Annotated in this window: 45 protein-coding genes and 2 pseudogenes (2 of these 47 cut by a window edge); 21 read left to right on the top strand and 26 right to left on the bottom strand. The window is 59.4% G+C overall.

Annotated features, from left to right (window positions below; all coding sequences use genetic code 11):
• Positions 1-686: the 3' end of a SurA N-terminal domain-containing protein gene (locus I9H07_RS15360; protein ID WP_058391303.1), read on the top strand. It extends 1,198 nt beyond the left edge of the window; only the last 686 of its 1,884 coding nucleotides appear in the window; its start codon lies beyond the left edge, outside the window; it ends in the stop codon at positions 684-686.
• 106 nt (positions 687-792) lie between these two features.
• Here I9H07_RS15360 and fabI read toward each other — a convergent pair whose 3' ends face one another.
• The 8 genes from fabI to gloB all read right to left on the bottom strand — a co-directional run bounded on the left by fabI (position 793) and on the right by gloB (position 11,620).
• Entirely contained in the window at positions 793-1,587 is a 795-nt protein-coding gene (gene fabI / locus I9H07_RS15355) for an enoyl-ACP reductase FabI (protein ID WP_024674122.1), read from the bottom strand.
• Between the two features lie 18 nt (positions 1,588-1,605).
• Positions 1,606-3,216, bottom strand: a complete 1,611-nt coding sequence (locus I9H07_RS15350) for an ABC transporter ATP-binding protein (RefSeq protein WP_058391304.1) — start codon at positions 3,214-3,216, stop codon at positions 1,606-1,608.
• A gap of 1 nt (position 3,217) precedes the next feature.
• Positions 3,218-4,237 carry an ABC transporter permease gene (locus tag I9H07_RS15345; protein WP_024644944.1) on the bottom strand — a complete coding sequence of 340 codons (1,020 nt, stop codon included), beginning with the start codon at positions 4,235-4,237 and terminating at the stop codon, positions 3,218-3,220.
• A gap of 1 nt (position 4,238) precedes the next feature.
• Complete coding sequence (locus I9H07_RS15340; protein ID WP_024674120.1) at positions 4,239-5,312, bottom strand: microcin C ABC transporter permease YejB; 1,074 nt, start codon at positions 5,310-5,312, stop codon at positions 4,239-4,241.
• Position 5,313: 1 nt separating this feature from the next.
• Positions 5,314-7,170: an extracellular solute-binding protein gene (locus tag I9H07_RS15335; RefSeq protein WP_236423233.1), complete on the bottom strand. Its 1,857-nt coding sequence runs from the start codon at positions 7,168-7,170 to the stop codon at positions 5,314-5,316.
• Positions 7,167-8,996, bottom strand: coding sequence for an extracellular solute-binding protein (locus I9H07_RS15330; protein ID WP_058824753.1), 1,830 nt, complete (start codon positions 8,994-8,996; stop codon positions 7,167-7,169). The genes I9H07_RS15335 and I9H07_RS15330 overlap by 4 nt, the downstream gene beginning before the upstream one ends.
• Positions 8,997-9,133: 137 nt before the next feature.
• The gene (locus I9H07_RS15325) at positions 9,134-10,741 is read right to left on the bottom strand and encodes a LysM peptidoglycan-binding domain-containing protein (protein ID WP_024674117.1); all 1,608 of its coding nucleotides are present in this window, start codon (positions 10,739-10,741) and stop codon (positions 9,134-9,136) included.
• Between the two features lie 99 nt (positions 10,742-10,840).
• A complete protein-coding gene (gloB, locus tag I9H07_RS15320) occupies positions 10,841-11,620 on the bottom strand; it encodes a hydroxyacylglutathione hydrolase (protein WP_024674116.1) in 780 nt (259 codons plus the stop codon).
• 81 nt (positions 11,621-11,701) lie between these two features.
• Between gloB and I9H07_RS15315 the strand changes: the two genes are divergently transcribed.
• The 4 genes from I9H07_RS15315 (at position 11,702) to I9H07_RS15300 (ending at position 14,417) form a co-directional block, all read left to right on the top strand.
• Positions 11,702-12,466, top strand: a complete 765-nt coding sequence (locus tag I9H07_RS15315) for a methyltransferase domain-containing protein (RefSeq protein ID WP_024674115.1) — start codon at positions 11,702-11,704, stop codon at positions 12,464-12,466.
• A 70-nt stretch (positions 12,467-12,536) separates the two neighbouring features.
• Positions 12,537-12,989, top strand: a complete 453-nt coding sequence (gene rnhA, locus I9H07_RS15310; RefSeq protein ID WP_007250330.1) for a ribonuclease HI — start codon at positions 12,537-12,539, stop codon at positions 12,987-12,989.
• Positions 12,990-13,062: 73 nt separating this feature from the next.
• Complete coding sequence (gene dnaQ, locus I9H07_RS15305; RefSeq protein WP_058824749.1) at positions 13,063-13,842, top strand: DNA polymerase III subunit epsilon; 780 nt, start codon at positions 13,063-13,065, stop codon at positions 13,840-13,842.
• 14 nt (positions 13,843-13,856) lie between these two features.
• On the top strand, positions 13,857-14,417 hold the full coding sequence (locus I9H07_RS15300; protein WP_024674113.1) for a GNAT family N-acetyltransferase: 561 nt from the start codon (positions 13,857-13,859) through the stop codon (positions 14,415-14,417).
• 31 nt (positions 14,418-14,448) lie between these two features.
• On the opposite strand, the gene I9H07_RS15295 is transcribed toward I9H07_RS15300, so the two are convergent.
• Entirely contained in the window at positions 14,449-14,664 is a 216-nt protein-coding gene (locus I9H07_RS15295; RefSeq protein WP_024674112.1) for a hypothetical protein, read from the bottom strand.
• Between the two features lie 210 nt (positions 14,665-14,874).
• Here I9H07_RS15295 and I9H07_RS15290 point away from each other — a divergent pair, with 210 nt between their 5' ends.
• Together I9H07_RS15290 and I9H07_RS15285 are read left to right on the top strand one after the other, a co-directional pair.
• On the top strand, positions 14,875-15,444 hold the full coding sequence (locus I9H07_RS15290; protein WP_024674111.1) for an NADPH-dependent FMN reductase: 570 nt from the start codon (positions 14,875-14,877) through the stop codon (positions 15,442-15,444).
• A gap of 139 nt (positions 15,445-15,583) precedes the next feature.
• Positions 15,584-20,797 carry a dermonecrotic toxin domain-containing protein gene (locus I9H07_RS15285; protein ID WP_236423232.1) on the top strand — a complete coding sequence of 1,738 codons (5,214 nt, stop codon included), beginning with the start codon at positions 15,584-15,586 and terminating at the stop codon, positions 20,795-20,797.
• A 38-nt stretch (positions 20,798-20,835) separates the two neighbouring features.
• Here I9H07_RS15285 and I9H07_RS15280 read toward each other — a convergent pair whose 3' ends face one another.
• A complete protein-coding gene (locus tag I9H07_RS15280; RefSeq protein WP_058391308.1) occupies positions 20,836-21,987 on the bottom strand; it encodes an acyl-CoA dehydrogenase family protein in 1,152 nt (383 codons plus the stop codon).
• A 3-nt stretch (positions 21,988-21,990) separates the two neighbouring features.
• Entirely contained in the window at positions 21,991-23,088 is a 1,098-nt protein-coding gene (locus I9H07_RS15275) for an enoyl-CoA hydratase/isomerase family protein (RefSeq protein WP_236423231.1), read from the bottom strand.
• 270 nt (positions 23,089-23,358) lie between these two features.
• Between I9H07_RS15275 and I9H07_RS15270 the strand changes: the two genes are divergently transcribed.
• A complete protein-coding gene (locus I9H07_RS15270) occupies positions 23,359-25,038 on the top strand; it encodes an MFS transporter (protein WP_236423230.1) in 1,680 nt (559 codons plus the stop codon).
• Entirely contained in the window at positions 25,035-26,198 is a 1,164-nt protein-coding gene (locus I9H07_RS15265; RefSeq protein WP_236423229.1) for an HlyD family secretion protein, read from the top strand. The genes I9H07_RS15270 and I9H07_RS15265 overlap by 4 nt, the downstream gene beginning before the upstream one ends.
• Before the next feature lie 544 nt (positions 26,199-26,742).
• On the opposite strand, the gene I9H07_RS15260 is transcribed toward I9H07_RS15265, so the two are convergent.
• The 8 genes and pseudogenes from I9H07_RS15260 to I9H07_RS15230 form a co-directional block, all read right to left on the bottom strand.
• Positions 26,743-28,359, bottom strand: a complete 1,617-nt coding sequence (locus tag I9H07_RS15260) for an inorganic phosphate transporter (protein ID WP_024675497.1) — start codon at positions 28,357-28,359, stop codon at positions 26,743-26,745.
• A gap of 126 nt (positions 28,360-28,485) precedes the next feature.
• Positions 28,486-29,502 (bottom strand): transporter, encoded by a 1,017-nt coding sequence (locus I9H07_RS15255; protein ID WP_024647110.1) that lies wholly within the window; start codon positions 29,500-29,502, stop codon positions 28,486-28,488.
• Positions 29,503-29,666: 164 nt separating this feature from the next.
• Positions 29,667-30,488 carry an aldo/keto reductase gene (locus tag I9H07_RS15250; protein ID WP_024675498.1) on the bottom strand — a complete coding sequence of 274 codons (822 nt, stop codon included), beginning with the start codon at positions 30,486-30,488 and terminating at the stop codon, positions 29,667-29,669.
• A 91-nt stretch (positions 30,489-30,579) separates the two neighbouring features.
• Positions 30,580-31,314, bottom strand: coding sequence for a methyl-accepting chemotaxis protein (locus I9H07_RS25125; protein ID WP_432760453.1), 735 nt, complete (start codon positions 31,312-31,314; stop codon positions 30,580-30,582).
• A 123-nt stretch (positions 31,315-31,437) separates the two neighbouring features.
• A pseudogene (locus I9H07_RS25120) lies at positions 31,438-32,148 on the bottom strand (cache domain-containing protein); the annotation flags it as partial.
• 427 nt (positions 32,149-32,575) lie between these two features.
• Positions 32,576-33,184, bottom strand: a complete 609-nt coding sequence (locus I9H07_RS15240; RefSeq protein ID WP_024675500.1) for a TetR/AcrR family transcriptional regulator — start codon at positions 33,182-33,184, stop codon at positions 32,576-32,578.
• Positions 33,185-33,278: 94 nt separating this feature from the next.
• A complete protein-coding gene (locus I9H07_RS15235; protein ID WP_236423227.1) occupies positions 33,279-36,158 on the bottom strand; it encodes a PAS domain-containing hybrid sensor histidine kinase/response regulator in 2,880 nt (959 codons plus the stop codon).
• A gap of 20 nt (positions 36,159-36,178) precedes the next feature.
• Positions 36,179-36,352, bottom strand: coding sequence for a hypothetical protein (locus tag I9H07_RS15230; RefSeq protein ID WP_236427094.1), 174 nt, complete (start codon positions 36,350-36,352; stop codon positions 36,179-36,181).
• A 413-nt stretch (positions 36,353-36,765) separates the two neighbouring features.
• Between I9H07_RS15230 and I9H07_RS15225 the strand changes: the two genes are divergently transcribed.
• A complete protein-coding gene (locus I9H07_RS15225) occupies positions 36,766-37,419 on the top strand; it encodes a TetR/AcrR family transcriptional regulator (RefSeq protein ID WP_236423226.1) in 654 nt (217 codons plus the stop codon).
• A gap of 60 nt (positions 37,420-37,479) precedes the next feature.
• Here I9H07_RS15225 and I9H07_RS15220 read toward each other — a convergent pair whose 3' ends face one another.
• The 3 genes from I9H07_RS15220 to I9H07_RS15210 all read right to left on the bottom strand — a co-directional run bounded on the left by I9H07_RS15220 (position 37,480) and on the right by I9H07_RS15210 (position 42,006).
• Entirely contained in the window at positions 37,480-40,170 is a 2,691-nt protein-coding gene (locus I9H07_RS15220; RefSeq protein WP_236423264.1) for a beta-glucosidase, read from the bottom strand.
• Positions 40,171-40,229: 59 nt separating this feature from the next.
• Positions 40,230-40,478, bottom strand: a complete 249-nt coding sequence (locus I9H07_RS15215; RefSeq protein WP_024675504.1) for a hypothetical protein — start codon at positions 40,476-40,478, stop codon at positions 40,230-40,232.
• A gap of 247 nt (positions 40,479-40,725) precedes the next feature.
• A complete protein-coding gene (locus I9H07_RS15210) occupies positions 40,726-42,006 on the bottom strand; it encodes an MFS transporter (RefSeq protein WP_236425380.1) in 1,281 nt (426 codons plus the stop codon).
• Positions 42,007-42,079: 73 nt separating this feature from the next.
• On the opposite strand from I9H07_RS15210, the gene I9H07_RS15205 reads away from it, so the two are divergent.
• Positions 42,080-42,763 carry an ArsR/SmtB family transcription factor gene (locus tag I9H07_RS15205; RefSeq protein ID WP_236425379.1) on the top strand — a complete coding sequence of 228 codons (684 nt, stop codon included), beginning with the start codon at positions 42,080-42,082 and terminating at the stop codon, positions 42,761-42,763.
• 55 nt (positions 42,764-42,818) lie between these two features.
• On the opposite strand, the gene I9H07_RS15200 is transcribed toward I9H07_RS15205, so the two are convergent.
• On the bottom strand, positions 42,819-44,987 hold the full coding sequence (locus I9H07_RS15200) for a TonB-dependent siderophore receptor (RefSeq protein ID WP_236425378.1): 2,169 nt from the start codon (positions 44,985-44,987) through the stop codon (positions 42,819-42,821).
• A gap of 247 nt (positions 44,988-45,234) precedes the next feature.
• Between I9H07_RS15200 and I9H07_RS15195 the strand changes: the two genes are divergently transcribed.
• From I9H07_RS15195 to I9H07_RS15175, 5 genes are all read left to right on the top strand, one after another.
• Positions 45,235-46,773: a cryptochrome/photolyase family protein gene (locus tag I9H07_RS15195; protein WP_058825091.1), complete on the top strand. Its 1,539-nt coding sequence runs from the start codon at positions 45,235-45,237 to the stop codon at positions 46,771-46,773.
• On the top strand, positions 46,770-46,913 hold the full coding sequence (locus I9H07_RS15190) for a DUF2256 domain-containing protein (protein ID WP_080394636.1): 144 nt from the start codon (positions 46,770-46,772) through the stop codon (positions 46,911-46,913). Before I9H07_RS15195 ends, I9H07_RS15190 begins: the two co-directional genes overlap by 4 nt.
• Positions 46,914-47,059: 146 nt before the next feature.
• Complete coding sequence (locus I9H07_RS15185) at positions 47,060-47,488, top strand: DUF2231 domain-containing protein (RefSeq protein WP_058391320.1); 429 nt, start codon at positions 47,060-47,062, stop codon at positions 47,486-47,488.
• Positions 47,485-48,777 carry a PQQ-dependent sugar dehydrogenase gene (locus I9H07_RS15180; protein ID WP_058825090.1) on the top strand — a complete coding sequence of 431 codons (1,293 nt, stop codon included), beginning with the start codon at positions 47,485-47,487 and terminating at the stop codon, positions 48,775-48,777. The genes I9H07_RS15185 and I9H07_RS15180 overlap by 4 nt, the downstream gene beginning before the upstream one ends.
• A 231-nt stretch (positions 48,778-49,008) precedes the next feature.
• Positions 49,009-50,208 carry an MFS transporter gene (locus tag I9H07_RS15175; RefSeq protein ID WP_058391321.1) on the top strand — a complete coding sequence of 400 codons (1,200 nt, stop codon included), beginning with the start codon at positions 49,009-49,011 and terminating at the stop codon, positions 50,206-50,208.
• Positions 50,209-50,226: 18 nt separating this feature from the next.
• Here the strand turns inward: I9H07_RS15175 and I9H07_RS15170 are convergent, their stop codons facing one another.
• The gene (locus I9H07_RS15170) at positions 50,227-51,867 is read right to left on the bottom strand and encodes a methyl-accepting chemotaxis protein (protein WP_236425377.1); all 1,641 of its coding nucleotides are present in this window, start codon (positions 51,865-51,867) and stop codon (positions 50,227-50,229) included.
• Between the two features lie 219 nt (positions 51,868-52,086).
• Between I9H07_RS15170 and I9H07_RS15165 the strand changes: the two genes are divergently transcribed.
• Positions 52,087-52,809, top strand: a complete 723-nt coding sequence (locus tag I9H07_RS15165; protein WP_236425376.1) for a haloacid dehalogenase type II — start codon at positions 52,087-52,089, stop codon at positions 52,807-52,809.
• 34 nt (positions 52,810-52,843) lie between these two features.
• Here the strand turns inward: I9H07_RS15165 and I9H07_RS15160 are convergent, their stop codons facing one another.
• On the bottom strand, positions 52,844-53,362 hold the full coding sequence (locus tag I9H07_RS15160; RefSeq protein WP_236425375.1) for a GNAT family N-acetyltransferase: 519 nt from the start codon (positions 53,360-53,362) through the stop codon (positions 52,844-52,846).
• 257 nt (positions 53,363-53,619) lie between these two features.
• Between I9H07_RS15160 and I9H07_RS15155 the strand changes: the two genes are divergently transcribed.
• From I9H07_RS15155 to I9H07_RS25110, 4 genes and pseudogenes are all read left to right on the top strand, one after another.
• Positions 53,620-54,747, top strand: coding sequence for a saccharopine dehydrogenase NADP-binding domain-containing protein (locus tag I9H07_RS15155; RefSeq protein WP_236425374.1), 1,128 nt, complete (start codon positions 53,620-53,622; stop codon positions 54,745-54,747).
• A 2-nt stretch (positions 54,748-54,749) separates the two neighbouring features.
• Complete coding sequence (locus I9H07_RS15150; RefSeq protein ID WP_024672008.1) at positions 54,750-55,235, top strand: DUF2269 domain-containing protein; 486 nt, start codon at positions 54,750-54,752, stop codon at positions 55,233-55,235.
• Positions 55,236-55,450: 215 nt separating this feature from the next.
• A pseudogene (locus I9H07_RS25115) lies at positions 55,451-56,473 on the top strand (methyl-accepting chemotaxis protein); the annotation flags it as partial.
• A gap of 33 nt (positions 56,474-56,506) precedes the next feature.
• Positions 56,507-57,379, top strand: coding sequence for a methyl-accepting chemotaxis protein (locus I9H07_RS25110; protein ID WP_419178549.1), 873 nt, complete (start codon positions 56,507-56,509; stop codon positions 57,377-57,379).
• Positions 57,380-57,405: 26 nt separating this feature from the next.
• Here I9H07_RS25110 and I9H07_RS15140 read toward each other — a convergent pair whose 3' ends face one another.
• A protein-coding gene (locus I9H07_RS15140) for a DMT family transporter (RefSeq protein WP_236425372.1) crosses the window boundary here: on the bottom strand, positions 57,406-57,671 show its 3' end. It continues 667 nt past the right edge of the window; only the last 266 of its 933 coding nucleotides appear in the window; its start codon lies off the right edge, out of view; it ends in the stop codon at positions 57,406-57,408.

Here is a 57,671-nt window from a genome sequence, read left to right as displayed (position 1 = left end):
AACTGGAAGATTCAGCCTTTGAATCCTCCGACCTGACTCAGCCGGCTCAGGATCTGGGTCTGAAGGTTCAGACCACTGCGCCATTCGGCCGTGAGGGCGGCGAAGGTCTGACTGCCAACCGTGCGGTCATCCAGGCGGCATTCAGCCCGGAAGTGCTTGAAGAAGGTTCCAACAGCAACACGCTGGAGCTGGACCCGGAGACTGTAGTTGTGGTGCGCTCCAAAGAGCATCTGCAACCGCAGCAGCTGCCACTTGAAAGCGTTGCCGGCTCGATTCGCGCTCAACTGGTCAAGGAGCATGCTTCGGCGGCTGCCAAGGCCAAGGGCGAAGCGCTGCTGGCAGGTCTGCGCGATGGCAAGATTCCATTGGCTGCCAAGCAGGAAGGTCGTGACTGGAAAGTGATGGAGGCGGTGACACGCAGCCAGGAAGGGGTTGATCCTCAAGTGCTGCAGACGCTGTTCCGCATGCCCAAGCCTGTTGGCAAGGACAAGCCGGAATTCGCCAGCATCACTGCATCGGATGGCAGCTTCGTGATTGTCCGTCTCAATGGCGTTAATCAGGCGGCTGCGCCGACTGATGCCGAGAAGGCACAGTACCGTCGCTTCCTCTCCTCGCGTGAGGGGCAGCAGGATTTCGCCGCGTACCGTGCACAGCTGGAAAGCAAGGCGAAGATCGAGAAGTTCTAAGCTCGAAACCCGCCCAAAAAGAAGGCCGCTCATTGAGCGGCCTTCTTTTTTGCACGAAAACTGTCTGCAGGAAAATGCCGCTCGCGAGGAGCGGCTCTTGCCGTGCTTACTCGTCCATGCTGCCCATCGCGGTGGTGTTGAAACCGCCGTCGACGTACATGATTTCACCGCTGATGCCCGACGCCAGGTCAGAGCACAGGAACGCGCCGGCATTGCCGACTTCGTCGATAGTGACGTTGCGGCGCAGAGGGGTCTGCGCTTCGTTGGCAGCCAGCATCTTGCGGAAGTTCTTGATGCCCGAGGCGGCCAGGGTGCGGATCGGACCCGCCGACACAGCGTTGACGCGCGTGCCTTCCGGGCCGAGGCTGCCAGCCAGGTAACGAACGCCAGCTTCCAGGCTGGCCTTGGCCATGCCCATGACGTTGTAGTTAGGCATGGTGCGCTCTGCGCCCAGGTACGACAGGGTCAGCAGGCTACCATTGCGGCCTTTCATCATTTCGCGACCGGCCTTGGCCAGTGCCACGAAGCTGTAGGCGCTGATGTCGTGAGCAATGCGGAAGCCTTCACGGGTGGTGGCGTTGGTGAAGTCGCCATCGAGCTGGTCGCCCGGAGCGAAGCCGACCGAGTGAACGATCACGTCCAGGCCGTCCCATTTCTTGCTCAGCGCTTCAAAGACCTTGTTGATCTCTTCGTCGCTGGCGACATCGCAAGGGAAGCACAGCTCAGGGCCTGAACCCCAGCCTGCGGCGAACTCTTCGACACGACCCTTGAGTTTGTCGTTCTGGTAGGTGAAAGCAAGCTCTGCACCTTCACGATGCATGGCGGCGGCGATACCGGATGCGATGGACAGTTTACTGGCGACACCGACGATCAGGACGCGCTTACCGGCGAGAAAACCCATGTGTTGTTCCTCTTCAGGTTAATCGACAGCTACCGGCGCCAAAAAGGCGGCCTCCAGCAGCTGCTGTGTATAAGGATGTTGCGGTGCGGCGAAGATTTCCTGCGCTGCACCCTGTTCGACCACTTGGCCTTGCTTGACCACCATCAACTGGTGGCTCAGCGCTTTGACGACAGCCAGGTCATGGCTGATGAACAAATACGTCAGGTTGTACTTGGTTTGCAGCGAGCGAAGCAGCTCGACTACCTGGCGCTGCACGGTCCGGTCGAGGGCCGAAGTCGGCTCGTCCAGCAGTATCAGCTCCGGCTTCAACACCAGTGCCCGGGCAATGGCGATCCGCTGACGTTGACCACCGGAGAACTCATGGGGGTAGCGGTGCCGGGTATCCGGGTCCAGACCTACTTCCCTGAGCGCTTCGATAATCGCTGTCTGTTGCTCGGCAGCTGTGCCCATGTCGTGGATACGCAGGCCTTCGCCAACGATTTCACCCACCGACATGCGCGGACTCAAACTGCCGAACGGGTCCTGGAAAACCACCTGCATCTGCCTGCGCAACGGACGAATCTGCTGTTGCGACAGGGAGTTTAGCGCGTTGCCCTTGAAACGTATGGTGCCCTGGCTGCCGATCAGTCGGAGAATCGCCAGCCCCAGCGTTGATTTGCCCGAGCCGCTTTCACCCACGATACCCAGTGTCTGGCCCTGAGGCAGGCTGAAGCGAATACCGTCGACTGCCTTGACGTGGTCGACGGTGCGCTTGAGCAGGCCCTTTTTGATCGGGAACCAGACTTTCAGGTCCTCGACCTCAAGCAGCGGAGCACCGGCCGGGTTGGTCGAAGGACCGCCGCTGGGCTCTGCGCTGAGCAGAACTTTGGTGTACGGGTGCTGCGGCGAACGGAACAATTCTTCGCACGATGCCTGTTCGACGATGCAACCGCGCTGCATGACACATACGCGGTTGGCTATTTGCCTGACGACGTTCAAATCGTGGCTGATCAGCAGCAGTGCCATGCCCAGACGCGCCTGCAAGTGCTTGAGCAGTTCCAGGATCTTCAGCTGGACTGTCACATCCAGCGCGGTGGTCGGTTCATCGGCGATCAACAGCTCGGGTTCGTTGGCCAGGGCCATGGCGATCATTACACGCTGACGCTGGCCACCTGACAGCTCGTGTGGCAGGGCTTTGAGTCGTTTGCGTGGCTCGGGGATGCCGACCAGATCGAGAAGCTCCAGCGTGCGCTCAGTGGCTGCCTTGCCGGTCAGGCCTTTATGCAGGCCCAGCACTTCGTTGATCTGTTTTTCCACCGAGTGCAGCGGATTCAGCGAGGTCATCGGCTCCTGAAAGATCATGGCGATCCGGTTGCCCCGAATCGAGCGCAGTTTTTTCTCTTCGACTTTCAGCAGGTCTTCGCCAGCATAGCGGATGGTGCCGCTCGGATGGCTGGCGATCGGGTAGGGCAGCAGGCGCAGGATCGAATGCGCCGTAACGGATTTGCCCGAACCGCTTTCACCGACCAGCGCCAGGGTCTCGCCGCGGCGAATGTCGAAGCTGATGTTCTCGACCACGCGCTGCCGCGATTCGCCCGTCACGAACTCGACCGCCAGATCGCGGATTTCGATCAGATTGTCATTGTTCATCTTATTTCCTCGGGTCGAATGCATCGCGGGCAGATTCGCCGATGAACACCAGCAGACTCAGCATGATGGCCAGCACCGCAAAGGCACTGATGCCCAGCCACGGTGCTTGCAGATTGGATTTGCCCTGCGCCACCAGTTCGCCCAGTGAAGGCGAGCCTGCCGGCAGGCCGAAGCCGAGGAAGTCCAGAGCGGTCAGCGTGCCGATGGCGCCGGTCAGAATGAACGGCAGAAAAGTCATGGTCGAGACCATCGCGTTGGGCAGAATGTGGCGGAACATGATCGCGCCATTTTCCATGCCCAGTGCCCGTGCGGCGCGTACGTACTCCAGGTTGCGGCCGCGCAGGAACTCGGCGCGCACCACGTCGACCAGGCTCATCCAGGAAAACAGCAGCATGATACCCAGCAGCCACCAGAAATTGGGCTGCACGAAGCTGGCCAGAATGATCAGCAGGTAGAGCACCGGCAAGCCGGACCAGACTTCCAGAAAGCGCTGGCCCAGCAAATCGACCCAGCCGCCGTAAAAGCCCTGCAAGGCACCGGCTATCACTCCGATGATCGAGCTGAGGATGGTCAGGGTCAGGGCGAACAGCACGGAAATCCTGAAGCCGTAGATGACCCGCGCCAACACGTCACGGCCCTGATCGTCAGTGCCCAGCAGATTGTCTCGCGACGGCGGGGCAGGCGCCGGGACTTTCAGGTCGTAGTTGATGCTCTGGTAGCTGAACGGAATCGGTGCCCACAAGGTCCAGCCATCCTTTGCCGCGAGCAGTTCCTTGATGTACGGGCTCTTGTAATTGGCTTCCAGCGGGAATTCGCCACCAAAGGTGGTTTCCGGGTAACGCTCGAACACCGGGAAGTACCAGCTGCCGTCGTAGCGCACGGCGAGTGGCTTGTCGTTGGCGATCAGTTCGGCGCCCAGGCTGAGGCCGAACAGGATGAGGAACAGCCACAGTGACCACCAGCCACGTCGGTTGGCCTTGAAGCGTTCGAAGCGGCGGCGATTGAGAGGGGATAGCTTCATATCAATGCTTCCTGCTTTCAAAGTCGATGCGCGGGTCAACCAGGGTGTAGGTGATGTCACCGATCAGCTTCACCACCAGCCCCAGCAGGGTGAAGATGAACAGCGTGCCGAACACCACCGGATAGTCACGGTTGATAGCGGCTTCGAAACTCATCAGGCCCAGGCCATCCAGCGAGAAGATCACTTCCACCAGCAGCGAGCCGGTGAAGAAGATGCCGATGAAGGCCGAAGGGAAGCCGGCGATCACCAGCAGCATGGCGTTGCGGAACACATGGCCGTACAGCACCTTGTGGTTGCTCAGGCCCTTGGCTTTGGCGGTCGTCACATACTGCTTGCTGATTTCATCGAGAAAACTGTTCTTGGTCAGCAGGGTCATGGTGGCGAAGTTGCCGATCACCAGCGCGGTTACCGGCAGCACCAGGTGCCAGAAGTAATCGAAGATCTTGCCCAGCGTGCTCAACTCGTCATAGTTGTTGGACGTCAGGCCGCGCAGCGGGAACCAGTTGAAATAGCTGCCACCGGCAAATACCACGATCAACAGGATGGCAAACAGGAAGGCCGGGATCGCATAGCCGACGATGATCGCCGAGCTGGTCCAGACGTCGAACTGGCTGCCGTGCCGGGTAGCCTTGGCGATCCCCAGCGGGATCGACACCAGGTACATGATCAGCGTGCTCCATAACCCGAGGGAAATGGACACCGGCATCTTCTCGACAATCAGGTCGATGACCTTGGCATCACGAAAGAAGCTGTCGCCGAAGTCCAGCGTGGCGTAGTTCTTGATCATGATCCACAGACGTTCCGGTGCCGACTTGTCGAAACCGTACATGCGTTCGATTTCCTTGATCAGTGCCGGGTCGAGGCCTTGCGCGCCACGGTAGTTGGAGCCCGCCACTGAGACCTCTGCACCGCCACCGGCAATCCGGCTGGTAGCACCGTCGAAGCCTTCGATCTTGGCGATCATCTGCTCCACCGGGCCGCCGGGGGCCGCCTGGATGATGATGAAGTTGATGACCAGGATGCCGAACAGGGTCGGGATGATCAGCAGCAGCCGTCGCAGAATATAAGCCAGCATGTTATTGCTCCGCGTTCGCAGGCTTGGCCTGATCAGAGGCTGATGGAGTCGCCGTCACTGGCTTGACGTCCGGCTTTGCCCACCAGGTCATCAGGCCGATATCGGACAGCGCCTTGGCTTTCGGGTGGTCTATGTGGTTCCAGTAAGCCACCCGCCAGGTCTTGATGTGCCAGTTGGGAACGATATAGAAACCCCACAGCAATACCCGATCAAGCGCTTTGGTGTAGGTGATCAGGCTGGCCCGGGAGTCGGCATTGATCAGGCCGTTCACCAGCGTATCGACTGCCGGGTCCTTCAGGCTCATCACGTTGCGACTGCCCGGATTGTCGGCGCTGGAGGAGTCGAAGTACACGCGCTGCTCGTTGCCCGGCGAGCTGGATTGCGGAAAGCTGCTGACAATCATGTCGTAGTCCCGCGACCGCAGGCGGTTGATGTACTGCGAAACGTCGGCCCGGCGAATCACCAGCTCGATGCCCAGATCGCTCAGGTTGCGCTTGTAGGGCAGCAGAATGCGCTCGAACTCGGTCTGGGCGATCAGGAACTCCAGCTTCACCGGGTTGCCCTGGGCATCGACCATCTTGTCGTTGACCACTTTCCAGCCTGCTTCCTGCAACAGCTGAAAGGCGCGACGCTGTTGCGGGCGGATCATGCCGCTGCCGTCGGTGACCGGTAACTGGAAGGGTTCGCTGAACACCCGGTCCGGAATCTTGCCGCGCAACGGTTCAAGGATTTTCAGTTCTTCGGCGGAGGGCAGGCCGCTGGAGGCCATTTCCGAATTGTCGAAATAACTCTTGGTGCGGCTGTAGGCACCATTGAACAGCTGCTTGTTGGTCCACTCGAAGTCCAGCAGCAAGGTCAGTGCTTCGCGCACTCGCACATCCTGAAATACCGGTTTGCGCAAATTGAAAACGAAACCCTGCATGCCGGTCGGATTGCCGTTGGGCAGTTCCTCCTTGATCAATCGGCCTTCCCTGATGGCGGGCGTATCGTAAGCCGTTGCCCAGTTCTTGGCGCTGGTCTCCAGCCAGTAATCGAACTGACCGGCCTTGCCTGCTTCCAGTGCAACCGTGTTGTCGCGGTAATAGTCAGTGGTCAGGACATCAAAGTTGTAGAAGCCCTTGTTGATGGGCAGGTCCTTGGCCCAGTAGTCCTTGACCCGCTCGTAGCGCACCGAGCGGCCCGCTTTTACATCGATCACTTTGTACGGGCCGCTGCCCAGCGGAAATTCCAGGTTGCCCTTGCTGAAATCACGGTCTGCCCAGAAGTGCTTGGGCAGGACCGGCAACTGGCCAAGGATCAGCGGCATTTCCCGACTGCCCTTGTGCTTGAATTTGAACAGTACACGCAGCGGATCTTCAACGGTGACCTGATCGACGTCGGCGTAGTAACCCTTGTACATGGGCGAGCCATGTTCCATCAGGGTCTTGAAGCTGAATTCGACATCTTCGGCGCGGATCGGGTGGCCGTCATGGAAGCGCGCTTCGGGCCGCAGATAGAAGCGCACCCAACTGTTGTCCGGCGCTTTCTCGATTTTGCCGGCGACCAGTCCGTATTCACTAAAGGGTTCATCCAGGCTTGCACGAGCCAGGGTGTCGTAGATCAGTCCGATGTCGTCCGCGGGCACGCCTTTGTTGATGAACGGGTTGAGGCTGTCGAAGCCGCCGAAGCCGGCTTGCCGGAAGGTGCCGCCCTTGGGCGCATCCGGGTTCACGTAGTCGAAATGCTTGAAGTCGGCCGGGTATTTCGGCGCTTCGTCGTACAGCGTCACGGCATGCTGGGGCGCAGCCTGCACCGCGCAGGCCAGGCTGGCCAGCAGCAGAGCGGCTGCCTGCGAGCACAGAGAGTGCAATCGGTTCATCGGGGCTTCTCCAGAGTCTTGAGCCACCACGCGCGCAGCCCCAGGGTGTAGGGCGGGGTAGTGACCATGGCGAATCGGTTGCGATAGGCAAGCCGGTGATTGTTCAGGTACCAGTTGGGAATGCTGTAGTGCTGGGACAGCAGCACGCGGTCCAGCGCCCGTGCAGCGGCGACTTGTTCATCTCGGGTCTGTGCAGCCAGCAGTTTGTTCAGCAGTGCATCGACCACCGGGTTGGCAATACCTGCATAGTTCTTGCTGCCGCTGATCGTGGCCTGGCTGGAGTGGAAGTACTGCCACTGCTCAAGGCCGGGGCTCAGCGTCTGTTGCAGGGTCATGAGAATCATGTCGAAGTCGAAACGGTCCAGACGCTGCTTGTACTGGGCGCGATCGACGGTGCGCACGCCGGCATCGATGCCCATGCGGCGCAGGTCTTCGATGTAGGGTTGCAGGATGCGTTCAAGGTTGGGATTGACCAGCAGAATCTCGAAACGCAGCGGCTGCTTGTCAGCGTTGAGCAAGCCGTGGTCGGTGAGCGTCCAGCCTGCATCGCTCAGCAGTTTGAGGGCCTTGCGCAGGGTTTCGCGCGGAATGCCGCCGCCATCGGTCTTCGACGGCGCGAACGGCTGGGTGAACAGGCTGGCCGGCAGTTGATCGCGGTAAGGCGCCAGCAACAGCCATTCCGCACCGGTCGGCAGGCCGGTCGCGGAAAACTCGCTGTTGGGGTAATAGCTGGTCGAGCGGTCATACGCGTCACTGAACAGTGTGCGGTTGGTCCATTCGAAGTTGAACAGCAGCCCCAGGGCTTCGCGCACCCGGATATCGGCGAATGCGGCGCGCCGGGTGTTCATGAACAGCCCTTGCGTCTGCGTCGGTATACGGTGCGGGATTTGTGCCTTGATCACCTGACCGTTGGCGACTGCGGGAAAGTTGTAGCCAGTCGACCAGTTCTTGGCCTGATGCTCGATGTAGATATCGAATTCGCCCGCCTTGAACGCCTCGAAAGCGACGTCGCTGTCGCGGTAGAACTCGACCTCGACCCGGTCGAAATTGTATTTGCCGCGATTGACCGGCAAATCCTTGCCCCAGTAATCCTTGACGCGCTCGAACACCAGCTGGCGTCCTGGCTGCACGCGGGTAATGCGATACGGCCCACTGCCCAGTGGCGGTTCAAAGGTGGTGGCTTTGAAATCGCGATCTTTCCAGTAATGCTGGGGCAGCACCGGCATTTCGCCCAGGCGCAAAATCAGCAGCGGGTTGCCGGAGCGCTTGAACACAAAACGGATGCGATGCCGGTTAAGAATGTCGACGCGCTGCACTTCCTGCAAGGCCGTGCGGTATTGCGGGTGACCGTCCTTGAGCAGCGTCCGGTAGGAAAACGCCACGTCGTAAGCCGTGATCGGCTTGCCGTCATGAAAGCGCGCCTGCGGGCGCAGGTTGAACACCACCCAGCTGCGGTTTTCGCTGTATTCCACTGACTGGGCGATCAGCCCGTAGCTGGAAGTCGGTTCATCACCGGACGGGTCGTACTGGCCGGTGCCGACCATCAGGGGTTCGTTGAGTTCGTTGACGCCGTACTGCAGGAAGTTTCCGGTCGAAACCGGGCTGCTGCCCTTGAAGGTGTAAGGGTTGAGCGTATCGAAGGTGCCGAACGCCATCATTCTCAGGGTGCCACCTTTCGGCGCCTCGGGATTGACCCAGTCGAAATGAGTAAAGCTGGCCGGGTACTTGAGGACGCCAAACTGCGCATAACCATGGCTTTCGGTTATGGCTGCATTGGCGCAGAAGCTCAAGGCCAGACTGACGATTAGCAGGAAGGGACGTATCACGATCCAGGCGACTTGGGCTTTCGGGTCGCTAACAGTAACAGCTTGTCCTTGCAGGAAAAAGACTACAGGCGAGGGTGTTGCGAGGACTGCGCAGGCCGCTCGCCCCGAGCTGATTCGAGGGCAAGTGGCCGACGTCATCAATGCGGCAGGTAGACGGTCAGGGTCTGACCGGGCTTGAGGGCTTGTCCACTGCGTGGATTCCAGCGCTTGAGATGTTGCATCTCGACGTTGAAGCGCTTGGCGACCAGGTACATGGAGTCGCCTTTCTGGATCTTGTACTGCATGGACTTCTTGTCACCGTCCTTTGCACTGGCGCTGGCAACGGCCTTGCTGCTGACCTTGCCGGCACTCTTGCTGGTGGTGTCCTGCATGACCAGGGTCTGACCGACGCTGAGCTTTTTGCCGGACAGCTTGTTCCAGCGTTGCAGGTCTTCGACGTCGACCTTGTTGGCCTGAGCGATGGTGGTCAGATTGTCACCACTGCGGACCTTGTAACTGCGGGTGCGTGACGGTTTATCGTTGCTGGCCAGTGCTTCAAACACCGGCTGCGAGGTTTCCAGCCCCGGCCTGACCGGAATGCTCAGTGACTGACCGACTTTCAGGCGATTGCCCGCCAGCTTGTTGTTGCCCTTGAGTGAACTGACCGTGACCTTATAGCGGCTGGCCAGACTTTCGAGCGTATCGCCTCTGCGCACCCGGTAAGGCTGCCAGGCGATCATCTCTTCCTGCTTCATGGTCGACAGGCTGGCGGTCAGCAGTTGCGCCTTGGAAGTGGGCACCAGCAGGTGCTGAGGGCCGTCAATGGTCAGACGCTTGTTGTACGCCGGGTTGAGCTGGATCAGCTCGTCCTCGTCGATATCAGCGGCGCTGGCCACCTTGGAAAGATCAACACGCTTGTTGAGCTCGACCACTTCGAAATAGGGCCGATTGGCAATCGGGTTGAGGTTGACACCATAGGCCTCTGGCGAAAGCACGACCTGCGACAGCGCCAACAGCTTGGGCACGTAGTCACGGGTTTCCTGCGGCAGCGGCAGGTTCCAGTAGTCGGTCGGCAGGTTGAGCTTGTCGTTACGTTCTATGGCGCGGCTCACGGTACCTTCGCCCGCGTTATAGGCTGCCAGCGCCAGCAACCAGTCACCATTGAACATGTCATGCAGACGGGTCAGGTAATCGAGTGCGGCGACGGTCGATGCCTGAATATCGCGTCGCCCGTCATAAAAGCTGGTCTGGCGCAGGTTGAAGTAACGGCCGGTAGACGGGATGAACTGCCAGAGACCGACGGCCTGGCTGCGTGAAACCGCCATCGGGTTATAGGCGCTCTCGATCACCGGCAGCAGGGCCAGCTCAAGCGGCATGTTGCGTTCTTCAAGGCGCTCGACGATGTAATGCATGTACAGGCTGCCGCGCTCGCCAGCGTTTTCCAGGAAGGACGGGTTGTTGGCGAACCACAGACGCTGCTGATCGATACGCGGGTTTTGGTCGTTGCCTTGCTGCAATTGAAAGCCCTGGCGCATACGCTCCCAGACATCCTGCGGCGGAGCCAGCGGAGTAGTGGGCTTATGAGTCAGGAAAATCGGTTTTTGCTTGATTCCGGCGGCCAGGTTTGGCGAACGGTGACTGTCGGCGGGGTTGACACTGGCGGTGCTCTGGCAACCGGCCAGCAGCGCACTCGCGGTGACGGCCACGGCCTGAGCCAACCGAGTCAATGCGTCCGAATGTGAAGGCTTGCTGATAGATGACGACATTGTTCGGGGGGTACATCCAGACGAAAATGTCGGGCGATTCTAGGAAGCAGCCTGCCGTCGGTCAACCATTCAGAATTTTATTGCGGTTTCATGGTCGGTTCAGAACTTATCTTTCCAGGCCCTCAAGCAAGCAAAGACCGCACTTTGCGAGGTGTTTTGCTTGCCGCTCCGTTCGTCCGCTTTTTCTTTAACGGATGTTTCGTGGGTACGCAGGAACGGGTTTGTACGTTTTTCCAGCGCCAGGGTCGAAGGCAGGCTGATGCGGTTTTCGGCACGCAGCCGGGTCACGTCTGCCAGTCGTTCGGCAATGTCCCGGTTTTCCGGTTCGACGGCGTGGGCGAAGCGCAGATTGCTCAGTGTGTATTCGTGCGCGCAGTAGACGGACGTGCTGTCCGGCAACCCGGCCAGTCGTTGCAGTGAATCATGCATCTGCTGCGGCGTGCCTTCGAACAGGCGTCCGCAGCCTGCTGCAAACAAGGTATCGCCACTGAACAGCAGCGGCGTCGTGGCGTCGTCATGATAGAAGGCAATGTGGCCCAGCGTATGGCCCGGAACGGCGTGCACCGCGAATTCGAGCCCGAGTACGGTAAGCCGGTCCTGGTCGGCCAGCGCGACGTCGCGTGCCGGAATATTTTCCGTGGCAGGGCCCAGGACACGCGCCTGAGTCACCTGTTTGAGCTGAACCACGCCACCGACGTGATCGTTATGGTGGTGGGTGATCAGAATATCGGTGAGTCGATACTCGGGATTCTGCGCCAGCCAGGCCAGCACCGGTTGCGCGTCGCCCGGATCGACCACCGCACACTGCTGGCTGGAAAGGTCTTGTAACAACCATATGTAGTTGTCATTGAAAGCGGGAAGGGCGTGAATCTGTATCATGGCGCAGTTCGCATAGCGGCGGACAATCGTGCATCTTAGAGTTTGTTGCCGCTGCATGCGAGCACCTCTGGAGGAGAACTCATGACCGATGAAGCGTTCGCTCAGGCTGATCCTGAGTGGCTTGCATTGATCCGCGCTGCCCGTGAATGGCTTGCAGGGCCACTGGGACAGCTCCTGCTTGAAGAGGAGCGACGGGTTCTCGATGAAGAACTCGGGCGTTATTTCGGCGGCTATCTGGTTCACTATGGCCCTTCGGCAGAATCACCGCCGGTTGCTCCGCAAGTGCAGCGCAATGTAAGGCTCGGCGCGCCGTTGCCGGGGGTCGAGATTGTCTGTGAAGAGCAGGCCTGGCCATTGAGCGAGCATGCGGCCGATGTGGTGGTGTTGCAGCACGGCCTGGATTTCTGCCTGTCGCCCCACGGGTTGCTGCGCGAGGCCGCCAGCAGCGTGCGTCCCGGCGGGCATTTGCTGATCATCGGGATCAACCCTTGGAGCACCTGGGGTGTGCGGCACGTTTTTGCGCGTGACGCGCTGCGCAAGGCCCGTTGCATTTCGCCTTCGCGCGTCGCCGACTGGCTGAATCTGCTGGGCTTCGCGCTGGAGAAACGGCGCTTCGGATGCTATCGTCCGCCCCTTGCTTCAGCGGCATGGCAGTCTCGCCTGATAGGCCTCGAAAGCCTCGGCGACGGACGTCAGAGCCCCGGCGGCGGCTTCTATCTTCTGGTGGCGCGCAAGCTGGTGGTAGGCCTGCGGCCCGTGCGTCAGGTCCGTCGCGAGCCGATCGGCAAGCTGATTCCAATGCCGATGGCCAAGGTCAGTCGCACTACCCTGGAGCTGGAGCCCTGATTCATGGGGCAGCGGCTCCGAAGGCTGCACATGCCCTGTAACGAAGCCCATCATTGTGGAAAAGATTGTAATGAGCGATAGCGTTGAACTCTTCACCGACGGCGCCTGCAAGGGTAACCCTGGCCCCGGCGGCTGGGGAGCCCTGCTGGTCTGCAAGGGGGTCGAGAAAGAACTGTGGGGCGGCGAAGCCAATACCACCAACAACCGCATGGAGCTGACCGGTGCCATTCGCGGGCTTGAAGAACTGAAGCGTCCCTGCGAAGTCACGCTGGTCACCGATTCGCAATACGTCATGAAAGGCATCACCGAATGGATGCCCAACTGGAAAAAGCGCGGCTGGAAGACGGCGGCCAAGGAACCGGTCAAGAACGCCGACCTCTGGCAACTGCTGGATGAGCAGGTCAGCCGCCATACCGTCAAATGGCAATGGGTGCGTGGCCACATCGGCCATCCCGGCAACGAGCGTGCCGACCAACTGGCCAACCGTGGTGTCGACGAAGTGCGTGGTATCAAACACGGTTGACACCGGGCCGGGTTGAAGGCTTGCAAAGGCCGCGGCGTGCTAAGATCGCCGCCTGTAGATGAGGCAAGAGTCAATGTCAGTGCAAAACCTGGATAACAGATCCATCGTACTCGATACCGAGACTACCGGTATGCCGGTCACCGATGGCCACCGCATCATCGAGATCGGTTGCGTCGAGTTGATAGGCCGCCGCCTGACGGGGCGGCATTTTCACGTGTATCTGCAACCCGACCGTGAAAGTGACGAAGGCGCCATCGGTGTTCACGGTATCACCAACGAGTTTCTGGTCGGTAAACCCCGGTTTGCCGAAGTCGCCGATGAATTCTTCGAGTTCATCAAAGGCGCGCAGTTGATCATCCATAACGCGGCGTTCGATGTTGGTTTCATCAACAACGAATTCGCGTTGATGGGCGCGCAGGACAAGGCGGACATCACCCGGCACTGCTCGATTCTCGACACGCTGATGATGGCCCGCGAACGCCATCCGGGGCAGCGCAACAGCCTTGATGCATTGTGCAAACGCTACGGCGTCGACAACTCGGGCCGTGAACTGCACGGCGCGTTGCTCGACTCCGAGATTCTGGCGGAAGTCTATCTGTCCATGACCGGCGGGCAGACCAGCCTGTCGCTGGCTGGTAATGCATCTGACGGTAATGGTTCGGGCGAGGGCGGCGGCAGTCGTGGCAGCGAGATTCGCCGTTTGCCGGCTGATCGTCAGCCTTGCCGCGTCATTCGTGCCAGTGAAAGTGAGCTGGCCGAGCATGAAGTACGTATGAGCACCATCGCCAAGGCCTCCGGCGCACCAGCGCTATGGGTTCAGATGCTGGACGCCGGGGCGCAGGCATCTTCCTGAAGGCGAGCGGTGACATGAACATGGCTGCTAATCCTGCCTTGAGCATTCGGGTCGCAGACGAGTGCTTCGAGGACTACATCCTCAACAGTGAATTCACCTTTACCGTGTGCGGTTTTGCTCAGGCCCGTATCGGTGAAAGCGTCGAGTCTTGGCCAGTCGAGCCGGTCGAGCCGTACCGCAAGAATTACGGCATCGATTCTCAGGAGTTCACCGATCATCGCGATGCGGCGTCAAGCTCTGTCATGGTTGCCTGGCTGGACGGCCGCGCGGTCGGGCACATCGTCATGAGTACCCACTGGAGCGGCTTTGCCTACATCGACGAACTGGCCGTGGACGAGTCGGCACGTCGCCATGGCGTAGCCCGCTCGCTGCTCGATGTCGCACAGTTCTGGAGTCGCAAGCGCAATCTGCCCGGTATCGTTCTGGAAACCCAGAACAACAACCTGGCGGCTTGTCGTTTATATGAGCGTTGTGGCTACGTGGTAGGCGGGGTGGACCATATGCGCTATCGAGGCATTGATCCACACACTCGTGAAACCGCTATCTTCTGGTATCTGATTTTTCCCGAAGCCTGACACAAGCGTGTCGAAGGCAAAGGGATCGTTGTCATCCCGGAATACGGGTCATCTGTACGCCGGATTGCACCAGCTCAAAACTGTCTCCACCCAGATGTTTGACCCGGTCACCGATTGCCAGCCTGTAGGTCGTTACCGGTTGCCCACTCTGCGCCTCATCCGGCTGCGATTCCTGGAACTCATGCACCGGGTAGACACGACCTTCGGCGTCTCTGGCATGAAATTGTCCGACGAGAACTGAAGCCATTTGCTCACTAACCTCTGAAACTGAATATAACTGCTGGTTTACAAAACTATCGAGGCTTGTAGACCACTGATCTATAGGGGAGTTTGCCCGAAGGAAAAAAATAATCGGGGTGGCTGGATAGTACTCGGGAATTGAACGGAGCGGGGGGCGTCTAAACCCTGCTTTTGTTCTATAGCTTACTTTCCCTTGAATCAGATGACGGATATTTTCATGAGCCAGGTTCACACCATTGCCGTATTGGTCGGCAGTCTGCGAAAAGAGTCCATCAACCGCAAAATCGCGCTTGCGCTGGCAGAGCTGGCACCTGCCAGCCTGAAATTGAATATCGTCGAGATCGGCGACCTGCCGTTGTACAACGAAGACATCGACGGCGATTCACCGCCGCCTGCATACACGGCCTTTCGCGAGCAATTGGGCGCTGCCGACGGCGTGTTGTTTGTCACCCCCGAATACAACCGCTCGGTGCCCGGCGCCCTTAAGAACGCCATTGATGTGGGCTCGCGTCCCTATGGCAAGAGTGCCTTCAGTGGCAAGCCGGGCGCAGTGATCAGCGCGTCTCCCGGTGCGGTCGGTGGCTTTGGTGCCAACCATCATCTGCGCCAGTCGCTGGTATTTCTGGATGTGCTGTGCCTGCAGCAGCCTGAAGCCTATCTGGGCGGTGCCGGGAGCTTTTTCGACGAGTCCGGCGCATTGTCCGATAAAACCAGGCCCTTCCTGCAGAAGTTCATCGATGCCTTCGCCGCCTGGGTCGACAAGAACGGCAGGGCTGCCGCCAACTGATTTTTTTGACGAAGCGCGCTTGCCGATCTATTGCTTTATGTAACGCAGGCGCTTCGGTCCATCCCCATAAGCTGTTTCCTTTTTCTCTGCCACGCGCCTGGGCGTTGTGCGCAGAGGCGCCCTCCAAAGGAAACAGTACATGTCATCAGCTCCCTATTTTTTCAGCGACACTCTGCGCGCGCGATTCACACAAGACATTCAGGACGCCATCGGACAGTCTCGAATCAGCCGTGACGACGGCGCGTGGTTGCAGCTATTGGCTGCCGAAAGCACCGAGCCAGCCAACGATGCGGTCCCCCGAGTCGACAGACTGCTGATAAACGACCAGTTGCCCGTCAATGCGGAACTGGCCGCGGCCTTGTTCATCAGCGATGCCACCAACCCCTCGGCACGGGTCTTTCTCAGTACCCTGACCTTCGGCATCGAGCAATTCGAGAGTCGCAGTGCGCTGTTCAACGCCTTGCAGCAACGATTCGACGATATCACTGCCTTGTCGATCGTCGAGAGCGAGCGCATCGAGGGCTCGCTGTTTGAAGCGTGCACGCAGACGGTCATGCGCCAGCAGGCCGGGCATCTGCAGCGTCTGGCGGTCAGATTGGAGGCGCTGCCCGATCTTCGAGAGGCGACTGGCAAGGCCTTTCAGGATGTGCTGGTAGAAAGGGGCATCGACGTCGTTGCCCAGACTGTCCAGCTTGTGCACACGGCGCCCGGTGCTACTCCGGCAACGTCAACAGTCGTCGGGACTCAATACCTCGCCGATGCCGCCATGCAGGCGTTTTCCTACGAAGCCCTGCCGCAAGGCCAGACACGGCGCTATCTGGATGCCAAGGGGGCGGCGTTGCCCGAGGCACAGGCAATCGTTTTCGATCAGGCGCTGGCAGACTCGGCTGCTTCAGTCGGCACCGCGTACGCGCAATTGCTGTCTGACTACTGGACGTCTCAGGGGCAGGGCGGGCGCACGCGTCGCGACCTCACCGCTGATGCGCTTGCAGAGTGCTTTCGCCAGCATCTGTTATCGGGCCGGGCGCACCGCAACATGACCGAGGCTGAATACCGCTGCCTGCTGACCCTGTTGCCTTCGCCGCCTGGCGCGCCCGCTGCGCCGGTGCCGAGGGTACGCAGGTTATCAGTCGTCGTGGCCGGCCAGGACCCCGTCAAGCTGGTCGGTGTATTCCTCATCGATTTCCCCGGAGAAGCGTCACCGGCGGTGTTTCTCTATTCGTCATTGCCTGGCTTCCTGCGCTTCAGCGATCAGGCCCAAGCCATCGAGCATGTGCTGAGGGGCCCTTCACGCGCCGGATTGTTGTTTTACTCATCGCTGAACGATCATTCCGTCATCAGTCTGGAAGGTCAGCTCGAGCTGCACCATGACACGCTCACCGAGGACTTTTTCAGCGAATTCATCGATGCCATGATCGCCTTGCAAGAGCGCGACCTGCGCTACGTACTTGACCTGCCGGCCCTGCATTCCGAAAAAAATCCGGCGCGGATCGACGATGCACTGGACATCCGCAAGCTGCTCGATGGTCGGCTATTGAACATACATGGCTCAGGGCGCTGGCGTCAGGACCGGCTGAGCTTTGACAGCGTCTGGGGGGCCGCAGCCCAGAGCAGTGTCAGTGAGCGGCCCAACTTGATTTCATACCCGTCCTACAACTGGATGGGCAAGTTGAAAAAGCTCGACGCCTTGCTCGGCAGCGTCGATGCCATGCATCCCGGTGCAGATGGATGCATGCATCGCGCACTCAACCTCTATCTGGCCTTGGCCGGAGGCCCGCCTCTGGATGCCCGCAAGCTCTGGGTGCAGGCGGATGTGGCTGAAGCAGCACCGGTGCCAGTGCTTGCCTTGGCGCTTGACCGGGTGTGCGGTTACGCAAGCGCCCCCTTGGCCGACAGCATCGTTCTCGCCGGGCAGATCACCCCGGTCGCGGGTCAACCCGTGCAACGTCTGCCGCTGGCATTGCTGGAGCAGATACTGATCTGCGTGCAGGCAGATTTTGCCCAGCGCTTCGAGGGCCAGATCAGCGAGTTCTACTCACGTACGGTTCGCCAGCGCGATACCAGCCTGCATCCCGGCGTGATAGCTGCCCTGGTCCGGGAGTATTCGCTGCGCCTTGAGTTGCTGGTCGAACGGCGCACGGCCACGCTGCCTGTCGCTTTCCTCGACAACGTGCAGCAGGTCCTCGACAGGCCGTTGCCGGCACTTCGGGAGTCGCTGGGCGAGGCGCGCGTCGATGCGTTCGCGGTTACAGTCGAGTACGACCCGCAGGCGCCCGTGGTCAAGGTACCCAATGCGTTTGTGGTCACTGGCAGGCTTCCCGACAGTAAGCCCATTCTGTGGATCCTGGATCAGGGGCTCGTCGGATTCGAAACCCGGCAGTTACTGGAAGAGTATGTCGCCGGGCGACTGACCAGTATGGAGCTGGGCTCGCAGGTATCAGGTGTTATCGCTGAACCTGACCGGCGCATGTTGCTCAGCCAGCGTAGCCGTCGAGGGACGCTTGAGCTCAAGGTCGTCCTGCAGCCCATTGAGGGGCACCTCATCGAGGCATTGCAGCGCGACGAGGTCGAGCGACAGCAGCGTACGGTGGCCGATCTTTATCGGCAGTCCATCGCCTGGCAGGTGCCGTCGGAACTGTTCGTCAACCTGCTGAGTGCCGCAGAGCGGGATGACCGAAATCGCCAGGCCCTCAATTCTCTGGGGGTCGCGATTCAGTTCATCATCTACCGGGCGCTCGTACCTTCATGGGTCAGCGAGGCGTCGAAGCGTGATCAGGTGATGCTGGTCGAGGTCCTGCGACGGTTTTATGTGACCTGTGTCGGCGAGAAGGACTTTCTGTTCGATATTCCAAGCTTCTACGATTATTCCCTCGAGCAGCTCAAGCGCAGGTTCGACAATGACTTCGCAGAGCCTCGGCCTGATCCTGAAAATGTGCGTGTTTCGCTGACGCACTATGTTCCGGCACCGGTGGCGCCGGGCGAGTTGCCTCAGTCGATACCAGCGGCGACCCAGGCCGTCAGCGAAAACCTGGTGGAGTTTGCAATCAACCGCTTTCTGTCCAGGCAGGACGGGGTCATTCTGCTCTCCTCAACGGATGACACGCCGCTGAACGCGGCCCTGACGCCGGCGTATCTGCGCGAACTGGTGAGGTCGCTGGACATCGCCGCGAGTTACCGCACGATGCTGAACTCGGTGCTGGCCGAGACTACACCGGAATATCTCGAGCGCCGCAAACTGTTCGTCGAGCAGGTTCCTTCGCTGGATATTTTGCGAGCCTTTGCCTTCAAGCTGAAAAACGAGCTCTCCGAGCAGGCGTACAGGATTATCGAAAATGTGCTGACCATGCCTGATGCGGTCGCGCGCCTGCCGGTCGACGGTTGCCAGATGATCCTCAGCCCCTTGAAACTGCTGCCGGCCAAGGAGGGCTGGGAGCCGACCGTCGTGCTCAATACGTACCTGATGGGGCCAAAGGACAATCAGCCTGGACCGTGGGTGCTTTACGCGCCCCTGAACAACGATTTCGTGTTCAAGGAGTACGCCGACCAGGCTGCGCTGGTGCTTGATATACAGACCTCGGCCTATTTTCAAGCGTACATTCTTGACCGTATCGACCCGGATTTGCGCAAAATTTACGACAAGGGTGGCTTTGTGGAGCCGCACCTGCCTTTCAGCACCGAGTCCTCTTTCGATCTGCCGTTCGAGCGTCCTGCACCTGTCACCGTGCAAATCGATCCTTATGAGGGCAACTGTCTGTTGCTGATGTTCAAAGGCGCGCTGGATATCCTGAAGCTGCAGGTCAAGCAGTACAGCGTCACCAACGCCGAACATCGCCGCGCGGCGACGCAGTATCTGTTCACCCTGGGCGCAGAACAATTCATGGCGCTCATGCCTGGGCGCCTGGGCGCATTGATCGGCATCATTCAGGGGCAGACGCTGTTGAATCTGTCGCTCATCTCGGCAACGGATCAGCAATGGGGCCAGGCCATCTCGGAGTTCATGGCGGCCCTGAGCGTGATGATTTCTTCCGGGCAGAACCCTGCGGAAGCCGCATCCCTGACGGCTCGTGAGACCAGTGCCCTGGTGGATGACGCCACGTCGTCCGACCCGCTTGTGCAATTGATCGATGGCGCTGATACGTTCGAGTTCTCTTGGAGCAACGGCTCTCTGACGCAACAGATACGCGAGCGTTTGCGCGAGTTCGAAGTTCACGACATAGCCTTGTACACGCTGCAACGCGATGAGCTATTAAGCGTCTACCGGGATCCTGTTACCAGCAGAGCGTATGCAGCCATCGGCGGGAAAACCTATGAGGTGCAGTCCGATGAGGATGGCTGGTTCATCGTGTCGGGCAGCAATATCGGTCCCTCGGTGAGCCTGGATGCGGATCAGCAATGGAAGCTGGACATCCAGGGCGGGCTGCGCGGAGGAGGCGGGGCGCTGACCCGAATGGAAGGCAGCCTTGTCGACGATCTGGTTGACGAGATCATGGTCGTCAGCGCTCGAGGCATGCCTGAAATTCGTCATCGCCACCGGGACATGGCCCAGGCCATCGAAGATGCCTGCCTGCAGGCGCAGCGCTATCTGGAAAACGCGCTGGACAACCTGACCAGACGCTTGCCGGACAACAAGCTGGATCCGCGTGCGGAGAAAATACTGGGCGATTTTTTTGCACAGAAGGTGCCTGACGATCGATTGCGCGATGTCACTAAGAAGGCGGTCACCGACCTGTATCAGGAGCTGATTGACCCTTCGATGTCGCCCATCGACTCGTCGCGCTATGTCATCGGTGTCAATCGAATAGGCAACGAGTCGGCCAGCGCGTTCATCTTCGAAGCAGACCCGGCGCGGAGAATTTTTCTGACAGAACAGTTTTTTCGACTGCCGACTTACCGATTGAAGCTCAGCGCGCAACGCTCCGGGGAGTTCAAGTTTGCTCAGCATTACCGGGGCGCGATCCTGATTCATGAGTTATCGCATATGGTGCTGAAAACGGACGACATGGCTTATGTGGACTCACAAGCCCCTTTCATTGACTTGCTCGAAGACGCACCCGCGTATCGACTGCGCATCAGAAACGAAACGGTGTATCAGCAGCAAAAGACCCTTTCCTTTCACACAGACCGCGACAAGTTGTTCAAACAGCTGGACGAAGATGTGTGGCGCGACCTGAGACGCAGGGACGGCAACGGAAAGCAGACAGTTCTGCGCATCGCCGGCAAGAGCACGCTCGAAGAAGCACGTGACGTGTTTTACGAAGACGTCCACAAGCGAACCGACATCATGCTCAAGAATGCCGACTCGGTGGCTTTGCTGGTGACGTTGCTGGGGCGAGAGCGATTCGTGAAGCGCTGACGCGCTGCCCCTGCATACCGAATCGCCCGGGAACTGCGTCAGACCAGATAATGACGCAGTTCCCGGGCGATCAGCAGGCGCTGGATCTCGCTGGAGCCTTCGTATATCTGGGTGATGCGCGCATCCCGGTAGTAACGTTCGACCGGGTAGTCTTCCAGATAGCCATAACCGCCATGAATCTGGATCGCCTTGGAGCACACCCACTCGGCCATTTCAGACGCGAACAGCTTGGCTTGAGACGCTTCCGACAGGCACGCTTGCCCGGCGCTGCGCAGCCGCGCAGCGTGCAGGGTCAGCAGGCGGGCGGCGTTGATGCGGGTGTGCATGTCGGCCAGCAGATTGGCGATGCTTTGATGTTCGATGATCGGTTTGTCGAACTGCACCCGTTCCCGCGCATACGCCAGCGCTGCTTCGAAGGCGGCGCGGGCGATCCCCAATGCCTGCGCGGCGATGCCGATACGGCCGCCTTCCAGGTTGGAGAGGGCGATAGACAGGCCCTTGCCACGCTCACCCAGCAGGTTGGCGGCCGGGATTCGGCAGTTGTTCAAGGTGACCGCGCAAGTGTCCGATGCCCGGATGCCCATCTTGTGTTCGCTGCGATCCACCACGAAACCGGGGTTTTCGGTCGGCACCAGAAAGGCTGACAGGCCCTTTTTGCCAAGCGCCGGGTCGGTCACGGCAAACACGATAGCCAGTTGTGCCCGTTTGCCGTTGCTGACGAACTGCTTGGCGCCATTGATCACCCACTCATCGCCCTGCAACTCGGCGCGAGTTCGCAGGTTGTGGGCTTCAGAGCCTGCGTGCGGTTCGGTCAGGCAGAAGCAGCCGATGGCTCGGCCTGTAGCGAGTTTTTCCAGCCATGCATGTTTCTGGTCATCGGTCCCGTAGTTGAGAACCGGCCCGCAGCCCACCGAGCTGTGGACACTCATCAGCGTGCCGGTGGCAGCGTCGGCGGCGGATATTTCCTCGACTGCCAGTGCGTAGGCGACGTAATCGATGTAAGTACCGCCCCATTGTTCCGGGACCACCATGCCCAGCAGGCCCAGTTCGCCGAGCTTCGCAACCAGCGCGTCGTCGATCCAGCCGGCCTTTTCCCAGGCCTGGGCATACGGTGCGATTTCGTTGCGGGCAAAGTCGCGCGCCATGTCGCGAATCATTACCTGCTCTTCACTCAGTTCCAGATCATGCACGGCTCAAACCTCCATACCGCTAAAGAAACTGTCGACCTGCGCGGTACTGACGTCCTGCGCACTGCGGTGTTTCCATTGCGGCTTTTTGTCTTTATCGATGATCAGGGCACGTATGCCTTCAATCAGGTCTCCGCGTTCGAACCACTGCCGGTCGAGATGCAGTTCCATGGCGAAGCAGGCTTGCAGTGAAAGATGACGCCCGCGGCGCAGCATTTCCAGGGTTACTGCCATGGCAAGCGGTGAGTGCGTCTGCATACGGGCAGCAGTGTCCAGCGCCCATTGACGGGTTTCGCCTATGGCCACTTCCTGCAGTTGTTCCAGCATGCCGGCGATGGTTGGACGGCCGAAAAAGTGATCGATGGCCGGACGCAGGGCTTCCAGCGGCGGCTCTGGCAGGCGCTGGGTGGCTAGCTTGGCCAGTGCGCCCTGCAGATCCTTCAGTGGTGTCGATTTCCATTTCAAGTGATCGAGCATATGGTCGAGTCGCGGCAGTTGCTCGGTGCTGGTCGCCCAATTGGCAAGACCGCAATACAGTGCGTCGGCAGCGCCGATCTGTGAACCGGTGACGCCCAGCCAGGTGCCGAGTTCGCCGGGCAGTCGTGACAGGAAATAACTGCCGCCCACGTCCGGGAAATAACCGATGGCGACTTCCGGCATGCCCAGACGGCTGCGTTCGGTGACCACGCGCAGATCAGCCCCCTGAACCAGCCCCATGCCACCGCCCAGTACCAGGCCGTCCATCAATGCCAGTATGGGCTTGCGGTAGCGGTGAATGCTCAGGTCCAGGGCATATTCTTCGGCAAAAAAAGTGTGATGCAGGTCCTGCCCATTCTGGTGACTTTCGTACAGCGAGCGGATATCACCACCTGCGCAGAAAGCCTTTTCGCCTGCGCCGCGCAAGACCACTGCACGGACCGTCGGGTCATCGGCCCAGCTGTCGAGCTGACGCTGCAGCGTGCGAACCATGTCCAGATCGATCGCGTTCAGGCCTTCGGGACGATTGAGAGTCAAATGGCCAATATGGTTACGCACGTCGATAGCAATCGCATGTCGGCTGGCGGGCTGCCGAACCGAGCGAGCGGATGAAACCTGTGAACTCATTCTGAACTCCTTGTTCGATTGCGCTTTCTTCTTGTTCTGGCGTGTGGTGCAGCATCGCAGCAGATCCTAGCAGCGCAAATCTGCAAAGCAAAACTGCGTTTAAGCATAGCCAGAAGTTTCAAATAGCCATCATTTTTCCTTGTTCGCAGGCTTCAGACCCTCTGCCGCAGGATTCATTGCGAGCGGATGAGTATTCTGACAGTCACGAGTGTCACACATGGGCATTCCCGAGGTTCCGACCATGCCAGACTCCTTCCATGAACGCGCTTTATGAGCGATAAATACGCGCCACGTGAATGGGCCGCCCACGAGCGCCCGACCATGCCGGGTTCGCCGTCGACGCCGCTGCATTCCAACGCGCGACGCTGGGCATTTGCGCTGGTCGGGGTGATCGTCGCGCTGACCGGCGGCCTGGGCAATGCATTGGTCGTTGCCAACCTGCCTTATTTGCAAGGCGCGCTGGGGGCGACCTCGCAGGACATCGCCTGGCTACCGGCCGCCTACATCATGACCAACGTGTCGATGAACCTGCTGCTGGTGAAGTTTCGTCAGCAGTTCGGCCTGCGCGCATTCACCGAGCTGTTTCTGGTGCTCTATTCGCTGGTGACCCTGGCGCACCTGTTCGTCAACGACATCGACTCGGCCATCGCGGTGCGTGCCGCGCACGGCATGGTCGGCGCGGCGCTCAGTACGCTGGGGCTGTATTACATGATTCAGGCTTTCCCGCAGAAATGGCGGCTCAAGGCGCTGGTCCTTGGCCTGGGCACGGCCCAGTTGGCCACGCCGCTGGCCCGGTTGGTGTCTGAGGACTTGCTGCAGATTGCCCAGTGGCGTGGCCTGTATCTGTTCGAGCTGGGCATGGCGCTGCTCTCGCTCGGTTGCGTGTTGCTCTTGAAACTGCCGCCGGGTGATCGTTTCAAAGCGTTCGAGAAGCTGGACTTTCTGACATTCGGCCTGCTGGCGAGCGGTTTTGCGTTGCTCTGCGCGGTCTTGTCGCTGGGGCGTATCGAGTGGTGGCTGGAAGCGCCGTGGATCGGTATTGCCTCGGCGTCGTCGATTGCACTGATCTGCACCGGGCTCGCCATCGAACATAACCGCAGCAATCCTTTGCTGATCACGCGATGGTTGGGCAGCGGGGCGATTTTGCGTCTGGGCCTGGCCGTGATCCTCTTCCGCATCGTGCTGTCCGAACAGTCGGTAGGTGCCGTCGGTTTTCTTCAGGCGCTGAACATGGGCAGTCAGCAACTGCATACGCTGTACCTGGTGATGTTGCTGGGCAGCGTCGCGGGCCTGGCGGTGAGTGCACTGACCATCAATCCGGCGCACTTGATCAAGCCGCTGCTGATTTCCCTGGCAATGATGGCGGTCGGTGCCTGGATGGACAGCCACTCGACCAACCTGACCCGACAATCGAACATGTACCTCAGTCAGTTTCTGCTGGCCTTTGGCGGTACGTTTTTCCTTGGGCCAACGCTGGTGCTGGGCATCAGCGGTGTGCTGGCCAATCCGCGCAACATGGTGAGCTTTTCGGTGCTGTTCGGGATTACCCAGAACATCGGCGGCCTGATCGGGTCTGCTGCACTGGGCACCTTTCAGATCGTGCGCGAGAAATTTCACTCCAGTCACATCGTCGAGCACCTGACGCTGATCGACCCGCTTGTACAGGCCCGCCTGCAAAGTTACAGCGCCAGCTATGGTTCAGTCATCGCCGACCCGGCATTGCGCAACAGCCAGGGCATCCGCGCGATGGCTACGGCCGCGACCCGCGAAGCCAATGTGCTGGCCTACAACGACGTATTCATGCTGATCGCTCTGATTGCTGTGTTGACCATGATCTGGATTTCACTGCGCATGCTGTGGCTGAAAATGACCACCCAACCTCAGGCGCTGGCCCCTGTTGCACCTGCCGCTTCGCCCTCCGTACCCCATTCCGGCGTTAGATCTACATGACCGAATCCAATACCCCCGATACCGAAGTACCTCGCAGCTCATCTTCACCGGCTCCGGCGCCGCTGAAGTCTCCGGTCACCAGCCGGCCGCGTTCGGCCCGCAAGCGGATCGTTTCTTCGGTGATGTTCGGTGCTGTCGCGTTAATCGGTGTGCTGGTGGTGTTGTACGCCTGGCAGTTGCCGCCCTTTGGCAGCCCTATCGAAAGCACCGAAAACGCACAGGTAAAAGGCCAGACCACGCTGATCGGGCCGCAACTGAGTGGTTATGTCTATGAAGTGCCGGTGCAGGACTTCCAGTTCGTCAAGGCGGGCGACCTGCTGGTGCGTCTGGATGACCGCATCTATCGGCAGCGTCTGGACCAGGCCGTGGCGCAACTGGATGTACAGAAAGCTTCGCTGGCCAATAACCTGCAACAACGGCGCAGTGCCGAGGCGACCATCGGCCAGCGTCAGGCCGAATTGCAGAACAGCATTGCGCAGAGCCGCAAGAGCGCCGCCGACCTGCGTCGCAACAAGGCGCTGGTGACCGATGGCTCGGTGTCGAAAAGCGAGCTGGACGTGACCGAGGCGGCTGATGCCCAGGCCAATGCGGCGGTTGCAGAAGCCAAGGCTGTGTTGCTGATCGCCCGTGAGGATCTGCAAACCGTGATCGTCAACCGGGGTTCGCTGGAAGCGTCGGTTGCCAATGCGCAAGCGGCTGTTGAACTGGCACGCATTGATCTGGACAACACCCGCATCGTCGCGCCGCGTGACGGGCAGTTGGGGCAGATCGGTGTGCGCCTGGGGGCCTACGTCAATTCAGGCGCGCAACTGATGGCACTGGTGCCGGAACAGCGCTGGATCGTCGCCAACATGAAAGAAACCCAGATGGCCAACGTGCGTCTGGGCCAGCCGGTAAGTTTCACCGTCGATGCGCTGGGCGGTTACCAAATGCATGGTCACGTACAAAGAATCTCGCCTGCCGCAGGCTCGGAGTTCAGCCTGTTGCCCGCCGACAATGCGACCGGCAACTTCGTGAAAATCTCCCAGCGCATCCCGGTACGCATCGTCGTCGACGCCGATCAGCCGATGCTTGAGCACCTGCGGCCGGGCATGTCGGTGGTGGTGAGTATCGATACCAGTGTGGAGGGGGATGTGCCGCCGGATTCGACTGTGCGCTGAACTTCTGGACGGTCGTGACAGCCGGGACTTTGCTAAATGCAGGTCCGATCTGATGAATATCGAGCCAACGCTCTGCGTGGGCGTGCCGTTCGTGACGCTCTGCGTCACCCATCTCTGATACGAAACACTGTGATGCCTTACACGCAGCCGCTGCCAACGCATTGCTTTTCAACCGCGATGGTACTGACGACGCAGAGTGCGACGTTAGTGACGGCTGAGTCCTGACCCTGATCCGGGGGTAGCCTGGCAGGACGCCAGGCTAGCCGCACCGGGCCATGGATGGCCCGTTGCGGCGACCCCCGGATCAGGGTCAGGACGAAGGAACCCGACGAAGTCGGGCCGGAAACAGGAGCGAAGGACTTTGCTCACTTTGGTCCCTCAAAGTGAGTCGCCGAGGGGCGAAAAGGTGACCTGAGCCGAACCTCAATCCACCTGACATCGCAGAACCGTTGTGTGACGCAGAGCGTCACGAACTGCATGCCGACGCGGAGCATTGGCACGAGAGTCGGTTGGATTTGTGTAGAACGATCGCCTCCTGAGAACTTCAGAACAGCTTGCTGAACACCCAATACAACGAACCTGATAGGAGGATCGCCGCCGGCAAGGTCAATACCCAGGCGGTAGCCAGGTTACGCAAAGTGCGCATTTGCAGGCCGGAGCCGTTGGCCACCATCGAGCCCGCCACGCCGGATGAAAGCACATGGGTGGTAGACACTGGCAAGCCGTACATGTCCGCCGCGCCGATGGTGAACATCGCCACGACTTCTGCCGACGCGCCTTGTGCGTAGGTCATGTGGGTCTTGCCGATCCGCTCACCGACGGTCACGACGATGCGCTTCCAGCCCACCATGGTGCCCAGCCCGAGGGCGATGGCTACCACGATTTTGACCCAGGTCGGAATGAAGCGCGTGGCATTGTCGATCTGCTCTTTGAAGGCATCGAGCTTGTTCTGGGTATCGGCGTCGAAATTGCCCACCTTGTTTTTTTCCATCACACGGATGGTTTCCGACGTCAGGTACATGTCGTTACGCACGTTGGTCACTGCTTCGGCAGGCACCTTAGCCAGCGAGCCGTAGCTGGCCACCTCGTTGCCGATCTTGCCGGCCATGACCGCCAGCGCCGGAATCAGCTCGGGGCTGGCCTGTTTGCTGACCAGATAAGCGGAAAGCGTTTTGCGCGAATCGTCCGGTGCGGGTTGCGGGACGTTGCGGATCAGCGCTTGCTGGGTGACTTCCGCCACGGCAGCGAACTGGATCGACTGTTCGGCAGGCATGGTGCGGTTCAGTGCGTAAGCCATCGGCAGGGTGCCGACCAGAATCAGCATGATCAGGCCCATGCCTTTCTGTCCGTCGTTGGAGCCATGTGCAAATGACACGCCGGTGCAGGTCACAATCAGCATGGCGCGAATCCACAATGGCGGCGGCGCGTTGCCTTCGGGTGCCTTGTACAGCGCGCGGTTCTTGATGAACATGCGCATGGCCAGCAACAGCAGCGCGGCACAACCGAACCCGACCAGTGGCGAGAGCAGCAGCGAATAGCCGATCTTGGTGGCCTGCGACCAGTCCACACCGCTGGTGCCGTCACGGCCGTGCATCAACGCGTTGGCGACACCGACACCGATGATCGAGCCGATCAGCGTGTGCGAAGAGGACGCAGGCAAGCCCAGCCACCAGGTGCCCAGGTTCCAGATGATGGCCGCGATCAGCAGCGCGAAGATCATCGCGAAGCCTGCCGATGAGCCGGTCTGCAGAATCAGTTCCACCGGCAGCAGGGCAATGATGCCGAACGCCACCGCGCCGCTGGACACCATGACACCCAGGAAATTGAAAAAACCCGACCAGACCACGGCAAAACCGGGCGGCAGGGAGTGGGTGTAGATCACGGTTGCGACCGCGTTGGCGGTGTCATGAAAACCGTTGACGAATTCGAAGCCCAAGGCAATCAGCAGCGCCACGCCCAGCAGGACGAAGGGCGTCCAGGTGGTGACCACCGTGCCCATGTCATCCACGTCCTGCTTGAGGCTGTAGCCGGTGAACAGCAGGCCCGCGATGAGGATCACGAAGAAAAGTATCATGGTCGTTCGGCTGGGCTTGCGACCGAATTGAGTGGCCGACAGGCTCGCCCGACCGCTGGTATCGGGAGAAAGTGCATTGGTAGCCATGTGTGCAATCCTGAATTGAAAGATTACTGACATGGTCATTGCAAAATATGACAGAGAGACGACATGTAACAAATGATTGCGCGGCTGCGCCAGATTTCTGACAACTGGCATCGTCTGGAGGCTGGTTCAGTAGTCTCCGCGCTTGCGAAAGGCCCAACGGCCCGCGACCAGGGTGAAGGTCGCCACCAGTGCCACCAGAATCCAGAAACCTTCCGGGTCCGAGGCGAGCGGTACGCCGCCGACGTTCATGCCGAAGAAGCCTGCAACGATGTTGATTGGCAGCGCCAGCACCGTTACCACAGTCAGGGTAAACAGGGTGCGGCTGCTTTGTTCGTTGAGATTGGCAGCGATTTCTTCCTGCAGCAGTTTGATGCGTTCGCCCAGTGCCGTGAGGTCGTTGATCACCAGCGAGGACTCTTCGATGGACTGGCGCAGCGCCTGCGCATCCTGTTCGCGCAGCCACTGCGGCGGGCGATGCAGGAGGCGCATCAGCGAACCCGGCTCCAGCGCCAGCAGACGTTGCAAGCGCACCAGCACCCGGCGCATGGCACCCAGTTCGGAGCGGTTGTTGCTCAGCCGCTGTGACAGAAGCTGGTCTTCGATGCGGTCGACATTGACGCTGGTCTTGCGCAGAAACTGGGTCAGGACTTCACCCTGATCGCTAAGCAGATGCGCCAGCAGCTCGATAGGGGAGTCGAACTGCTCGCCATGTTTGACTGCCGAACGCAGCTTGTCTACCGAGCGCAGCGGCTGCAGTCGTGCGGTAATCAGCAGGCGCTGGCGAGCGCAGACCCACAATGTCGAGATGTCGGTCGACAGCCGGTTGAAATCGAATACCACATCGTTGACCACCGCCAGCAGGGTGGCATCGACGTGTTCGATGCGGGTCGACCGCGAGCCCTCGTGCAGCGCCTCGAAGAATTCCTCCGGCAGATCCAGCGTGGTTTTCATCCAGCGCTCGCAGGCCGCATGCGACAGGTTCAGGTGCAGCCAGATAAAGTCATTTTCATCCGGCGGGTTTTGCAGATAATCCAGCGCGGCAGTCGCGCCGATTTCCTGACCGCTTTCACCGTGGCGAAAGCGGAAGCCATAGAGCAGGCCGAAGAGGTCGGAATCCTGATGGTGCACGATGCTGTGATTCATGGCTGTCCACATGCGGCCTGGCCCGGACAGGGGAGGCGATTGGCGCATGATGACAACGGGTTATTTCATATTTGTGACAGCTTGTTGCGGAGTGTTTCCTTGCCTGCCTTGACGCTGGCCGCGTTCAGCGGCCATTCAGTTGCCTGATGCCGGACCGCTAACGGTCAGACCATCGCCAATGGCTGCTTGCGCGTGGGTGCCGGCCAGGCCAGATCAATGTCGGCCAGGTCCTGCTCGGTCAGACGGATCTGCTCGGCCGCGACGTTCAGCCGGATGTGCTCCGGGTTGGTCGCCTTGGGGATGGCAATCATGTTGTCCTGACGCAACACCCAGGCCAGGGAGATCTGCGCGGGTGTTGCGTTGTGGCGTCTGGCGATTTCATGCAGGGCAGGGTGGTAAAGCATGTCGCCGGCCTGGCCGATAGGGCAGTACGCCATCAACGGCAGGTGGCGGTCGGCGCTCCACAGCATCAGGTCGAACTCGATGCCACGTTGTTCCGGGTTGTACAGCACCTGATTGGTGGCACAGCGCGGGTTGTTCAGCTCGATCATGTCCGGCACGTCGAAATTGGACACGCCCCACGCGCCGATTTTGCCGGCTTCGCGCAGGCGCTCGAATGCCTCGACGGTCTCGGTCAACGGATACTGACCCGGCCAGTGCAGCAGATAGAGGTCGATGTAATCGGTATTCATCCGGCGCAGGCTGGCCTCGCAGGCGGTCGGGATGCCGCTGCGGCTGGCGTTGTGCGGGTAGACCTTGCTGACCACGAACACCTTGTCGCGCTGGCCGGCGATGGCCTGTCCGACGATTTCTTCAGCCGCGCCGTCGGCGTACATCTCGGCAGTGTCGATCAGGGTCAGGCCCAGTTCGATGCCCAGACACAGCCCGGCGATTTCTGCCGAGCGCAGATGCCCTTTTTCACCCATGTGCCAAGTGCCCTGACCCAGCACTGGTACGGTACTGCCTGCCAATTCCAGTGTGCGCATGTGACCCCCGCCTATAAGTGAGCCGATAAGTAAGCAGGTCTCAGGCAACAAGTGACGCACGAGGTTCCGTACGCCGTTGCTTAATAAATATTTAAACTTTGAACTGTCTCAGCAGGGTATTCAGTTCTTCGCTCAGGGCTCGCAAATGCAGGCTGGCCGAGGTGGACTGTTCGGCAGCCAGCGCAGTGCTTTGCGACAATTGTGCCGCCTGGGTGACGTTCTGGTTGATGTCGTCCACCACGTGCGTCTGTTGCAGCGTGGCGCTGGCAATGGACGCGTTCAGGCTGTTGAGGTTGCGCAGCGCCTGACTGATGGAGGTCAGGCTCTGACCCGCCTGGTTGGCCTGTTCGATGGTCAGTTGCGAAGAGCGGCTGCTGTCGCCGATGACCTTGACCGCTGCATCAGAATGCTTTTGCAGGCGCTCGATCATGCTCTGGATTTCTGCAGTCGACTTCTGCGTGCGCTGAGCCAGCAGGCGCACCTCGTCGGCCACCACGGCAAAGCCGCGACCCTGTTCGCCGGCACGTGCGGCTTCGATGGCGGCGTTCAGGGCCAGCAGGTTGGTCTGCTCGGCAATCGAGCTGATCACTTCCAGCACGCTGCCGATCTGCGTGCTTTCGCTGGCCAGACTTTGCATCACGTCAACCGCCTGGCCGATGGTGCCGGAGAGGTGTTCGATCTGGCGCAGGCTGTTGTCGATGTTGATCTGCCCCTGTCGCGCCTGCGACTCGGCATCGCGCATTTCGCTGGCGGCGTGCTCGGCATTCTTGGCGACGTCCTGCACGCCGTAGGTCACTTCATTGACGGCAGTTGCCACCAGGTCCATTTGCTGCGATTGCTGCTGACTGCGGTTCTGCGCCTGCTCGGCGTTGCTGCCCAGTTCGCCAGCCGCCTGGCCCAGTGCTACGGACGAATTCTGCAACAGACCGACAACGTTACGCAGTTTGGCGATAAAGCCGTTGAAATGGGTGCCCAGTTCGGTGATTTCGTCCTTGCCGTGGGTTTCCAGGGTGCGGGTCAGGTCACTTTCGCCACTGGCAATATTCGCCATGGCGTCGACCGCTGCTCTAAGTGGACGGACGATACTGCGCACGATCATGCTCAGAAGCAGCACCATCACCAGCACAATGCCTGCGATAAAGATCCCCGCATTCAACAACTGAGCCTTGAACTCCGCCGCGACGTCATCCACGTAGACGCCGGAGCCGAGAATCCAGCCCCATGGCTGGAACAGCTGCACGTAGGAGGTCTTTTTCACCGGCTCACTGGCGCCCGGTTTCGGCCAGCGATAATTGACCATGCCTGCGCCTTTGCTTTTGACAAGGGTGACCATTTCATTGAACACCGCAAAGCCGTCCGGGTCCCTGATGGTCGACAGGTTTTGCCCTTCAAGTTTGGGGTTGGTGGGGTGCATGATCATCACCGGCTGCAGATCATTGATCCAGAAGTAGTCACTCTGGCTGTAGCGCAGGCTCTTTATCTCTTTCAGCGCCTGTTGCTGGGCGGCTTCGCGCGTCATGCTGCCAGCGGCTTCAAGCCCCTGATAGAAGGTGAGGATGCCACTGGCGGTCTGCACCACGTGCATGGTCTTTTCAGCCTTCGCCCGGTACAGATCTTCATGCGTCTGCCTGAGCAGGGTCGCCGCGAGGACCAAGAGCATCAGCACAGAAACGATAAGAATCAGCCACAAGCGGCGACTGATGGACAAACTGCGCATATTCATGATCTTCCCTCTATCCATTATTTTTCTTTTCTAGGGGCCGACCGGCTTAAAGCCGGATAGCAGAGCCTTTCAAGCATCTCGGCGCATGATCAGCAAACATGAGATCGGGATCACATTTTTTATCTGAATAAGCAGGTATGGCGAATGGCTTACATCAAGAGACGCCATTGGCGCTATCGACTGGACCGAGGTCCATGTAGGATCCAATTCAACAGCTGCAGCGAAGGAACGTTGCGGTGATCAGGGAGGATCAACCATTGCCAGGAGGCTACTGACAGGATGTCGGAATGGTCATGTTGCAATACCACCCGCTTCGGCGGGTTTTTTGCGTCTGCAGAAAAGTGTTCACTTCACAGCCGGTTGCTCAGCGATCCGGCTCGCAACCCTTGAGCACCAGCCTGAGAATGGTCTGTGTAGCGGCTTCGTAATCGGTGTCTTCCAGTTTTGCTTTGCCGGTGACTGTCGCAATCTGCCAGTCGAAGTCGGCATAGGTCTGGGTCGCGGCCCAGATGGTGAACATCAGATGGTGAGGGTCAATCGGGGCGATCTGCCCGCTGTCGATCCACGCCTGTATGCACTCGATGTTATGCCGGGCCTGGCCGTTGAGCTGCTCGATCTGCTCCGGCGTGAGGTGCGGGGCACCGTGCATGATTTCGCTGGCGAAGACTTTCGAGGCGAAGGGCAGGTCACGGGATATCTGGATTTTCGAGCGGATGTAGCGGCTGAGCACTTCGGCCGGGATACCTTCGGGGTTGAAGGGTGTCGACGCTTGCAGGATGGGCTCGATGATACTTTCCAGGACCTCGCGATAGAGGTTTTCCTTGGACTTGAAGTAGTAGTAGACGTTGGGCTTGGGTACACCGGCCTTGGCGGCGATGTCGCTGGTCTTGCTGGCGGCGAAGCCCTTGTCGGCGAATTCTTCGCTGGCGGCACGCAGGATGAGTTGTTTGTTGCGCTCGCGGATACTGCTCATGACCCGGTTATTCCCTTGCCTGCATGGCGGTCGCGCATGGTAGCACCGGCTCTGCGCAGCGCTCAATGCACTAGGCATGAGCGCCATCACTGAGTCAGGACCTCATCAGTTCCTGCACGCGGGACGCCAGCACATCAATCGCAAACGGTTTGGTCAGTACGCGCATGCCCGGCCCGAGTTGCTCGTCGCCAATGGCGGCGTTTTCCGCGTAACCGGTGATGAACAGGGTTTTCAGGTGCGGGCGGACCTCTCGTCCGGCATCGGCCATCTGCCGCCCGTTCATACCACCCGGCAAGCCTACGTCGGTGATCAGCAGATCGATATGCACATCCGAGCGCAGCAGCTTGAGGCCGGCCAGGCTGTCGGCGGCTTCGATCAGCGTGTAGCCGAGATCGCCCAAGGCATCGGTGAGCAGCATGCGCACGGTAGGTTCGTCGTCGACAATCAGGATCGTTTCTCCTGACCGGGTGAATTCGACCGGAGCTTTGTCGACAGCGCTTTCATCCCTGACTGCCGCACCCTCATAGCGCGGCAGGTAGATAGAGATCGCGGTTCCCTTGCCGACTTCCGACTGGATACGCACCTGACCACCAGACTGATTGGCGAAGCCATAGATCATCGACAGCCCAAGGCCTGTGCCCTGACCGATCGGTTTTGTGGTGAAGAAGGGGTCGAAGGCCTTGGCGATGACTTCTGGTGTCATGCCGGTGCCGGTATCGGTCACGCACAACGACAGATACTGCCCCTCAGGCATGTCGTGGACCTGTGCTGTGCTGCGTTCGATCAATCGGTTGCTTGCCTCGATCGTGATGCGTCCGCCGTCCGGCATGGCATCGCGGGCATTGATGCACAGGTTCAGCAGTGTATTCTCAAGCTGGCTTGCGTCGACCAGTGTGGGCCAGAGCCCGATAGTGCCGATGGTTTCGACCAGGATGCTGGGCCCCACGGTCCGCTGGATCAGATCGGTCATCCCGCTCATCAAGCGGTTCACATCGGTTGGCTGCGGATCCAGCGTTTGTCGACGAGAGAAGGCCAGCAGCCGGTGTGTCAGTGCAGCGGCGCGTTTTGCAGCGCCTTGGGCAGTGACAATATATTTGTCCACGTCGCTCCAGCGACCTTGCTCGATTCGTTTGCCGATCAGTTCCAGAGCGCCGGAAATACCCGCCAGCAGGTTGTTGAAATCGTGGGCGAGACCGCCGGTCAATTGCCCGACCGCTTCCATTTTCTGCGACTGACGCAGTTTTTCTTCAGCCTGCATGAGCTCGGTGGTACGTGCTGCCACGCGCTGCTCAAGCGTGTCGTTGAGCGAGCGCAGCGCCGCTGTGGCCCGGTCTCGTTCGGCGGCAATGGTGCGTCGTTCATCAACGTTGATGAGTACGCCGGGGAATCGCAACGGGGTGCCATCTGTGTCCCGGTCAACGCGACCGTTCGCCTCGATCCAGTAGTAATTGCCGTCTGTGCGGCGCACCCGGTACTGGTGGGCGTAAACGTGACCGTTGCTGACGACTGCGTTGATCGCGTCGATCAGGCCTGGTCTGTCTTCGGGATGCACAGTGGCAATGACTTGTTCCAGGCTCAGACCCTCGCGGCCCAACGCAGGGTCAAGGCCAAAAGCTCTGGCGAAGGCTTCGTCGACCGTGAAGCGGTCAGTCGGCAGGTCCCAGTGCCAAGTGCCGATAATCGCACCTGCGGCCAGGGCGAGCTGAACGCGGTCGACGTTCTCGCGGGCCAGCGCCTCGCTGGTCCGCAGGCGTTCCTCGGCATCCCGACGTGCAGTTACATCACTGAAGATGACCGCAATCTGCCGTTCAGCCGGATCACCGACACGCACTGCCTTGACTTCGAACCAGCGTTCGAAGGCCTTGGCATAGTTCTCGAAACTGGTGGGCTCGCCCGTTTTCGCAACATGACCATAGGCTTCGAACCAGAAACGCTCCAGGTCCGGGGCGAACTCGGTGACCCATTTGCCGCGCAGGTCGACACCTGCCTGGCGCTCGAACGCCGGGTTGGCTTCGATGAAGCGATAGTTCACCGGGCTGTCGTTAGCGTCGAACTTGACCTCAATGATGGCAAACGCGGCTTCAATGGTTTCCAGCATGGCTCTGGAGCGTTCTTCGCTGCGACGCAGTGCGGTTTCCGCTTTGCGCATCTGCGACATGTCGAGCATCGCGCCGATCATGCGCACCGCTTTGCCCTCGGTATCACGGATCACATGACCACGGTCCAGAACATCGGCGTAGGACCCGTCCAGGCGGCGGAAACGGTATTCATCGCTCCACGCAGTGCCACTGCCATCAATCACCGCATGAATGGAGGCGTCGATGCGCGGACGATCGTCGGGGTGGATCTGGGCGATCCACCATTCGCCCGATGTATCCAGCGTAGCAAGCGGGTAGCCATAAGCCTGTTCCAGCGCATCATTCCAGAGCACGTGGTTGGCGGCAAAATCCCAATCCCATATCGCATCGTTGGTCGCCTTGGCGGCCAGCCGGTAACGTTCCTGCGCCTCCTCGGTCGCGCGCCCTGCCAGGTGCTCTGCGGTGCGGTCGCGCAGGATCTTCACGAAGCCCAGGTGTTCATTGCGGTCACCCTGCAAGGGCATCATCTCGCCTGACGCCCAGAAAAGCTGACCGTCCTTGCGCAGGTGCCAGCGTTCATCTGCCGCGTGGCCAGCGCTCAGGGCGAGTTGCATTTCACGCATGATCTGACCGCTGGCCCGATCGGCGGGCGTGAAAAAGCGCTCGGCAGCCTGACCCAGCATTTCCGTGGCGCTCCAGCCCAGAACATGTTCGGCACCCGGGTTCCAGTCGGTAATCACGCCCGCGGGGTCCGTCAGGATCATGGCAAAATCCACCGCGCTCTCGAAGACTGCGCGATGGCGTGCTTCACGGCTGGCCAATGCTGTGCGGCTGTTACCAGGCTTGATGCCGGATTCTTCAAGAGTCTTTTGCAGGTGCGCAACTTGCGCTTCCAACTCTTCACGGGTCAGGTATTTCAGAGCGCCTCCGGCTCACAGGTAAAGTGTGTGTGCAGGCCGGCGTATTCGCGACCTGCTTTGAACAATGAAATCAGACATTTATCGAGGTCTGCCGCTACCTTCACCTTCAGGCACAGTGTGTGGTCTGTTGATGCCTCCATCATGCGGAGGTTTTTTATGGCGCTCGCCATACAACGCCACCTGAACAGTGTGCAATTGCTCTGAGAGATCAGTGCAAGGTTGGATATCCCTCTCCCGCAGTTGTTCGCAAAATTACAGTGTTTGTGGCAGTTTGTTGCGAAAATCGGAGCGATTTTTATGCTGAATTGAACCTCGTCCAGTATTCCCCGGTAAACATCGGCGTCTGCCCCGGTTTCTTTAGGGCTGCTGATGGTCTGCTGTTTCGAGTCGGGCGTACCCGTGACTCCCGGAACTTGCTTTCAACATTCAGGTATTCCCCGATTTTCTCTCGACTGCGTGCTAGGATTTCATGTTTTGAAAAAAGCGCGCGTATGGCCTCTCCGTTGGCCCGTCATTCAGCGTTACCACCCTGGTAACGGGCAAGAAAAGGAACGAATACCATGGAGCGAAAAGAGCCATCCCTATGTCTGTGAACTCCAGCGGCTCCGATACACCTCTGCCAGCCAAACGTCGAATCCCCAAAGGCGATCTGCGCAAGGTCGAGATCATCAAGGCGGCCATGATCATCTTTGCGCGGGATGGGTATGCCGGTGCCTCACTGACGAATATCGCCAAAGTTGCCGGCATCTCACAGGTAGGTTTGTTGCATCACTTCCCAAGCAAGTTAGTCCTGCTGCAGGCCGTCCTTGAGCATCGAGATCAGTATGTCGCCTCCCGATTGCAAGAGGCGAATCAAGACGGCTCTTTGCAGGGCTTCATCTCGTTTCTGAAGCTGGTCATGAGTTTCAGCATAGAGGACGCCTCGGTCAGCCAGGCGTTGATGATCATCAACACAGAAAGCCTGTCGGTCACTCACCCGGCGCACCGCTGGTTCAGCGAGCGTTTCGGGATTGTTCACGGCCATCTTCAGGCTCACCTCAGTTCGCTGGTCAAGACAGGTGCGATTCGACCGGACATCGATGTAAAGCAGATCAGTCTGGAGATTGCTTCAATGATGGACGGTATGCAGATTCAATGGCTCCGGTCGCCGAGTGACGTCCAGATAGAAGGGGCATTTGCGAGGTTTCTGGAGCGGATGACGCAGGATCTGACAAAGCGCCAGGCAACCATCGATTAGCAGACATGCAATCGGTGGCCTTTCGACCACCGATTACGCTTGCTTACCGACTATTGCTGCTTAGTAAGCCTGTTCTGGCTTGACTTGTACTGCGTTGCGCAGCGGTATCGGCAGGGGGTTGGAATCGCGAGTGGTCAGCTGTTCCGGGTAAAGTGCTACCACTGTGCGGTCGAGGGTCAGACTTTCCGAGTCCTTGCCCACCAGCACTTTGAACTTGCCAGGGTCAACATTCCAGCTCACTGAATCGGCGGAGTAGTAAGCGAACGAACGCGCATCCAGCGCTATCGTGACGGTCTTGCTTTCGCCAGGCTTCAGGTAAACCTTGGAAAAGCCCTTCAACTCTTTCTCGGGGCGATCAACCTGCGGTTTGGAAGGCTGCACGTACAGTTGCGCTACTTCAAAACCGGCCTTGTCGCCCGTGTTGGTGACCGTAAAGCTGGCCTGAATAGTTGCGCCCGGAGCCAGTACGTTGCTCGACAGCTTCAGATCGCTGTACGCGTACGTGGTGTAGGACAGGCCGAAACCGAACGGGTACAGCGGCTTGGTGTGCTTCTTGTCGTAGCCGCGGTAGCCCAGGTACAGGCCTTCGCTGTAGGTCATTTCAACGGGTGGATTGGCGCTGCTGAAATAGTACGGCACCGGGTTTGAATACGATGCGTAACTCGGGTTGTCCTGCGCCTTCTTGTCCAGCGTGATAGGCAGTTTGCCCGATGGGTTGACCTTGCCGTACAGGATCTCGGCCAGGGCCTGGCCGCCTTGCTGACCCGGGAACCAGGCGTGCAGCGATGCGGCCACCTTGTCTGCCCAGGGCTGCATGTCCATACCGCCGCCGCCGTGCATGACCACGATGGTTTTCGGGTTGGCTTTCTGAATGAAGCTGATCAGTTCGGACTGGAATTGCGGCAGTTCGAACGGGTGATCAAGCGATTCACCTTCGTATTCGAAGTTGCTGCCTGCTGCTACCACCACAGCGTCGTAATCAGCCAGATTCTTCGGCGGACGCAGCGAAGCCCAGCTCATCTGTACACCGTTCATGCCACCCAGTACCGGAGTGAAGTTGCCCTTCATCCGGCGGTACTCCAAGCGTACGTTGTACTCGGTACCCGCCTTGAGGTTCGGTGTCTTGACGGTGCGCGGCACGACTGGAATCAGGTCGAACGAGACTTGTGCGCCTTCATCTTCAAGCACCAGCTCGTCGTTGATCCACAGTTTGTAAGGACCATCGGCACGCACCTTGAACACATGGGCACCCGAGATCGTCGGTTTGATCTTGCCGGTGAAGCGGGCAGAGAACGAACCTGGTGTAGGGGTATAGCCGCTGACCGTGCTGGCGCCGTTATCGGTGGTATTGGTGCTGGTGATCCAGTCCAGGTTGACGCCTGGCTCGATGCGCGTAGCCACCGGATCGCCCGACAACGAGCTATTGGCGTAATACTCGGCTTTTACGCCGGTATTGCTGATGGCCTGTTTGTCGGTACCTGGCTGATACCAGACCGACGATTTCGGATTCAGGCTCATCTGTGGCAGGTAGTCGACGTTCGATGCATTTGACGCCAGTTGCTTGAGCCCGCTCACTTCAGTGACATAGCTGGCCGGCGCCGAGTAAGCGGTGCCGAACGGCGCGGTTGGCGGCTGCACGGCCATATCACCGATCACCGCGATCTTTGCGCTTCTGGGCAGTGGCAGCAGCGGCTTCTGTCCGTCTACGGGTTCATTGCGCAGCAGCACGATGGCTTCCCGGGCAACGTTCAGAGCGGCCAGTTGGCCGTACTCGCGATGTTCGAGAGGCTGCGCCTTGTTGATGCCTTTATCAAACCCGTAACTGACCAGCGCCCGCAGGTTTCTGCGCACCTTGTCGTCGATCACGTTCTGGTGCAACTGACCGTTCCAGACATAGGGCAGCAGTTTGGCTTCGGTAAACTGAAGCCCGCTCGGCATGTCGATGTCGGTGCCTGCCCACGCGCCCTTGAAGGCGTCCTGAACCGAATTGAAATCGCTCATGACGTTACCTTGAAAGCCCCATTGGCCTTTCAGGATATCGGTGATGAGGTGATGGTTTTCACAGGCGTATTCGCCGTTGATCTTGTTGTAGCCGCACATGATCGACGCGATATTTGAGTTCTTGACCAGCGACTCGAAGCCAGGCAGATACAGTTCCTGCATCGCGCGCTCGTCGATCTTCACATCCAGATAGTGACGGTTCGCTTCCTGCTCGTTCATCAGGTAATGCTTGGCAGCCGCCTGGACGCCTTGAACCTGAATACCGTTGGTCACCGCAGGCGCCAACACCGCGCCAAGGAACGGGTCCTCGCCGCTCATGTACTCGGCTGCCCGGCCGTTGAAAGGCGTCCGGTACAGGTTGATGGCGGGCGAAAGCATCTGCTGACCGCCCGCGATGCGGGTTTCGTAGCCAATGGCCAGACCGAACTCCTTGGCCCGGTTGATGCTCCAGGTTGCCGCCAGCGCGGATGGCGAAGGGTATTGCGCGCCGAACGTCTTGCCGCCGACCAGCACACCCATCGCCGAATCGTAGGCGACCGTGCCTTGCAGGTTGAATTTATCCAGCTTGGGGATCATTCGTCCGTCGTCGACGCGCGAGAAATTGATCTTCTCCGACTGCGTCATGTTGTCCAGCATGGCGCCGACGCGCGCCTCGACTTCATTGCCGGTCATCGGGGTCACGGCGAGCACGGTGCTCGCCTGGGCCACACTGAGCGCGAGTACGCTCAAGCCTAAGCCTTGTTTGATCATGGACACGGAGCTATTCCTTACGTAATACCTTGGGGAGGTGTTGTGCATCAACGACCGGCTCAACGCTTTTCGTTGCCTGCGGGGGCGTCTGCGGTTTCGATCGGGGCATCGACAATCGCCTGCGCGCCGCCGGGTGTTTTTTGAGCGGCACTGTCAGCGCCTGTGATGCGGTCGCGCTGGGTGTCGACCTGCACGCGGCGCTCGCTCGACGTCTCGGGCAAAGGGTTTTCCTTGTCAGCGGCTGACACGGAAAAGGCGCTGAGGCAGGTCAGCAAAGTGGCAATAACGGGCAGCAAGCGTCTGGCCATCGGGAAAGTCTCCGAACAGAAGTGTGAGGCAAGTGGGTATGTCCGCCAGCAGCCCATGGGCGCTGACGGGCACTTTCAAGAACGTGTGATGAGTGAAAAGTACAGGAAGATAAAATACATTAATGCGATTTTATATATTTCTAAACTCTGTTTTTGTGATCTTGTTTTGTTTAAGTATGTGGATATTATTAATTAATATTTTGTATTTATTGGTAATAAATAGCTTATTTTGTTTTATTTAAAAGAATTATTGTTCTTTTGTAGAAGCAGAGTGATCACTCTGTTTTTTGGTTTTATAGGCGGATTTTCGATGCATGTGCAAGCCGCTGATGAGCGCAAGCATCGCCAGCCCTTGAATACTGGCAGCCAGCGTCAACGTCAGCACCTCACTCTGCGGCCCGCTGAACAAAGTCCGCACAGCGCCAAAAAACGCCGGTGCAAACGCATAACAGCCTTGTGCAATGGCAACAATCAACGTCACCACGCGTGCTACCTGCTGACGGGGGAATTCGGCTTGCGCGATCAGCGGCGGCAACGACGTCGCATTACCGATGCCCAGCCCAAAAAGAATCATCCCGGCCCATAACCAGGCAGGATTTACGCTCATAAGCAGCAAGGCCAGACAGCCCAGCAACTGACAGCCATAACTCAGGCAGGCAACGTTGCGCCGATGGGTGCTTCGCGGTATCAGCCTGGCGGACAGGGACCTGCCAGCAATGGCGCTGACCGTCGCGACGCCCATTGCCAACCCTGCGCGCTGTTCAGTGACATGGCCGACCAGCAACAGAAACATCTGGCTGATCAGGCCTATCTGCGCAAACAAACCAAGCGCCATCGCAGCGGCCAGCGTGATGAATTGCCGGTTACTGCGCAGCGGCATGGGCGCAGTATCCGGGAGGGGAGGCAGGTCAGTGGCTGACTGGAGAATACCGTCGGGGTGCTGACCCAGATGTTCAGGCCTGAACCGGAATACACTGAACGCGAGTAGGGCAATCACGGCGGTTGAAAGCACACCTACCCCTATTGCAGCGAGGCTGAACCCGAACCGGCCGATCAGGTACACCCAGCCCGACGAAAAAACCACGCCGCCGATACTCGCGCCGTTGTAAGCCATCGCCAATGCGCCCGCACGCGTACTGACAAACCAGGGCGAGATGGCTGCGTTGACCGCTGCCGCGCCCATCGTCACCCAGCCGAAACCGCTCAGCATCGCAGCGATGAACAACTGCCAGGGCTGCAAGGCAATCGACCATCCGAAGATGCCGACGGCGAGAATGACTGCCCCTGAAACGGTGGTCCAGGGCAACCCGATGCGTTTATAGAGCGTAGGCAGGTTGACGACGATCAACGTCCCCGCCAGAAAATGCACCGTCACCGCAGCCGAGCACAACGCAGGCGACCAGCCGGTTCGCTGCATAACTGCATACATGAATATCGGTGGGCCGTAAAAACCGATGCCCCAGCCAAACACAGCCATCAGAAACGTGGCTGCTACTACCTTTCTGCCAAAAAAACGCGATTGATGCATGGGTGAATCCCTTCAAATGGTTTGGCAGCAGTATGATCACTGCCTACCGGAACACTTCAGGGATGAGCGAACTATGGATGTTGAAGCAGCAGACCTATCGCTGGCGGCAGTGGCAGGCGCCATTGCCGATCCTGCACGATCCCGAATGCTCTGCGCGCTGCTGGACGGGCACGCACGAACCGCGACCGAGCTGGCGGCGCTTGCCGATATTGGTGCGTCGACCGCCAGCGGCCACTTCGCCCGTTTACGCGAACAGGGGCTGGTGGAAATGCTCGTGCAGGGGCGGCATCGTTACTATCGACTGGCCAACGCGCAGGTAGCGCAAGCGCTGGAGGCCTTGCTGGCGCTGACGCAGCACAGCGCGGTGCCGTTCAAGCCCAACACGCCTTCGGCCTTGAGGCAGGCCCGAACCTGTTACGACCACTGCGCCGGTGAAATTGCCGTCAGGTTGCACGACTCCATGCTCAAGGCCGGCTGGCTGAGTGAGCAGGGCAAGGATTACGTGCTCAGTGAACAGGGTGCCGAAGCACTGGCCGCGCTGGGCATCGACGTGGACGCAGTGCGTCAGCAACGCAGGCGTCTGGCCTATGCCTGTCTGGACTGGAGCGAGCGCTCTCCGCACATCGGCGGCGCACTGGGTGCGGCGCTGCTGGAACTGATGCTCAAGCGCGGCTGGGTGAGTCGGCATCTGGATTCCAGAGCACTGTATCTGACGCCCAAAGGGGCAGGCGGGATGGCGAAGGCGTTTGGGGTGTAGGCCGGTCAATGGCTACGCCGCCACCGAGCCTGCCCGGTAGCGGCGTGATTCACGGTCAGAAACTGTATTTCGCCGTCAACGCATAGCTGCGCGGGTTGCCGTAGGTATCAGTCGAACCCCAGACACTGCTGGTGCCAATCGCGGTGTAGTACACGCGATCGAAGATGTTGTTGGCGTTCAATTGCAGGTCCAGATGTTTGCTGACCTGATACCCGGCCATCAGATCGGCGACCGCGTAACTGCCCTGTTCCAGACGATAGCTGCTGTCGGTGAGGGCGATATCGTTGTACATGCGGCTCTGCCAGTAAACGTTGCCGCCGACGCGCATTTTTTCCAGTGCGCCCTGAAGGCGATAGACCGTCGACAGCTTGAATAGATGCTCGGGTGTGTCAGTGTCGAATTGCTGGTTCTTTTTCGTTACATCGAAGTCTTTGAGGTAGTGGGTGCGGGTGTAGGTATAGCCTGCGCCGACCTGCCAGTTTTCGGTCAGCGCGCCTTGCAGTTCCAGGTCGATACCCTGGCTGCGCACCATGCCGGCGGCATCGTAGCAAGTGAGCACTGCGCAGCCTTGCTGGGTAGCGGATTGTGTTGCGCGGTTCTTCTGATCGATCTGGAATACTGCCAGGCTGGCGTTGAGCGCGCCGTTGAAGTACTCGCCCTTGATACCGACTTCATAGTTCTTGCCCTCCACCGGGTCGAGCACCTTGCCGGACAGATCCTGATAGTCCTGCGGGTTGAAAATGTCGGTGTAGCTGGCGTACACGGAATGCTGTTCATCCAGCGTGTAGATCAGGCCCGCATAGCGCGTCAGGTTGCGGGTGACCTTGAAATCTTCGTCGCCCGCCCGATCATCGTAGTCATACCAGTCCAGGCGGCTGCCAAGAATCAGCGTCAGCGGGTCAGCCAGCCTCAGGCGGGTGGTGAGGTAGACCGCATCCTGCGTGGCGATGCTATGGGTCTTGCCATCGCGGACGAAGTCCGGCTTCGGCGCGCCAATGGGCAGCCCGGTGTCATACGGGCTGTATTCCTTGCTGGTCTTGTCGTAGACGCGCCGACTGGTGCCGACCACCACTTCATGGGTGCGGCCAAAGGCTTCCACCGGGCCACTGGCGTAGACATCGAGCGCGGTTTGCTTTTCATCCGGCTTTGACTGATAAGCCGTCGTCTCCAGCGGGCCGTTGTAGCGAGAAAGATAGGTGCCCGAAAACAGACCGTCCAGGGTCGAGGTGGAGCCCGCAGCGTGCAGTTTCCAGTCGTTGTCGAAGCGATGCTCCAGCTCACCGAACACGGTGTCGATCTGGATTTTCTTGTTTTCCCAATCGGAACCGGGATAGGTCGAGCGCGACAGGTTCAAGTGGTGGCCGTCAGTGCCAAGTGGCAGACCACCCCAGAACAGGTTGGTCTGATCTTCCTGGCGCGACAGGCCGAAGGTTGCAGTCGTGGCATCCGTCAGGTCGGCTTCGAGCACGCCATAAAATACGCCGTGATCACTCTTTTCCTTGTCGCGGAAGCTGTTCGCGTCCTGCCAGGAACCGACCATCCGGCCCCGCACTGTGCGGCTGTCGTTCAGCGGGCCGGAGGCATCGAATACGCCACGGTAGTCGTCCCAGCTTCCGACAGTGCCGGTGAGACTGACCTGCGGCTCAGCGGTAGGGCGTTTGCGCACCATGTTGATCGCTGCCGAAGGGTTGCCGGAGCCTGTGGTCAGGCCGGTAGCGCCTCTGATCACTTCAACATGATCGAACATCGCCAGATTGGGCTGCACGCCTGCGGTATAACCCGAGTAAGAGGCGGGCAGGCCGTCGTACATGATGTTGTCGATATCAAAGCCGCGTGACGTATAGGTTTGCCGACCGGGACCGCTGGACTGGTCAAGAAACAGGCCGGGTGTGTACCTGACCACATCGTTGACGCTGGTCATGGCCTGATCGTCCATGCGCTGGCGGGTGACGACCGTCACCGCCTGCGGCGTTTCACGCATGCTAAGTGGCAATTTGGTCGCCGTCTGCATGGCACCCGTGGTGTAGGACTTGCTGCCCTCGGTGGTGGAGCCCAGCTGATCACTGCTGATTTCCGTTGCCCCGAGCTCCATTGTTGTCGCTGGCGCCGCGTCTGTGCCCTGTGTGTCAGCGGCCTGTACGGACTGAGAAGTTGCGATCCAGATGCCCATTGTCAGCAGGGCTGGGGTGAAAGAGAAACGGCTTTGCGATTGTTGCCCCGACATGAACCTGACACTCCCTGAAGCCGTCCATGGCCGGATGATAATGATGTTGGTAACTATTCGCATTAGTGTGACAGGTTGTTTCTGCCAGAAAAAGACGCTTCGGCCAAATAGTTGACAAAATTTTCACATTTGAGCGACGTGGAGGCATGAACCGGACGTGGGTGCCGGGTGAAATCGATAAAAAGCGCTATGAAATACTTGTACAAAAAATTACATTGGTACAACTTTTATCGGGGCGAACGCCACCATGACGCAATCCTCTCGACTCCATCTCGTCCTCGGCGACCAGCTCTCCTTCGACCTCGCTTCCCTGCAAAACCTTAACCCCGAACACGACACGGTCCTGCTGGTCGAGGTGATGGAGGAGGCGACGCATGTGCCGCATCATCCGCAGAAAATCGCACTGATCTTCAGTGCCATGCGGCATTTTGCCGAGGCGCTGCGGGAGCGTGGGATTCGGGTGCAGTACGTGACGCTCGATGATCCTGACAATGCGGGTTCGGTGCCCGGAGAATTGCGGCGTTGGCAGGCTGCCCTGCACGCTGAGGAACTGCACGTCACCGAATGCGGCGACTGGCGGCTGGAGCAGTCGATCAAGGACTGCGGGTTGCCGATCCACTGGCATGCCGATACGCGCTTTCTCTGTTCCCGTGACGAGTTCTCGTCGTGGGCGCATGGCAAGAAGCAACTGCGCATGGAGTTCTTCTACCGGGAGATGCGGCGCAAGAGCGGGCTGTTGCTGAATGGCGACGGCACGCCGGTTGGAGGGGCGTGGAATTTCGATGCGGAAAACCGCAAGGCGCTGCCTAAAGGCGTGGCGGCGCCTTACCCGATGCGCTTTTCCGCAGATGCCATCACCCGCGATGTGCTGGCGCTGGTGGGTGAGCGCTTCGCTGGCCATTACGGCTCGCTGGAAACCTTCGACTATCCCGTCACGCACGTCGATGCTCAGGCGCTGTGGCAATACTTTCTGGATTATGGCCTGGCCGGGTTTGGCGATTATCAGGACGCGATGGCCACTGATGAGCCTTTTCTGTTTCACGCGCGGATCAGTGCTGCGCTGAATATCGGCCTGCTGGACCTGCGCCAGATCTGCAGCGATGTGGAGGCTGCGTACTGGTCGGGCAGGGTGGCGCTGAATGCCGCTGAAGGCTTTATCCGCCAGTTGATTGGCTGGCGGGAATACGTGCGCGGCGTCTACTGGCTGAAAATGCCTGACTACGCCAGCGGTAATCTGTTCGGCAACCGGCGGCCGCTTCCGGAATTTTACTGGACCGGCGAAACGAAGATGAACTGCATGAGCCAGGCGATCGGCCAGAGCCTTAAACATGCCTACGCCCACCATATTCAACGTCTGATGGTGACCGGCAACTTTGCGTTGCTGGCCGGTATCGTGCCGGAGCAGATCTGCGAGTGGTATCTGGCGATCTACATGGACGCGTTCGACTGGGTCGAGTTGCCCAACACGCTGGGCATGGTCATGCACGCCGACGGTGGTTATCTGGGCTCCAAGCCTTACTGTGCCAGCGGCCAGTACATCAAGCGCATGTCTGATTACTGCCGTGGTTGCGCGTACAAAGTGACTGAAAGCACGACTGACGATGCCTGTCCGTTCAACGCGCTGTACTGGCATTTCCTGATGCGCCATGGCGACCTGTTGCGTCGCAATCAGCGCATGGCGATTATCTATAAAAACCTTGATCGCATGGCTGAGCCCAAGCAGCAGGCGCTGTGGGAGCGGGGCGAGCATTTACTGGCCAGACTGGATGCCGGAGAGGCGCTTTGAAAAAGAGTGAATTGCCGGTCAAAACCTGCGTGGTCTGCGGGCTGCCGTTCACCTGGCGCAAGAAGTGGGCGCGTTGCTGGGACGAAGTTCGCTACTGCTCGGAACGCTGCCGCCGGAACAAGCCGCCAGCCAGCCTGTAAAGCTTTCAACATATTTCGAAATGAAAAGCGCTGAACTATCGCTTCGGCAACATGATCCTTCCTTATGCGCAGTCAGCGCGACCCCGAAAGGCCAGCGCATTCGCATTGAGCATCGATCCAGGGTCGCCGAACGATAAGGAGCCGTCATGACCGTTACCCCCCATCCCGTCTATCGCTGCACGCCAGGTCCGCTACACGCGACCTTGCTCGCCGGAACCGTGCCTTTGTTTCTGGGCGGATTGCTGAGTGATATCGCCTACTACCAGACCTTTCAGATCCAGTGGAGCAACTTCGCGGCCTGGCTGATTGCCGGAGCCCTGCTGTTTTGCGGGCTGGCGCTGCTGTTTGCGTTGGTAAACCTGATTCGTGCTGATCATAAGGCAGGGCGTCCTGTCGCGTATTTCCTGCTGTTGCTGGCGACCTTTTTGCTGGGGCTGGTCAACGCGTTTGAACATGCAAAAGATGCCTGGGCGGTCATGCCGTCGGGCCTGATCCTGTCAGTCATCGTGACTGCTCTGGCCTGCGTTGCGACGTGGACCGGGCTGACCAGCCTGCGTTCCGGAGGTGCAGAATGAAAAATATCCATGCACTGACTGCATTGAGCATGGCTCTGTTGCTGAGCGCATGTGGTGGCGAAGCGGACAGCACCCAGGCACGTGGCCCGGACCCTAAATTGCCAGAGCCGCAACGTGGCCTACTGCCAAGCATGAAGATTGCTGAACCGGTTGCGTGGGGCGATCAGAAACCGACCGTACCCGAGGGTTTCAGTATTACCGCGATTGCCACCGATCTGAGCATTCCGCGTCAGTCCATCGTGCTGCCCAATGGCGATATCCTTATTGCGGAAGGGCGCGGCGGCAGTGCTGCCAAGCTCAAACCCAAGGATGTGATCGCCAGCGTCATCAAGGCGCAGGGCAACACCAAGGTCAAAGGCGGCAACCGCCTGACGCTGCTGCGGGATGCGGATGGCGACGGCCAATACGAGCTGAAGACGGTCTTTGCTGAAAATCTCAATGCGCCTTACGGCCTGGCTTTTGCGAATGGCAAACTGTATGTCGCCAACCAGGACGCTCTGGTGCGCTTCGATTATCAGGACGGTCAGACCAAGGCGAGCGGCGAGCCGGTCAAAGTGACGGACTTGCCTTCGGCGATCAACCATCACTGGACCAAAGCGCTGACCGTCAGCCCTGATGGTCGTTTTCTTTACGTCGGTATCGGTTCGAACAGTAACGTGACCGAGCGCGGCATGGAAGTCGAGATTGATCGCGCGATGGTCTGGCAGATCGACGCCGCGTCGGGTGCTCACAAGCCTTACGCGACCGGCCTGCGTAACCCTACAGCGCTGGCCATTCAGCCGGGCACCGGGCAGTTGTGGACGGTGGTCAACGAGCGTGACGAACTGGGGCCTGATCTGGTTCCGGATTACCTGACGTCGGTGAAGGAGGGCGCCTTTTACGGCTGGCCTTACAGCTATTGGGGCCAGAACGTGGATTCGCGCGCTCAGCCGCAAAACCCGGCCAAGGTCGCTGCGGCGATCAAACCCGATTACAGCCTGGGTTCACACGTTGCCGCACTGGGCGTGTCGTTCTCCATCCCGGCCATGGGTGACAAGTTTGCGGACGGCGTTTTCGTTGGCGAACACGGCAGCTGGAACCGCGATAACCCGGTTGGCTACAAGGTGATCTTCGTGCCGTTTGCCAATGGCCGCCCAGCGGGTGAGCCGGTGGACTTCGCGACGGGTTTCCGGGGTGCTGACGGCAAGACTCGCGGTCGGCCAGTGGGTGTCACGGTCGATCCGAAGGGCGCGCTGATCATCGCCGACGACCTGGCCAACACGGTCTGGAGAGTGACCCGCAACAAGTAACCGGCGCTTACGACTCGAATGCCAATGCTCTGCATTGGCATTCGTTCGGTAGTCATCTCAACTATCGTGCGACGCTCCGCGTCGGCATGCCGTTCCGGACGCTCTGCGTCCTCTTTTGCGTGCGCATGCTAGACAAGGTGGATTCAGCACAGGTTTACACGTTAGGGTTGTTCGCACCCATGCACGGGTCAAACTGGTCCGTTGCCGAAAAACCTGAATTCTGGAACCGCTGTGAGTCGCTTTGAAACTGCTGGAAACCTCGACACTCAACCCGCTTCATGGTGGGCCGTTGGCAGCGTATCGCTTGGATCGTTCGCCACCGTCACCACTGAATTTCTCCCCGTAGGGCTGTTGCCCGAGATCGCTCGTGACCTTGGAACCAGTGTCAGCCACGCGGGCCTGATGATGGCTGTTCCCGGCCTCCTCGCGGCTATTTCTGCGCCTTCCTGTATTGCCCTGTTCAGTCATGTCGACCGTAAGCGCCTGTTGCTGGGCCTGTTGTCGATATTGCTGGTGTCCAACCTGATTGTGGCGTTCTCCGGACAGTTCTGGCTGACCCTTGTTGGCAGGGTGTTGCTCGGCTTTGCGTTGGGAGGGTTCTGGACGATTGCCGGGTCGCTCGGACCTCGCTTGCGGCCGGGCCGGGAGGGCGTCAAGGCAACGGCGTATGTGCTGGCGGGCGTGTCGATCGGCACAGTCGCCGGGATTCCTGCGGGCACCTTGATCGGCGAAGCGTTTGGCTGGCGCGCCGCATTCGAAACGGCGGCCGTGGTGACGGTTGCAGTGGCTTTGTTGATCGCAGCGCTTCTGCCTGCGTTGCCGGGCGAACGCTCTGCCGGGATCGGCCAGATGCTTTCGCTGGCAGGCGAGCAAAAGATCCGTCGCATGTTCGCTGCCGCACTGCTGATCTATGTCGGGCATTTCGCGGCCTACACCTACCTCGCGCCTTTCGTGCAGGACGCTGCGAATATCAAGGGTCAGACGCTGGGCTTACTGTTGTTTGCCTTCGGCCTCGCAGCGGTAGCAGGCAACCTGGCCGGGGGCGCACTGGCGGCCAGAAACGCGCCGACCTCGGTGTTGATCATGACCCTGCTGATGCTGGGCTCGCTGACCGCATTACTGCTGTTCGTCAGCAATCCGTGGCTGCTGTGGCCGGTCATACTGGTCTGGGGATTTGCCTTCGGGATGATTCCGATTACCACGCAGATTTGGTGCTTCGACGCCTCGAGCGGACGTGTGGAAGGTGTTCAGGCGCTGCTGGTCTGTGTGGTGAACCTGTCGATTGGCGGCGGGGCATTCATCGGCGGGCTGGTCTCCGAAGGTGGAGGTTTCGCCGCTGCGATAGTGACCGGCGCGGTGTGTGCCGCGCTGTCCATGGCTACCGTAGGATTTTCGCTGCGCAGGTCAAAGCAGGTCACCTGCGCAGATTGACGCATAGCCGCCCCTTCGTCAGCCCGCTCTGAAAAACGCCACCTTTTGCGTCAGGCGATCTGCGAGCAAGGCCAGCTCTTCGCTGGCTGTTGCGACCTGCTGGGATCCGCTGGCCGATTTAAGCGTTGATCCATGAATACTGTTGATATTCATCGCGACCTCTTCGGCCACCGAACTTTGCTGAATTGAAGCGCTGGCGATCTGCGCGTTCATGTGGTTGATCGCGCCGACCTCCTTGCTGATTTTCGACAGGGCGCTCTGCGCGTTGCGTGTCTGCGCCACAGCCTTGTTGACCAGCTCACAGCTGTCACGCATGTTCTGCGCGGCGGTTTCGGTGCCGCCTTGCAGCGTGCTGATCATCGCCTGAATTTCCTGCGTCGACTGCTGGGTGCGGGTCGCCAGGGAGCGCACTTCATCCGCCACCACGGCAAAGCCCCGACCGTGCTCGCCCGCACGCGCAGCCTCAATGGCGGCGTTGAGGGCCAGCAGGTTGGTCTGGGAAGCGATCGAGTTGATTACCTCGATAACCGTCTCGATCTGCTCGCCGTGTCGGGATACCTGTTCCACCGTGCTGGTCGTCTCGACCAGCGTGGCCGCCAGTTGTTCGATGGCTGCGGTCGTGCCTTCCACCAGGCTATTGCCGGTTTCCACCTCGGTGTCGGCCAGGCGCGCGGCATCTGCCGCCTGTGCCGCGTAGCCGGACACTTCATTGACCGTAGCTGCCATCTCACTTATAGCCGCTGCAACCTGCTCGGCTTCACGCGTCTGCACCATGACCTGAGCGTTATTGCCAGAGGACGCCGCCGACAGCACGGCCGATGACTGGCTGACCTCCTGAGCGGCCATGCGGACTTGAGTGATCGTCTCGGAGAGGCGAGCCAGCGCGGTTTTCAGCACGCCCATCACACTCCCTGGATGCTCGGTCGCGATGGTTTGCTGCAGGTCGCCTGCGGCCAGTCGCTGAATGGCTTCGGCAACTTCGGCAGGCTCTGCGCCCAGCGTTCGTTTGACAAAGCGGATGATGAACACCGAAAGCACGATACTCAGCAGCACGGCAAATGCAGTGGCCAGCAGCATCAAGCCTCTGAACTGGCTGGCGGTTGCCTGCACGTCGTCCAGTTGCGAGCGGATCGACGCTTCCTCATGGTCAATCAGAGCGTTGATCCGTTTCAGCCACTCACTGTAATTACCGGAAACCTGACGCAGCAACAGCGCTTGGGCACCGGCAATGTCACCTGCGCGACGCAGTGCGATGACGTCTTTGGTGGACGCCAGCGTTGTCTGCTCGATCTCCTTGATGCCGCGCAGCAACTGACGCTCTTCATCCGTCACGCCGGGCTTGGAAAACAGCTGATCCATTGGCGTAGCGGAGTCTACGTAGGCTTTCTCAAGTCGGGTCATTTCTGCCAGATGCGTTGCCAGGTCCTGATCGTTGTTGACCAGTACGGCATCACGCAGGGCTATTGCTCGATTGTGTACGCTGCCGCGAAAGTTGATCGCGTAACGCTGAACCTTTGCGGCATTTTCTCCAACATCTTCCAGTGTCGAGTCAATGAAGCCAACGCGCTGAATGCCAACGGCTGTGATCAATATGAGTAGCGATACCACGGCGGCAAATCCCAGACCGATACGGGTTGCCAGAGAAACCGGTTTTTTCATGAGATCAACTCGTAAAGGAATCAAGTGAGCGCCAGAATCGTGGCGTCAGACTAATAGCGGATGGCTGGACAGTATGCTTGAGCCGTGATCCTGCCAAATAGATATTTACACGCTATCGGATAGACAGGAGTTATTGCAGGATTTGTCGGTCTGCTGACTGTGGCATAACAGTTCTGGTTTGCAACGTAATGGATGCAGGCATCCCTCTGGAGTAGCGCTATGAACAAGCTGGACGGCACTGGTTTTCTGGGGTTCGACGTATTCGGCACGGTCGTGGACTGGCGAAACGGCGTCGCACGGGCAGCTGCCCCTTTCCTGAAACGCCACGACATACAGGTCGATCCTCACGACTTTGCCGATCAATGGCGAGGGCTCTACCAGCCATCCATGCAGCGCGTGCGTTCAGGTGAGCGGCCGTTCGTGACGCTCGATGTCCTTAATCGGGAAAATCTCGAAACCGTACTTTCCAGGCTCGGCGTGGATTTCGGCAGCGTCCATGACCTCGAGCTGACAGAGCTCAACAAGGCCTGGGAGCGGCTGGACCCATGGCCCGACTCGGTGGCCGGGCTCACCCGGTTAAAACGCAGATTTTCCATTGGTACGCTGTCAAACGGGCACATCGCGGGCATGCTCAACCTTGCGAAGTTCGGCGGGTTGCCGTGGGATGTCATTGTTGGCGCAGAAATCGCGGGCACTTACAAACCACAGCCGCAGACCTATCTGAAGTCCGCAAAAGCGGTCGGTCTGCCGCCGGAGTCTATGGCTATGGTTGCCGCGCACAATGCTGACCTGGCGGCCGCGCGAGCCAATGGCTTCAAGACCGTTTTCGTTCTGCGCCCCCATGAGCATGGGCCCGGTCAGACATCTGATCGGGTCGCCGAGCAAGACTGGGACGTGATCGTCGATTCGCTGACCGATGCCGCAGAGGTGTTGGGCTGCTGAAGCCTGCGGGTCGTGTATCGGCCACCTTGGCTGATCACCCCCGCAAATCCTTCCACATATGTACCTTGGCGACGAATCGGCTGCCCACGGCTACTGCAAACGGTTCAACGCCAAATGCGGCAAACCCCATCCTCTCGTACAACGCCTGTGCTTGGGCATTACCCTCGGTCACTGTGAGCTGAACAACCAGAAGCCGGGGCCGGGATTTGGCATACGCCAGCACGCTGTGCAGCAACTGAGATGCGATGCCTCTGTTTCTGTGCGCATGGGGCACGTACATCCCGAACACCGTGGCTTTGTGGCTGGCCTTTTTTCGGGTTTCAACCGACAACCCGGCCACCCCCAGCAATTGATCATCTTCAACGGCGGCAAACACCGCTTCGCTGGCCGTCGGGCTGCCGTCGAGCCGTTTTTCCCACCACGCGACGGGCAATGTTTCACGCTCTGTCACGTCTGAGGTAAACGCGTCCGGATGACGCGTGTAGGCTTCGAGCATGAGCGCGCGATAGGCGGTTGCGTCGGTTACGGTAAGGCGTCGCAAGGTGAGCGTCATTGGAGTCGCACTGGCCGGGGTCAGAGTCTGAGTGTTGCATCCTGCAGCCGCTTGATCAAATTGCGCAACGGGGCCTTATGGGTGGCAATAGCGCGCGAGAGTGCACCTGGTCATGGCTCTTTTTACGATCAGAAAAAGCACAGGGTTTTTACCCGGCATGCGGTCAATGATCAATAATGCGCGCACACTTCGCGGCCAGTACTCACCGCAGCATTCGAGTCAGGGCTTATTACCTTCCAGCACGTCAGGGACGATAAATGGCATTTCGGGTTGTGGTCATTGGTGGCTACGGTAACTTCGGCAGCCTGATCTGCAACCATCTGGTGATGATGCCGGGTATCGAGCTGGTTATTTCAGGTCGCGACAGCCGCAAGCTGGCAACCAGGGTTGCCGAGCTGGAAGCACTGGGTGCGAAGCCCTGCCAGAGTTGGTGCGTGGATGTCATGCAGGGCGGCCGGGGCGGCGAGCTGCGCGCTCTGAGTATCGATCTGGTCATTCATACGGCCGGGCCTTTTCAGGGGCAGTCCTATGCTGTGGCGCGGCATTGTATTGAAGCAGGGGTCAATTATTGCGAGCTGTCAGACTGCAGGACCTTTGTTTCCGGTATCGCGACGCTTGATGCCGCCGCCCGTGATGCCGGTGTCAGCCTGCTGAGCGGATGCAGTTCGGTGCCGACGCTTTCGGCTGCAATCATTGATCAGCATCGTCAGCGTTTTTTGCGCATTGATTCGATAGAGCACGGCATCTCATCTGCGGCGAAGATGCCGGGGGTGTCTACGGTGCTTGGCGTGCTGGCTTATGCAGGGCGGCCCATCCGCCAGCTCAAGGGCGGCCATGTGCACGAGGTATCGGGCTGGATGGATCTGACCCTGCGTCGGATGCCCGGCATGGGCACGCGGTTACTGGCCAACGTCGATGCCCCGGATATTGATGTCTTCGCCACGCGCTATGAAGCGCAGAACCTGAGCTTCAAGGCGGGCTCGGGGCTCAAGTCGGGGGTGATTGCAACCTGGTTGCTGGCGCTGGCCATTCGTTTGCGACTGGTCCGCGACCCTGCACCGTGGGCCGTTCGCCTGCACCGCTGGGGAACACGCTTCGAACACCTGGGTGATCGTAAAAGCGCGATGTACATCGATGTCGACGGCGCAGGGCTCGACGGCCGACCGTTGCAGATGCGCGCGCAGTTGACGGCGCTGAATGACAAGGGGCCGGAGATCCCCAGTTGTGCTGCAGTGGCCTTGAGCGCAAAAATGGCCTCTGGCTATCGTCCACTTCCTGGAGCGCGTGCCTGTGTGGGTGAAGTCACAGTGGAGGAGTACCTGGCGGCAATCAACGAGCCATCGAATATTCGTCTGGATGTGCAGTTTGAGCGTGTGGAGGGCTGACGGTGCTCTATCTGTACCTGAAATACCTGCACGTCATCGCCGCGATTTTTCTGTTTGGCTTCGGCATGGGCTCCTACCTTTATCTGATTGCCGCCAGTCGCAGTGGCAATCCGGTTGTAATCGCTCACGTCGCCAGAATGGTGGTGCGTTTCGACACCTGGATCACCACACCGGCTGGTTTTGTCCAGATCATCACCGGTTACGCAATGGTCAGCTTGACGGGCATGTCGCTGCTGACTGACTGGGTCATCACGTCGTTGATCATCTTTATCTGCGTCGGCGCGCTGTGGTTGCCTGTGCTGATTCTGCAGAAGCGTCTTCAGGAACTGGCCGACGATGCTGTCGAAACCGGCACGCTGATCAATGACCGGTTTCAGACGATTTATCGTCTTTGGTTCTGGCTCGGCATCGCCGGTTTTTCGGGCATGTTCGCGATTGTGCTGATGATGGTCAGCAAGATGACGTTCATGCGGCTATTGCAGATATAAGCCGATCAGAGGCGCATTAGCCGCTAACCGGTCATCTGAAACATTATGTTTCATGTCGCTTAAATAAATCTTAATGACCCCGCCATACCCCCTGAATACAGGGGGTGTACAGAGCTTTCCAATAGTTCCACGGCCATTCAACTGAATATAGCTATCAAGTTAAGCCCCTCAACGCCGATTCACGGGCATTCCGGAAAATCAAAGGCACACACGTAATGAGCGCAAAATGGTTGGACAACTTGAAAGTCAGCAAGAAGCTGGGGCTGGGCTTCGCTGCTATTTTGCTGGGTGTACTGACGGTCGCTGCAATCGGCTACTCCAGCACTAACCTGTTGATCGAGCGCATGGGCAAAAGTGGCAAGGTTGCCGAGATCAAGGCTGACGTGCTTAACGCTCGCATTGCGGCCCAAGCCTACGCCACAGGCCCCAGCCCGGCTGGTGTGCAGACGTACTCAAGCGCACTGGATACGCTGAACCGCAGCGTTGACCAGGGCCTGGGCCTGTTCGTGGTATCCAGCAACCTGGAAAAGCTGAAGGGCATCAAGGAGCAGGTGGGTGGTCTGAAGCAGACGTTCGAACAGCTGGTCGGCATCAACCAGAAAATCGACGACGCTCTGAAACCGATCATCAAGGTCTCCGATGATGTCAGTGGGACCTTCGAGAACCTGTTGAACAAGACCATCGACGACACCTTGCGTGCTCCGGATGAAACCGGGATCAAGCAGGTCAAGATTGCCGGCGACCTGCGTAACGGCATGACCAACTTTCGTCTGGTGTTTCGCCGCTACCTGAGTGTCCCGTCTGCCGATAACCGTCAGGCTACCTATACCGCGGCGGACGCATTGATCGCTCAGGTTGCTGCTGCGCGTAGCGAACTGCCCAGCCAGGCAAACGCTGCGGTGGATGCTGCATTGGTTGCGTTGAAACAGTACAAGGTGTTGATGTCTTCGATTTCGGACATGCTTCAGCAGGCCGATCAGATACGTAGCAATCTGCAACAGCAATCCATCGCGACCGCTGCCCGTGCCGACGATCTGGCGGCCCAGCAGGTCATCAGCGCCAAGAAGGAACAGAACACCGCTGTCATGCAACTGCTGAGCGTGGCGCTGGTCGTGCTGTTGGTCGGCATCTTCGCGGCGTTCCTGATTACCCGTCAGATTACCGTGCCACTGAACGAGACGGTCATTGCCGCGCGCCGGATCGCCGACGGTGATCTGACCCAGGATACTCACACCACCCGTCAGGACGAACTGGGCCTATTGCAGAACACCATGCAACACATGACCGTTTCCCTGCGCGGCCTGATCGGCGGCATCGGCAACGGTGTGACACAAATCGCTACCGCGGCCGAGGAACTGTCTGCGGTCAGCGAACAGACCAGCGCCGGTGTCACTCTGCAGAAAAACGAAGTCGACCAGGTTGCGACGGCCATGAATCAGATGTCGTCTACCGTGCAGGAAGTGGCGCGCAACACCGAAGATGCTTCGCGGGCCGCCAAGCAGGCCAGCGAGCGCGCAGCCCATGGCAGCAGTGTGGTGCAGCACGCCACGCGAGAAATCGGTCAACTGGCCGGTGAAGTGAAGCAATTGGGTGAGGCCATGCAGCGCCTGACCGAAGACAGCGGCAAGATCGGCAGCGTGATCGACGTGATCAAAGCCGTCGCCGAACAGACCAACCTGCTGGCACTCAACGCTGCCATTGAGGCTGCGCGGGCGGGCGAACAGGGTCGTGGTTTTGCCGTAGTGGCCGACGAAGTACGTTCGCTGGCCCAGCGTACCCAGAACTCCACCACGGAAATCGAAGCGCTGATCCTGACCCTGCAACAGGGCACCGGTGCCGCTTCGGGCCTGATGGACGCGAGTCTGCAACGCACCGAAGGCACCGTGGTGCTGGCCCGTCAGGCTGAACAGGCGCTGGTGGAAATCAATCAGTCAATCGGCACAATCGAGCAGATGAGCCAGCAGATATCTGCCGCCGCCGAGCAACAGAGCGCGGTGACCGATGAAATCAACCGCAGTGTGCTCAGTGTCCGCGACATTGCCGATCAGTCTGCCTCGGCGACTGAGCAAAGCGCAGCGTCGACGGTAGAGCTGGCCCGTCTGGGCACCAATCTGCAGAGCATGGTGGCGCGTTTCAGGATTTAACGTCTGGCAAGAGCCTCATGAGACATTCATGAGGCTCTCTGTCGCGCTTCCGCCCGCACCACCATCCACACGCCGATCCCGGACACCGCCATACCCGACGCTATCTGCCAGGACAGCGGTTCGTTGAACATCGCCCAGGCCCAGAGCATCGTCACAGGTGGGCTGAGGTACAGAACGCTGGCGACGCGAGTCGCCGTCGCGCGGCGCAGGCAGACCCAGTAAAGCCCGTAGCCGCCCAGCGTCGCCAGCCCCACTGTCCACAACACGCTCAGTGCAAAGCCGGTACTGGGCA

The organism is Pseudomonas syringae (genome assembly GCF_023278085.1).
GTDB lineage: Bacteria > Pseudomonadota > Gammaproteobacteria > Pseudomonadales > Pseudomonadaceae > Aquipseudomonas > Aquipseudomonas syringae_Q.
Note: the sequence above shows the minus strand (reverse complement) of the source record. Positions and strands in the feature narration are given on the sequence as shown.

Bases quoted from the DNA above. Each gene is read 5' to 3' on its own strand.
- I9H07_RS25110 (WP_419178549.1), top strand. From the start codon at position 56,507: ATGCAACACATGACCGTTTCCCTGCGCGGCCTGATCGGCGGCATCGGC.
- I9H07_RS15180 (WP_058825090.1), top strand. From the start codon at position 47,485: ATGAAAAATATCCATGCACTGACTGCATTGAGCATGGCTCTGTTGCTG.
- I9H07_RS15295 (WP_024674112.1), bottom strand. From the start codon at position 14,664: ATGGCTTCAGTTCTCGTCGGACAATTTCATGCCAGAGACGCCGAAGGT.
- I9H07_RS15200 (WP_236425378.1), bottom strand. From the start codon at position 44,987: ATGTCGGGGCAACAATCGCAAAGCCGTTTCTCTTTCACCCCAGCCCTG.
- I9H07_RS15215 (WP_024675504.1), bottom strand. From the start codon at position 40,478: ATGGCCAGACGCTTGCTGCCCGTTATTGCCACTTTGCTGACCTGCCTC.
- dnaQ (WP_058824749.1), top strand. From the start codon at position 13,063: ATGTCAGTGCAAAACCTGGATAACAGATCCATCGTACTCGATACCGAG.
- I9H07_RS15210 (WP_236425380.1), bottom strand. From the start codon at position 42,006: ATGCATCAATCGCGTTTTTTTGGCAGAAAGGTAGTAGCAGCCACGTTT.
- fabI (WP_024674122.1), bottom strand. From the start codon at position 1,587: ATGGGTTTTCTCGCCGGTAAGCGCGTCCTGATCGTCGGTGTCGCCAGT.
- I9H07_RS15340 (WP_024674120.1), bottom strand. From the start codon at position 5,312: ATGCTGGCTTATATTCTGCGACGGCTGCTGCTGATCATCCCGACCCTG.
- I9H07_RS15275 (WP_236423231.1), bottom strand. From the start codon at position 23,088: ATGAGTTCACAGGTTTCATCCGCTCGCTCGGTTCGGCAGCCCGCCAGC.
- I9H07_RS25125 (WP_432760453.1), bottom strand. From the start codon at position 31,314: ATGGACCTGGTGGCAACTGCCGTCAATGAAGTGACCTACGGCGTGCAG.
- I9H07_RS15170 (WP_236425377.1), bottom strand. From the start codon at position 51,867: ATGAAAAAACCGGTTTCTCTGGCAACCCGTATCGGTCTGGGATTTGCC.
- I9H07_RS15300 (WP_024674113.1), top strand. From the start codon at position 13,857: ATGAACATGGCTGCTAATCCTGCCTTGAGCATTCGGGTCGCAGACGAG.
- I9H07_RS15195 (WP_058825091.1), top strand. From the start codon at position 45,235: ATGACGCAATCCTCTCGACTCCATCTCGTCCTCGGCGACCAGCTCTCC.
- I9H07_RS15325 (WP_024674117.1), bottom strand. From the start codon at position 10,741: ATGTCGTCATCTATCAGCAAGCCTTCACATTCGGACGCATTGACTCGG.
- I9H07_RS15155 (WP_236425374.1), top strand. From the start codon at position 53,620: ATGGCATTTCGGGTTGTGGTCATTGGTGGCTACGGTAACTTCGGCAGC.
- I9H07_RS15315 (WP_024674115.1), top strand. From the start codon at position 11,702: ATGACCGATGAAGCGTTCGCTCAGGCTGATCCTGAGTGGCTTGCATTG.
- I9H07_RS15345 (WP_024644944.1), bottom strand. From the start codon at position 4,237: ATGAAGCTATCCCCTCTCAATCGCCGCCGCTTCGAACGCTTCAAGGCC.
- I9H07_RS15240 (WP_024675500.1), bottom strand. From the start codon at position 33,184: ATGAGCAGTATCCGCGAGCGCAACAAACAACTCATCCTGCGTGCCGCC.
- I9H07_RS15230 (WP_236427094.1), bottom strand. From the start codon at position 36,352: ATGGCGAGCGCCATAAAAAACCTCCGCATGATGGAGGCATCAACAGAC.
- I9H07_RS15205 (WP_236425379.1), top strand. From the start codon at position 42,080: ATGGATGTTGAAGCAGCAGACCTATCGCTGGCGGCAGTGGCAGGCGCC.
- I9H07_RS15260 (WP_024675497.1), bottom strand. From the start codon at position 28,359: ATGGCTACCAATGCACTTTCTCCCGATACCAGCGGTCGGGCGAGCCTG.
- I9H07_RS15270 (WP_236423230.1), top strand. From the start codon at position 23,359: ATGAGCGATAAATACGCGCCACGTGAATGGGCCGCCCACGAGCGCCCG.
- rnhA (WP_007250330.1), top strand. From the start codon at position 12,537: ATGAGCGATAGCGTTGAACTCTTCACCGACGGCGCCTGCAAGGGTAAC.
- I9H07_RS15250 (WP_024675498.1), bottom strand. From the start codon at position 30,488: ATGCGCACACTGGAATTGGCAGGCAGTACCGTACCAGTGCTGGGTCAG.
- I9H07_RS15185 (WP_058391320.1), top strand. From the start codon at position 47,060: ATGACCGTTACCCCCCATCCCGTCTATCGCTGCACGCCAGGTCCGCTA.
- I9H07_RS15285 (WP_236423232.1), top strand. From the start codon at position 15,584: ATGTCATCAGCTCCCTATTTTTTCAGCGACACTCTGCGCGCGCGATTC.
- I9H07_RS15160 (WP_236425375.1), bottom strand. From the start codon at position 53,362: ATGACGCTCACCTTGCGACGCCTTACCGTAACCGACGCAACCGCCTAT.
- I9H07_RS15335 (WP_236423233.1), bottom strand. From the start codon at position 7,170: ATGAACCGATTGCACTCTCTGTGCTCGCAGGCAGCCGCTCTGCTGCTG.
- I9H07_RS15350 (WP_058391304.1), bottom strand. From the start codon at position 3,216: ATGAACAATGACAATCTGATCGAAATCCGCGATCTGGCGGTCGAGTTC.
- I9H07_RS15265 (WP_236423229.1), top strand. From the start codon at position 25,035: ATGACCGAATCCAATACCCCCGATACCGAAGTACCTCGCAGCTCATCT.
- gloB (WP_024674116.1), bottom strand. From the start codon at position 11,620: ATGATACAGATTCACGCCCTTCCCGCTTTCAATGACAACTACATATGG.
- I9H07_RS15165 (WP_236425376.1), top strand. From the start codon at position 52,087: ATGAACAAGCTGGACGGCACTGGTTTTCTGGGGTTCGACGTATTCGGC.
- I9H07_RS15255 (WP_024647110.1), bottom strand. From the start codon at position 29,502: ATGAATCACAGCATCGTGCACCATCAGGATTCCGACCTCTTCGGCCTG.
- I9H07_RS15220 (WP_236423264.1), bottom strand. From the start codon at position 40,170: ATGATCAAACAAGGCTTAGGCTTGAGCGTACTCGCGCTCAGTGTGGCC.
- I9H07_RS15290 (WP_024674111.1), top strand. From the start codon at position 14,875: ATGAGCCAGGTTCACACCATTGCCGTATTGGTCGGCAGTCTGCGAAAA.
- I9H07_RS15225 (WP_236423226.1), top strand. From the start codon at position 36,766: ATGTCTGTGAACTCCAGCGGCTCCGATACACCTCTGCCAGCCAAACGT.